This window comes from Kribbella ginsengisoli, from assembly GCF_039537185.1.
GTDB classification, from domain to species: Bacteria; Actinomycetota; Actinomycetes; order Propionibacteriales; family Kribbellaceae; genus Kribbella; species Kribbella koreensis.
Window position 1 is genome coordinate 1 of the sequence record NZ_BAABAA010000017.1, and the last position, 56,416, is coordinate 56,416.

Below are 56,416 nucleotides of genomic sequence, written 5' to 3' on the forward strand. Positions count from 1 at the left end.
GCAGTACCAGTGCGGAGTGGACTGGGGTCATGGGAGCCATCATCGCGCGTGGCGGAGGGCGGATAGGGCGGAGTAGAGGGTGGCGGTGGATGGGTGGGTGGGGGGTGTTGCGACTATTCGGCGGGATGACGCTGATTTTCATTTCACGGGCGCGTTGTGTGCTCGTCCGGGTGCGCTCCGCTGTGTCAGGATGCCGCCCATGACGACGCCTGAGGCCACCGAGGAACGGGATTCCGCCGTCCCCACGGCAGATCCCGCCGCGCCGCCCGGACCTCCGCCGGCGCCTTCGCCCGACCCGGCCGCACCAGATGACGGGCCGGGCGAAGGACCGGCGGGCGCCCGGGAAGACAAGGAGCCGGCCGGGTCGTCGATCGCGTTCACGTTGACGCTGGTCGTGCTGGTCGGGCTCGCGCTGTTCGGCCGGAAGATCTTCGCCGGGCTGTTCACCGACGACGGCGTACGGACCTGGGCGACCATGTTCGTCGGAGTCACCGTCCAGGCGATGCCCTTCCTCGTCCTCGGCGTACTCCTCTCCGCCGCCCTCACCGCGTTCGTCCCCGCGTCGTTCTTCGCCAAGGCGCTCCCCAAGCACCCAGCTCTCGCGGTACCGGTCGCCAGCATGTCCGGCGTCGTCCTCCCCGGCTGCGAATGCGCCTCCGTCCCGGTATCGGCCGCCCTCATGAACCGCGGCGTCACCCCAGCCGCGGCGATCGCCTTCCTCCTCTCCGCACCGGCGATCAACCCAGTAGTACTGGCGTCAACCGCCGTCGCCTTCCCCGGCCAGCCGAAGGTCGTCGTCGCAAGAGCGGTCACCTCACTCGCAGTCTCGATGATGCTCGGCTGGCTGTGGCTGCTCACCGGCAAAGGCAGCAGCTGGCTGAAGATGCCGAAGAACCGGCACGCCGAAGGCACCGGCAAGCTCGAGGTGTTCCGCTCCTCGATGCTGCACGACTTCCTGCACGCGGGCGGATTCCTGGTCGTCGGCGCAGCCGCCGCGGCGACGCTGAACGTCGTCGTACCGCGCCAATGGCTCGACCACGTCGCCAGCAACCTGCTTGTCTCCGTCGTGGTGCTCGGCCTGCTCGCCGTGCTGCTCGCGATCTGCTCCGAGGCCGACGCGTTCGTCGCCGCCAGCCTGACCCAGTTCTCGCTCACCGCGCGGCTGGCGTTCATGGTGGTCGGGCCGATCGTCGACGTGAAGCTGATCGCGTTGCAGACCGGGACGTTCGGGCCGAAGTTCGCCGCCCGATTCGCGCCGGCCACCTTCGTGGTCGCGATCCTGTCCAGTCTTCTCGTCGGGTGGTGGCTGCTGTGAGGCGCAATGTCGCGGGTCTGGTCGTCGTGTTCGTCGGTGCCGCGGTGGTGCAGCTCGCCACCTCGAACACCTATCTGCGGTACGTGAAGCCCGGCATGCGCTGGATGCTGCTCTCGGCCGGCGCCATCCTGATCGTGCTCGCCGTCGCGGACGTCCTCGCCGACACCCGCAAGAAGCCCGGGGATGCCCACGCCGATGACGGACACGGCCACGGGCACCTGCTGCCGCGAGCCGCCTGGCTGCTCGTAGTACCGATCTTCGCGCTGCTCGTCGTCGACCCGCCCGCGCTCGGCGCCGACGCGGCCCAGCGGCAGTCGCCGGTAGCGGCCAAACCGATCGCGCCGAAAGGCAACTCCTTCCTCGCGCAGAGCGCCGACAGCACGGCCCCGGTGCCGTTGGCGGTGCGGGACTACGCCGTCTGGGCCGTCTGGGAGAAGGAGAGCATGAAGGGCCGCAATTTCCAGCTCACCGGCTTCGTCACGCCCGGCAAGAACGGCACCTGGTACGTCTCCCGGATCGGCCTGACCTGCTGCGTCGCCGACGGAACCGCCTTCATGGTCGAGGCCCGCGGCCAGACCTCCCCGCCCAAGAACCAGTGGGTCACCGTGACCGGCCAATGGGCCGAGCCGACCAAGCGGGCGGACGGCGACGTCGCCGCGCTGACCATCACCGGAGTACAGAACGTCACGCCCCCGGCCAACCAGTACGAGTAGCTCCGCTCTGGACCGCCGACCTACTCGACGGCCTGGCGAAGAAACTACGAGAACGTCTTCTTCTGGGCGAGACCCCGAACCGCGACGGCTGCATCGATACCGGCTGCCTCAGCCGGAATCGGTTGCTGGGGTCAGCGGGCGGACGTCGGTGCATGCACAACCCCGCAGGGCAAGCGCTTCCCCCGGTGTGTCGGGTTGGTTCGCGGGAGTTGTGCATGCGTGGCGGCCCAAGGGGGTGAGGTGTCGCCCTAAGCAGCCGATTCGGCGAGTACTCGCTCGACAGCGTCCGCCTTGTCGCGCGTTCGCCGCCGTACGACCGTGCAGGCCATTCCGCCGATGATCAACAAGGCTGCGATCGCTTGCTGGAGGCCGACTCGTTCGCCACGGAGGAGCCAGGCTGCGGCCATGCCCACTACTGGGACGAGTAGGGAGAACGGCGCGACGGTGGTGGCGTCGTACTGGCGGAGGAGGTAGCCCCAGATGCCGAAGCCGAAGAGGGTGGAGGCGAAGGAGAGGTAGGCGAGGGCGCCAACTCCGGTGAGGTCGATGGTGCGCAGGGCTTCCAGGTCGTTGCCTGGGCCCTCGGTCAGCAGCGAGAGGGCGAGCAGGGGCAGGACGGCTACCGCGCTGACCCAGACCATGAAGCGCAAGGTGTCCTGGGGTTTTCCCAACCTGGTGGCGACGTTGGCGACACCCCAGCTCGCACCGGCAAGGATGACCAGGCCCAGGGCTCCGACCGGTGCCGCGAGTTGGTGGTCGACGAGGATGAGGGCGAGGCCGCAGCAGGCGATCGCGATGCCGGCCAGTTGGGCCGGGCGCGGGCGCTCGCGGAGTACGACGATTGCGAAGAGCAACGTGAAGACGACCTGGCACTGCAGGACCAGCGAGGCCAGCCCGGCCGGTACGCCGTGGTCCATCGCGATGAAGAGCAGACCGAACTTCGCCACCCCGAGCGCGAGGCCGACGGCGATCACGTACCGCCAGGCGACGCGGGGCGGGCCGAGCAGGAAGATCGCCGGTACCGCCGCGAAGAAGAACCGCAACGCGGAGAAGAACAATGGCGGGAAGCCTTCGAGGCCGACCTCGATGACGACGAAGTTGACGCCCCAGACCACCACGGCTGCGAGGGCGAGGAGGACGTGACGAGGATTCATGTCAGCAAGTCTGGGGTGGCGTACAGTTAAGGACCAGCGAAGTTTGCTACCGCTGACACTGTAGGAGTGCTACATGATCGATCTGGGTCGCCTGCGCGCGCTGCACGCCGTCGCGACGTACGGGTCGGTCGGCAGCGCCGCCGACGCCCTCGGCTACACCCCGTCGGCCGTCTCGCAGCAACTCGCCAAGCTGGAGCGCGAGACCCGTACGGTCCTGATCGAGAAGCGTGGTCGCGGCATCGTCCTCACCGACGCGGCCCTGCAACTCGCAGCCACCGCATCTAAGGTCCTCGAACTGGTGGAGAGCGCCGAGCTGACCCTGGAAGAGCAGCGCGGTCAGGCGATCGGCTCGCTGTCGATCGCCGCCTTCCCGACCGCCACGCGAGGCCTGCTGCCGGCCGTGCTGCCGAAGCTGATGGACGACAACCCCGCCCTCGACGTCACCGTGACCGAGACCGACCCGGTCGAGGCCGTCGCCGCCGTCGCCCGCGGCGAGCTCCACATCGCCATCGTGCACGACTGGCACAACACCCCACTGGCGATCCCCGACGAGCTCTCCAGGATCAAGCTCGGCACCGACCCCGCCGACGTCCTGGTCCCCGCCTCGCATCGGCTCGCGGGCAAGGAGTTCGTCCGCGCCGACGACCTCGTCGGCGAGCGCTGGATCTGCCAGCCGGCCGGCTCGATCTGCCACGAGTGGCTGGTCCGCACGATGCGCAAGGCCGGCGTCCAGCCCGAGGTCGCCTACTCCATCGCGGAGTACCAGACCCAGCTCGCAATGCTTGCCCGAGGCATCGGCATCGGCCTCCTCCCCCGCCTCGGCCGCGGCCCGTTGCCAGCGGGAGTGATCGCTCTTCCCCTCCAACCGGCACCGAGCCGCCGCCTGTACGCCGTCTGGCGCACCGCCACCGCCCGTCGACCCGCCATCGCCGTCACGCTCGCGGCTCTCAAGTCCGGCTGGGCCGCGCGCGACACGGCGTAACGCCAGTCCTCGAAACACCGCTTTTCGGTCCGTCCGGTGGGAGTCCAGTGGGTCACTGGTTCCATCTGGCGGGAATTAGTTCCGTCACTCTTCGCGACCGATTGACAGCGCCTCGCATCGGGGCTAACTTCCTCGGAAATCTATTAGGAAACTTTCCTAACAGCTAGCCGTACCCCTCTCGTCCCCGCCCCTGACGCAGTAGGAGGAACCATGAACCGCCCCCGATGGATCGCTGCGGTGGCGGGTCTCGCGCTCACCGCGACGGCCCTCATCACCACCAGCGCGACCGCCAGTACAACCGCCCCCATCCCGGCGCCAGTTGCAGCCACCCCGGTTTCGATCAACGGACAGTTGCATGTCTGCGGTACCAAGCTCTGCAACCAGTACAACAAGCCGATCCAGCTCCGTGGCATGAGCACGCACGGCATCCAGTGGTACGCCAACTGCATCAAGAAGGCGTCCCTCGACGCGCTCGCCACCGACTGGAACGCCGACATCCTGCGGATCTCGATGTACGTCGCGAAAGGCGAGGACGGCTACGAGACCGACCCGCGCAAGTTCACCGACCTGGTGCACGGCTACATCGAGGAGGCCACCAAGCGCGGGATGTACGCGCTGGTCGACTGGCACCAACTCACCCCCGGCGACCCGAACATCTACACCGCCAAGGCCAAGACGTTCTTCGCCGAGATCGCCGAGCGGCACAAGGACAAGAACAACATCATCTACGACATCGCCAACGAGCCGAACGGCGTCCCCTGGGCCAAGATCAAGTCGTACGCCGAGCAGGTGATCCCCACCATCCGCGCCAAGGACCCCGACGGCGTCGTCTTCGTCGGTACCGCCGGCTGGTCCTCGCTCGGCGTCTCCGACAGCCGGACCGAGGCCGACGTGATCAACAACCCGGTCAACGCCACGAACCTGATGTACACCTTCCACTTCTACGCCGCGTCGCACCATGACGAGTACTTCAACGCGCTCTCGCGGGCCGCGGACAAGATCCCGTTGTTCGTCACCGAGTTCGGCACCCAGAACTACGAGGGCGAGGGCGCCAACGACTTCGCCTACTCGCAGAAGTACCTGGACTTCCTGGCCAGCAAGAAGATCGGCTGGACCAACTGGAACTTCTCCGACGACGAGCGCTCCGGTGCTGTCTTCAAGGAAGGCACGTGCGCGGGCAACAACTTCACCGATACGTCGGTACTCAAGCAGGCCGGCGTCTGGATCCGCGACCGGATCCGCACCGCCGACGACTTCCCGACCGACGGAACCGATCCGACCGATCCCACCGAACCGACCGATCCCGCGACCACCATCAACGTCTCCACCGCGGCCCAACTGAAGACGGCCCTGACCGCCGCCAAGCCGGGCGACACCATCAAGCTTGCCGACGGCACCTATACCGGCAACTTCAAGACCACCCTCTCCGGTACCTCCTCGGCGCCGATCAAGCTCACCGGCTCGGCGAAGGCGATTCTGACCGCGAGCGGTGGCTACGGCCTGCACCTCAACGGCGCGAGCTACTGGCAGGTGTCGGGCATCACCGTCACCGGCGGCCAGAAGGGCATCATGATCGACAGCGCGACCCGCGTGCTGATCGACGGTGTCACCGTGCACGGCCTGGACATGGAGGGCGTGCACTTCCGCAACAGCAGCACCTACGGAACGATCAAGAACTCGTTGATCTACGACACCGGCAACGACGGCCGCGGGATGGGTGAGGGTGTGTACGTCGGCAGCGCCGGCGGCCTGGACGACAAGTCGGACAACGTCCAGATCCTCGACAACACGATCGGTCCGGACGTCGGCGGCGAGGCCGTCGACCTGAAGGAAGGCACCAAAGGCGGCCGGGTCGCGGGCAACAGCTTCGACGGCCGCGGGCTGACCGGCGCCAATTTCGACGACAGCTGGATCGATGTCAAGGGCAACGACTACGTGATCGAGAACAACACCGGCAAGAACACCACCAACAACGGCTTCGAGACCCACATGCAGCAGGACGGCTGGGGCTGCGGCACGGTCTTCCGCAACAACAAGTCCGACCTGACCGGCGCCACCGGAGCCGGTCGCTACGCCTTCAACATCACCAACTACGACGCCTCCACCTGCAAGGTCACCATCGACCGCTCCAACACCATCACCGGCGGCAAGGCCCTCACCAACCCGGGCATTCCCGTCAGCTGATCCGGACCGGTCGGTGGGCTTCACCAGGGCTCACCGGCCGGCCTCCGCAAGTCCACGCCCCGGTCGCTCCGCCCCGACGACCGGAGCGTGGATCAGCCGTCTACCAGAGTGTTGAGCTTGGCTTCGGACTCGTCGTCGACCGGGGTGTAGGTGGTCAGTCGCATTCCGGCCGCCTGGCTCACCCAGAGATTCACCGCCTCGACCCGCAGGAGGCCGACCTTCTCGTTGTCGATCACCTTGATCTTCGCGCTCGGCGCAGCCACGTCGTACCGCTGCCACAGCTCGGCGAACAGCGGCGAGTTCACCAGCAGCCGCTCGGTCAGATCCTGCCAGCTCGGTTCCCCCAGATGCGCCGCCGACGCGGCCCGGAACCCGGCGACCATGTGCTGCTCGATCGACTCGTGATCGATGAAGGCGCACCGCCACTCGTCCGACACGAAGGTCAGCCAGAGCAGGTTGCGCTCCTCGATCGGGATCTCGTTCATGTCGAGGATCACCTTGCAGTACGCCTCGTTGAACGCCAGGACGTCGTACCGCGAATTGAGCACCTGTGCCGGATACGGGGAGAGCTGGTCGAGCATCTTCTGCACGGACCCCGGGAGGGCTGAGCAGTCGCTCTTGCCCGGGCCGAGCGCGATACCCGCCAGGGTGTAGAGGTGGTTGCGCTCCAACCGGTCGAGCCGGAGGGTACGGGAGATCGCCTCGAGCACCTGGGCCGACACGTTGATGTCGCGACCCTGCTCCAGCCAGGTGTACCAAGTCACGCCGACGCCCGCCAACTGGGCGACCTCTTCGCGCCGCAGGCCCGGAGTACGGCGTCGTCCGCCGGGTACGAAGCCGACCTCGTCCGGCTGGATCCGCTCCCGCCGGCTGCGCAAGAACGCGGACAGCTCCCGCCGTCGCTCGTCCTTGTCGGTGACGACTGGCACACTGCTCAGCAGACTCACCTCCCCATGGTGCGGCCTCCGGCAGCCTGACGAAAGCCTGGTGCCGGGTGCTGCCAATACCAGGATAACCAGGCTCTCACCACCAGGCTCCTGGTGAGCACATGCTGGGTGTCATGACAGACCAGCTCCAAACCGCCCGGCTCACTTCACCTCAGCTCTCGAAGTCACCTCTCGGCCCGGTCGCCCTCACCACCTTGCTCTTCGGCGCCTTCCTGCCGATGCTCTCCTTCTTCATCATCAACGTCGCGCTGCCCGCGATCGGCTCGGACCTGCACGCGAACGCCGGTGAACTGCAGCTAGTCGTCGGTAGCTACGGCATCGCCAACGCCACCCTGCTCGTGGTCGGTGGCCGGCTCGGCGACGGCTTCGGCCGCAAGCGGCTGTTCCTGTTCGGCATCGTCGGTTTCACCGTGATGTCGCTGATCTGCGCGATCGCGCCGACCATCGGCGTACTGCTTGCCGCCCGCGTCCTGCAGGGTGCGGCCGCCGCGGCGATGACGCCGCAGGTGCTCGCCTCGATCAGCAGCCTGCTCACCGGCGAACACCGCGCTCGCGCGATGGCCATGTTCGGTGTGGCGGGTGGCTCGGCCGCCGCGCTCGGACAGATCCTCGGTGGTGCTCTGGTCGAGGCCAACGTGTTCGACCTCGGCTGGCGTGCGGTCTTCCTGGTCAACGTCCCGGTCGGCTTGATCGCGATCGTCGCCGCAGTGAAGCTCCTGCCCGAGACTCGCGCCGACAAGGCCCAGCGGGTCGACCTGGTCGGCGCCGGTCTCCTGGCTCTCGCACTGGTTCTACTGCTGCTCCCCCTGACCGAGGGCCGCCCACTGGGCTGGCCACTCTGGACCTGGCTCTCCCTCGCCGCCACGATCCCTGCGGTCGCTCTGCTCGGCGTACACCAGCACCGCTCCGAGAAGGCCGGTACTGCGCCCCTGATCCCGCCCTCGGTACTACGGCTGCGCCCGATGCAGATCGGATTGCTTCTGGCCGTAGGATTCTTCACCACCTTCGGCGGCTTCATGTTCGTCTTCGCGCTGGCCACCCAGGGCGAAGCTGGGATGTCCCCACTGGAAGGCGGTCTGAGCCTGCTGCCGATGTCGGTCGGCTTCCTGATCACCTCGATCTACGGACCGCGTCTGCAGCAGAAGTACGGAGCCGGCCTCATCCTGCGCGGCTGGATCGTGCAGTCAGTCGGGTACGCCGCTCTGGCTGTGGTTGCCCTCACCGTGTGGCCTGACGTGACGCCGTGGACGCTAGCGATCCCCATGCTGATCGCAGGGTTCGGCAGCGGTCTGGTGATGGTCCCGCTGATGGGTGTAGTCATCGGTCAGGTCCCGGCTGCCCAAGCTGGTCTCGGTAGCGGGATCCTGCTCACCAGTCAGCAGACCTGCCTCGCACTGGGTGCAGCAACGGTCGGTACGGCGTACCTGTCGCTGGCGGGCACGTCCTGGGGACAGGGTGGCGCATTGGCAGCAGTAGCCCTGGCCATCACCGCCATCTCGCTGCTGATGACACCGGTGACTCACCAGCTGCGGTCTAAGTAGTCCAGTGGGCTGGGCGAGTCACTGCCTTGGGAAGCTTGGTCTTGGAGTCACCCCGGGCGGCGTTGACCTGGGACTGGGTGAGGAACAGTGAGCCGGTGAGGTCGGCGCCTTCCAGCCTGGTGTCGCGGAGGTCGGCACCGATGAGGTCGGCTTGCCGCAGATCGGCCTCGCGGAGGTCAGCCGCGATCAGGTAGGCACCCCGGAGGTTGGCACTGTGCAGGTCCGCGCCGCGGAGTTTGGCCCCGAACAGGTCAGCTCCGCGGCGTTCCTTCTTCTTGCCGGGCTTGCCACGCACGAGGGCGCTGGTCTGCAACAGGAGTTCGTTGACCTTCGCGCGCTCGCCTTGGAGATCGACCTTGGTGACATCGGGTTGCAGCGTGAGCTTCTCGATCTGGTCGCTCGCGGCGCGCAGGTCGGGGTGGATTGCCTTGGTTTGCGGCAATTCGAGCGCCTCAGCCAGGTACCAGAGCAGTTCGTGCAGTTGGCGCATGATCGGCAGCGCCTCGAACAGCTTCTGGCCTGGTTGCTCACGCCAGCTGCTGCCGGCCTGCCGGGAGATCTTCTGGCCGGCGCCGAAGCAGTCGTACACCGTGCAGCCCTGGAAGCCTTTGGTCCTGAGCTTGCTGTGGATGCCGCAGCGGAAGTCCTGATCCAGGTTCGGGCAGGGCTCGCCAGCCGCCTTGTCGATCGCGAAGTCGGCCGACTTCGCGAAGGTCAGCGCGACGCAACAGAGGCCGTAGCAGCTACCGCAGTCCGCTCGGAGATCCGCCCTGAGCACTCGGTCAGTTCTGTTCGGCAGCCGTCTGGCCGGTCCGGCGCCAGCGGATGCCGGCCTCGATGAACTCGTCGATCTCACCGTCGAAGACGCCGCTGGTGTTGCCCGACTCGTACAGCGTCCGCAGGTCCTTGACCATCTGGTACGGGTGCAGCACGTAGGAGCGCATCTGGTCGCCCCACGAGCCCTGCACGTCACCGCGCAGCGAGTCGATCTCGGCCCGCTCCTCGGCCTTCTTCAGCGCGAGCAGCTTCGCCTTCAGGATCACCATCGCGGAGGCCTTGTTCTGCAGCTGGGACTTCTCGTTCTGGCAGGAGACCACGGTGCCGGTCGGGATGTGGGTGATCCGGACCGCCGAGTCGGTGGTGTTGACGCTTTGACCGCCGGGCCCGGACGACCGGTACACGTCGATCCGCAGCTCTTCGTCCGGTACGTCGATCTCGTCGGTCTGCTCCAGCACCGGGACCACCTCGACCGCGGCGAACGAGGTCTGCCGGCGGCCCTGGTTGTCGAACGGGGAGATCCGGACCAGCCGGTGGGTGCCCGTCTCGATGCTCAGCGTGCCGTAGGCGTAGGGGGCCTTGACGCCGAAGGTCGTGGACTTGAGGCCGGCCTCTTCGGCGTACGACGTGTCGTAGACCTCGGTCGGGTAGCCGTGCCGCTCGGCCCAGCGCAGGTACATCCGCTGCAGCATCTCGGCGAAGTCGGCCGCGTCGACGCCGCCGGCGCCCGAGCGGATGGTGACGAGCGCCTCGCGTTCGTCGTACTCGCCGGAGAGCAGGGTGCGGACCTCGAGCGACTGGATCGCCTTGGCCAGCGAGCCCATCTCCTTGTCGGCCTCGGCCAGCGTGTCCGCGTCGTTCTCGTCGCGGCCCATCTCGACCATGATCTCCAGGTCCTCGATCCGGCCGCGCAGCTTGACCACCCGGTCCAGGTCGGCCTCCAGCCGCGACAGCTTCGAGGTCACCTTCTGCGCGTTCGCCTGGTCGTTCCACAGATCGGGCGCGGCGACCTGCTCGCCGAGGTCGGCGATGTCGCGGCGCATGCCCTCCAGATCGAGAACTTTCTCGATCGAGGTCAGGGTCGCGTCGAGTTGCTTCAGGTCAGCATCGAAATCAGGTCCAGCCACAACCAAGCAGCGTACCCGGTCGGCGTCCCAGGCCGGGAATTCAGCCCCGCCACCCGTGCTTCAGCGCACCGAACACCACGTCGGCCGCCTCCTCCATGGCCTCCTCGTACCGCGCCACGTGACTGGCCTGGGGCTGCTCGGGCAAGACCCGGGCGAACTCCGCCTCCAGTACTTTCTGAGCCGCCTGGTACTGGGCCGCGATCACACGGGCGCCGAGCGGATCGAGCTGCGGATACCGGTCCTGGAGCGCCTGGACCATCAGGACCTCCATCTCCTCGGCGTTCTTCCGCCGTCGGGCCAGCAGCGCCGGGCTCTCCTCGATGGTTCGGGCGAAGGCCTTCCAGGTCACCAGGTGCTCCGACCGCAGCCGCATTCGCAACTCGTCCAGGTAGTACTGCTCGAGCACCTCGATCACGCCGGCACCAGGGTCGGCCTCCCGGATCGCCCGCACAGGCCCGAGCCACCAGGCGTCCTCGTCGAAGAGCAGATCCTCCTTCGTCGGGAAGTGGTTGAAGACGGTCTGGACGGCGACGTCGGCCGCCTTCGCCACCTCCGCGACGGTGACTTGATCGAATCCGCGCTCCATGAACAGCCCGGTCGCGACGTCCGAGATCAGCTGCCGCGTCTGCTGCTTCTTCCGCTCCCGCCGGCCGACCTCCTGGTTCTCCATGGACAGCAGCTTAGCGAGCATGCTTTACTTCCTCCATAGTTGTAGTCACTACAAGTTTGGAGCTACACCATGACAATCCTCGTCACCGGCGGCCGCGGCAAGATCGCCCGCGCAATCCACGCCGGCCTCGTCGCCGCCGGCCGCACCGTCCGCGTCGCCAGCCGCGAGCCCGCCGACCTGCCCGGCGCCATCGCCCTCAACACCGCCCACCCGGTCTCGCTCGCCAACGCCCTCGACGGCATCTCCCAGGTCTTCCTGTACTCCGACCCGTCGACCGCCGCGCTCTTCGTCGAGGCCGCCGAGAACGCCGGCGTCAAGCAGGTCGTCCTGCTCTCGTCGATGGCCTCGCAGGCCTCCAACGACGACGCAGCAGCCGATCCGCACGGTGAGGCCGAGCGCGTCATCACCGACGGCGCCTACGCGACGACTCGGTTGCAGCCCGGGACCTTCATGTCTAACGCGATCTACTGGTCGTACCAGGTCCGCGCCACCGGTCAGATCCGGCTGCCCTACTTGGACGCCGAGGAAGCGCCTATCCATGAACTGGACATCGCGGACGTCGCTTTGAAGGTGCTGCTCGACGGGCCTGGTGGCTCGCACGACGGTCGCGCGTATCCGCTGACCGGGCCCGAGTCGATGACGCGGCGGCACCAGATCGAGCTGATCACCGAGGTCACCGGCGTACCGATCGAAGCAGTCGATCTGACTCCCGAGCAGGCCTTCGTCGAGATGGCCAACACCATGCGCAATCCCGCGCAACTCGCGTCACTGATGGCGTACTGGGCATCGCGCGTCGGCAGCCCGCACCCGTTGGAGCCCAACGTCGAACTACTCACCGGCACACCTGCGCGCACCTTCGTCAGCTGGCTGCGAGACAACCCGGGCGTCTACAGCAACTGAGCGCGGCCGACGCCGACGCTCCTGCGGCAGCCGACGCGCTTGCGGCAGCCGACACCAACGGGCTTGCCGCAGCCGACAGGCTTGCCTTCAGGGCAGGATCGAGTCGATGTAGCCGCCGTCGACGCGGATTGCGCCACCTGTGGTCGCGGCGGCCTGGGTGGAGCTGAGGTAGACGATCATCTGGCCGATCTCGGCCGGCTCGATCAGACGCTGGGTGAGCGACTTGGGGTCGTCGAGCTCCTCGCTGGCTGGTCCACGCGTGGGGCCGGCCAGTACTGAATTCACTGTGACCCCGGTACCTGCGGCGGCCTTCGCGAAGCCGCGGGTCACTGCGAGCAGAGCGGTCTTGGTGACGCCGAGGTGCACCATGTGGAGCGGGGTGGCCACTGCTGCTTCGCTGGCGATGCTCATCACCCGGCCGAAGCCGCGCTCCATCATTCCCGGTAGGTAGTGGCGGATGAGTCGGACCGCTGAGAGGACGTTCACCTCGAAGTACCGGCGCCACTCGTCGTCATCGATCTCGAACACCGGCTTCGCACCATAGATCCCGAGGTTGTTGACGAGGATGTCTACCTCGGGAGTTGCTTTGAACAGCTCGCCTGCTCCACCTTCCGAGGCAAGATCGCCTGCAACCGCGGTCACCTCGGCATCCGGTACCTCCCGCCGAACCGCTTCCGCTGCATGCTCGGTCCTTTCCTCACTACGCCCGTTAACCACCACTGCTGCGCCGGAGCGGGCCAGCTCGGTGGCGATGGCGAGCCCGATCCCTTGAGTCGATCCGGAAACCAGTGCGCGGCGGCCGGTCAGGTCGAGGTTCATGAGGGCTGGCTGTGCGTAGTACCGGCGTACCGGCTAGGGGAGGATCGAGTCGATGTAGCCGCCGTCGACGCGGATGGCGCCGCCTGTGGTGGCCGAGGCCTGGGTGGAGCTGAGGTAGACGACCATGTTGCCGATCTCGGGCGGCTCGATCAGACGCTGGATCAGGGAGTACGGGCGGTGTTCCTTCATGAACTGGCGTTGCGCCTCGTCCCAGGGCAGGTCGTCGCCGACCAGTTCGCCGACGAACTCCTCGACACCGGGTGTGTGGGTGGGGCCGGCCATCACCGAGTTGACCGTGACGCCGGTGCCGGCGGCGGCCTTCGCGAAACCACGCGTCACGGCCAGCAGTGCGGTCTTCGTGACGCCGTAGTGGACCATCTCGAGCGGTGTCACCACGGCGGAGTCGCTGGCGATGTTCATCACCCGGCCGAAGCCGCGCTCCATCATGGTGGGCAGGTAGTGGCGGATCAGCCGGACGGCGCTCAGCACATTGACCTCGAAGTACCGGCGCCACTCGTCGTCGTCGATCTCCAGCACCGGCTTCGCGCCGAAGATGCCGAGGTTGTTGACGAGGATGTCGAGCTCGTCGACCTTCGCGAACAGCTCGTCGGCGCCAGCTCCTGACGCGAGATCGGCCGCGACCGCGGTCACCTCGGCGTCGGGTACTTCGCGCCGGATTTCCGCCGCGGCCTGCTCGGTCTTCTGCTGGCCACGCCCGTTGACCACCACCGAGGCGCCCGACCGCGCCAACTCGGTCGCGATCGCCAGCCCAATCCCTTGGCTGGACCCCGAAACCAGCGCCCGCCGCCCCGTCAGATCGATGTCCATAGCCCCACTGTGCCTTATCACCTGATCGGTACTACGGCCGCCGCGTCCGAAGCGATATCGGCCGACCCCTGCCATCCGGGCGGCTCGAACGGAAGATCAACCGTCGACGTCAAGGTCACCGTCACGGTGGTACCCGTGACGTCGGCCGACCAGTCCAACCCGTCGAAACGGTTGCCTGCGCCAACGGAATCCAGGTAGTCCGCGGTCAGCCGGCGCGCCTCGTCGGGGTCGAGTTCGGCGTTGCCTTCACCACTCGGCTGCGCGTAGATCGCCGCCAGACCGTTGGCGGCGGCCAGTACCGCGCCATCCGCGGTCGCGTCGAGATCCCGGCGTACCAGAAACACCTTCGAGATATCGGTGACGACCACGATCATCAGCAACACGATCGCGGTGAACCCGATGATGAGCACCGTCATCTGCCCGCGCTCGTCCCGCTGCCGCCGTGACTTCATCCGTCGCCCTTGGCTTCGCGATAATCCCCGAACGACTCGGTATGCGAAGCACTGATGTGAATCGCCGGCCGCTCCCCACCGAGCGCATCCGGAATCAACGGCAGCGGTACCTCCGTATCCAACTCGACGGTGACCGTCGACCCCGGCTGCAAACACGCCGGATCACAACTGATCTTGAGCTCCCCCGGGCTCAACTCCATCCCCTGATCCTTCATCGCAACCCTCGCGGCTTCGAACGCCCGCTCCCGGGCCTCATCCTCCGACAACCCAGCCGGCACGATCACAAACGCCCGACCCGCCGCCCGAGTAGCAGCAGTAGCCCCATACGAAGCCCGCTGCACATCGAAAACCCCCAACATCACATAAATCAACGGCACCAACAGCAACAAAGCCAACCAAGAAAACTCCACCACAGCATTCCCCCGCTCCCCCCACCCAGCCACCCCGCCCCGCCCACCCAGCCCAGCCGCCCCGCCGCGCTCCGCTCCCCGACCTCGCCGAGCCCACTCCCACCGCCCACCCCACCCAGCCCACTCACCCAACCCAGCCCACCCACCACGTCCAACTTGCCCAGCCACCCCGCCACGCTCCGCCCGCCGACCTCGCCGAGCCCACCCGCCTTGGCTAGCCCGCTCGCCTTGCCCAGCCCACCCGCCTTGGCCAGCCCGCTCACCGCGTCCGGCTTGCTCACCGCGCCCTTCTGGCAAGAGTTCGCCTGGCGGAGCGGACAGGTCCGCCGACGCACGCATAAGCGCCCCCGGCAAGCGCCTACCTCGGCGTGTCGGCCTGCTCGGTGAGAGTTGTGCGTGCGTGGCGGCCCACCGGCGTCGGGTTGGCGTGGCGGTCCACGGGGATTGGGTTTGCGTGGCGGTCCACCGGGGCTGGGTTGGCGTAACCGTCCGGGCGGGTTGGGTTTGCGTGACCGTATGGGTGGGCTGGCGGGTCATTCGCCGGTCTCCTTGACCGCGTGGCCTTCGACGGTGAACGAGATGCCAGGTCCCCACAACCCGAGCGGCGGCATGTGCGCCTTGACCACGACCAGTACGCCGGGTTGCCCATCGACATCGGTCGCCTGCCCCTCGACCGAGTCGATCAACTCGTTGCGAACAACCCCGTCGATCAACTCCCGAGTTCGAGCCTCCCCGTCCCCCGGCTCCCGATTGATCACCGACGCGTAGTGCGCCCCCTCGGACGCCGCCGCCGTGATCGTGTTCCGCACATACAAGAACAACCCCACCTGCAGCACCCCCAAAAACAACGGCACCACAAGCATCGAAACCATCACAAACTCCACCACCGCAGCCCCCCGCTCCCCCCGCTGCACCGGGCCGCGCACAGCTCCCCGCCCACTCCCCTCACCCCGTCCCGAGGCAGGGAGCACAGCATCCCGCTCCCCCAATCGCGAAGCACGCAGCACCCCGCCCCACTCACCCAGTCGCAGAGCGCGAAGTACAGCCCCCCGCAAAATCCGCCCCGAGGCACGGGGCACAGCACCCCAGCCGCTCCATTCGCCCCATCGCGACGCACCGAACACAGCGCCCCGATCACCCCACCCCAACGCACGGAGCACAGCACACCAGCCACTCCAGTCGCCCCATCGCGACGCACCGAACACAGCGCCCCGATCACCCCACCCCAACGCACGGAGCACAGCACACCAGCCACTCCAGTCGCCCCATCGCGACGCACGGAACACAGCGCCCTGGTCGCCCCGTCCCGAGGCACGGAGTACAGCACCCCGGGCACTCCAGTCGCCCCGCCGCGACGTACGGAGCGCGGCGTGCCGGTCATCCCGTTGCGGGGCGCGGGGTGCAGCACTCCGGCGCTCGTCGCGTGGGAAGCGGGCGGGCCGGGTCCGCACCTCCGCCGCAGCTGGGCGGGTCGGAGCAGCGCCCCGGTCATTCCGTCGCGGGGCACCCCGAAGTACCGCCGGGACCTTGGGTAGGTGGAGCGGATGGAAGTGGTGGGGTTGGGTCACTTGTTGGAGACGGAGTCCAGGGCTTTGCCTAGCATGTCGGCGAGTTTGGGGCCGGCGATCGCCCAGATCGCCACGACGAGGCCTGCCGTCATCACGGTGATCAGGACCCAGCCGGGGACGTCGCCGCGTTCCTTCGCGGCCGGTCTGGGCTTCATCACCAGCGTCAGGAACAGTCTGGTCATCAACAGGGACATGGCATCTCCTCAATTCATCCGGCGATCAGCCGGATCCCGACGGCGCCTGGGTAGAAGGCGAAGGCAATGGTCACCGGGAGCACGAGAAACACCACCGGAATCATCATGGCGACCTCCCGGCGGGCGCCCGACTCGATCAGCTCCCGGCGGCTGGCTTCGCGGATGTCACCCGCCTGAGCTCGCAGTACGTCGGCCAGCGGCGTCCCGCGCTCGAGCGCGACCGCCAGCCCATCAGCAAACCGCGACAGCGCCAGCAACCCGCTGCGATCCGCCAACGCATCGAGCGCCCGCACCAACGGATCACCCGCTCGCGTCTCGGCGAGAACTCGTTGCAGCTCATCGGCCAGCTCACCACGACACGACCGCGCAACCCGGTCCAGCGCGGCCGCAGGACCTTCGCCTGCAGCAACGGACAAGGCCAGCAACTCGGCGACGGTCGGCAACTCGGCCAGCAACCGGCGCTCGCGACGGCGCACCTGGCTGGTCAGGTACGTATCGCGGGACAGCACCCCGATGATCGCCAGGAAGCAACACAGGACCAGCAGCCCGATCGGATTCCCGATGCCCAACGACAACGAAACAAGGGCGATCAGCAACCCCACCCCGAACCCAGCGGCGCCCCACAACACCTGCTCGATCCGGAATTCCTCAACAGTACGGTCGATCCCGGCCCGCCCCAGCCGCCGCCGAATCGACGCGGCCCCACCCAGAATCCGCTCCAGCCGCCCTGCCCCGGCCCGCAACGACGGCCCGAACAGCCGCACGATCGCATAGAACGGCGACCCAGAATCCACCACTCCCCGGAACACGTCGGACCCACCGAGATCCCGCAGATACGGCCCGATCCGGTCATCGACAGACGGCTTCCGCAAGAACGGCAACCGCCGCACCACCAACAACAGCCCACCACCGAGCAAGCCACCCAGAAAAGCCCCCAGCACCATCGGACTCATCGCAGCAGCTCCCCACCGAACGTCGGCCGAAGAAAGGCGAGGTGGGGCGCCAGAGTCCACGCAGAACCCGTCGACCGGGTCGGGACGAAGGTGGCCTGGGCCGTCGCAGCCGACGCACCAGCCAGCGAGCGGGCCCGAAAGAACATGGCCTGGGCCGTCGCAGCCGACGCACCAGCCAGCGGGCGGGCGCGAGGGAAGGTGGCGTGGGGTGTTGGAGTCATCGCAGCACCCGTTCTGGTTCTGGTAGGCGGCCGATGCGGAGCATCAGGCGGTAGGCGAAGACGCAGACGACGGCGCCGATGCCGATGATCAGGGCGCCTACCGGGGAGTTGTAGCGCTGGATTACGTCGCCTTGGAAGGAGAGCATGGCCAGGACCAACCAGGGGGCGGCGACTGCTACCCGGGCGCCGTTGACTGACCAGGATTGTCTGGCCTCCAGTTCGGATCTGGTGCGGGCGTCGTCGCGGAGGAAGCTCGAGAGGGAACGGAGCAGGCGGCCGAGGTCGCCACCGCCGACCTCGCGGGCGATCCGCAGTGCTTCGATCACGCGGTCGCCGACTGGGTCGGCCAAGCGAGCCTTCAACCGGTCAAGGGAATCCGCGAAGCGGCCAGTCGACGCATAGTCCGAACCGAACCGCCGGAACGGCTCCCGCAGCGGCAACGGCCCCCGCTCGCCCACCTGGGCCAGCGCCTCGGACAACGACAGACCAGCCCGTACTGCGGACGCGATGTTGTCGACCACATCAGGCCACAGCTCGCGGAACTCCGCCAACCGCCTGCGCGCCCGTCCCTTCAGCAATGCGACCGGCGCCCCACCCGCCATCACGCCGAACACCAGCCCGATCGGCAACGCAGCCGAGACGAGGAACATCAACAGAAACGCGACAAACCCCGTGATCACACAGGCCCCGATGAACGCGGCCGGCGTCACGCCCTCGACCCCGGCGGCAGCCAGCAGATCCCGGCTGCGAGTCACCAGACGGCCATCCGTACTGACCTTGGCCTCACGCGGCGCGACGAACGTCCAGATGATCAGCAGTACGCCGATACCGAAGAAGAGACCGAGCAGGAGCCCCATCAGCTCAACCCTCCCGGCAACTCGGTGAGGAGCCCGGCCGGCGAGTACCCACGCTGCAGGAAGCGCTCGGGATGCGGCAACTGCCCTTCAGCCCGCCGCAACTGCCCGTCGACCGTGGCGAACAGGTTCTCCGTCTCGATCGCCTGCCCCTCGATCCGCCCGCTGACCGCAAGGATCTCGCGCACCCGGCGCTGACCGTCATGACTGATCCCGAGGTGAACCACCAGGTCGACGCACCCCGCGACGGTCGGCAGTACGAACCGGGAGCCGATGTTCTCCCCCGCCAGCAGCGGCAGCGTGCACATCTTGGTCAGCGCCTCGCGAGCCGAGTTGGCGTGAATCGTGCACATGCCAGGAAGCCCACTGTTCAAAGCGAGCAGCAGGTCGAGGCACTCCTCGCCGCGGACCTCACCGACGATCACCCGCGAGGGCCGCATCCGCAGCGACTCCTTGACCAGGTCGCGCAACCGGACCTCGCCGGTCCCCTCGAGACCTGCCTGCCGGGTCTGCATCGAGACCCAGTCCGGGATCGGCAGCTTGATCTCGAAGACCTCTTCGCAGCTGATCACCCGCTCGCTGCCGGGGATCGAACCGGACAAGGCGTTCAGCATCGTCGTCTTGCCCGCCTGCGTCCCACCCGAGACGAGGATGTTGAGACCGCACGCGACGGCCGCGTCGAGCACCGCGGCGGCGTGCTGGGTCAGCGAGCCGAGCGCGACCAGATCGGCCAACCGGGTCGCCCGGACGGTGAACTTGCGGATGTTGATCGCCGCGTAGCGCTGGGTGATACCGCCGAGCACGATGTGAACCCGGCTGCCGTCGGGCAGCCGCGCGTCGGTGAACGGCTGGGAGACGTCGATCCGCCGGCCGGTCGTCTTCAGCATCCGCTCGACCAGGTCGCTGACCTCCTCCTCGGTCAGCACCGTGGTGGTCAGCTCGTGCCGGCCCTCACGCGCGATGAACACCCGGCTCGGCTCGTTGATCCAGATCTCCTCGACCGCCGGGTCGTCGAGATAGCGCTGCAGCGGGCCGAAGCCGGCCACCCGGTCGTGCACCTCGCGGCTGACCGCTTCGAGGTCGCCGATCGGCGGCACGATCCCGGTCAGGCTGCGCTCGTCGTACTCCTTGACGACCGTCGCGACGATCGCGTTCACCGCGCCGGGGTTGCGCAGCGGGTCGATGCCCTCGCGCCGGACCAGGTCGCGGACCTGGGCGTCGATCAGCTCGACCGCGTCGCCGCCGACGTACCGGCGCGGGGCAAGTCTGTCGGCTGTCATCGTCTCCCCGTGAGCGTCTCGGACGGCGACCCGAGCGGTCACCCTGAGCGACATCCTTTCAACCCTGGGCCGACCGGCGCCACCCGGTCCCGACCGCCTGTGGATAACCGTGCCACGACACAGGCTCACAGAACGTATCGGTCGCCTCACCCCAAGTCCACCGAGTTGCACGTTGTTGCACCCAGGCGCGGGGCGGCGGACCTCTTGGCGGGGAGACTCGGGTGGGTGTAACGCCGGTGGCAGGACGGGGCGTCGTACAGGTGAGACCACGACGGAGAGGCCGGGATGAGATCTACGACGGACGACTTCGAGGAGTTCGCCAGAGCGCGAACGCCACAGTTGTATCGGACGGCTTGGTTGCTGACCGGGGACCGGCACCACGCCGAGGATCTGGTCCAGGAGACGCTGGCGAAGATGTTCCGGGCCTGGCGGGGCCTGCAGCGGATCGACAACCCGCCGGCCTACGCCCAGACAGTGCTGGCCAGGACCTTCATCTCGCAACGGCGCCGGCGCAGCTGGAGCGAGCAGCCGGTGTCCTCGATGCCCGAGCGGGCCGACCGGCCGGGTGATCCGGCGTTGCGGATCTCGCTGCAGAACGCGCTGGCCGAACTGGCCCCTCTCGACCGTGCGGTGCTGGTGCTGCGGTTCTTCGAAGATCGCAGCGTCGAACAGGTCGCGCTGGATCTCGGCAAGAACGCCGGTGCGATCAGGACCAGAACGTCCAGAGCCCTGGACCGGCTGCGCGCCGTCCTGGGCGCGGACGCCGACCACCTGATCGCTCTCTGAGAAGAAGGACCCCGATGAAGAACCTGAACGACACCCTGCCCGAGCTGATGCGCCGGGCCACCGAGAACCTCGAACCCGAGTCCACCGACCTGGTCGAACGCGGCATGGCCCGCGGCCTCACCCTGCGCCGCCGCCGCACCGCCCTGTTCACCGCCACCGGTGCCACGGCGGTGCTGGCCACAGCCGCCGTCATCGTCGGCGGCAACCAGCTCTTCGCCAAGGACACTCCAGCACCCGCCGCCAGTACGCCGACCAAGCAGTCGACCAAGATCACCAAGGTGGCAGCGAAGCCGGCCACCATGAAGGAGACCCAGGCGACGCTGACCAAGCTGCTGCCCGCGCGTCTCAAGGTCGCCAAGGCCCAGGTCTGGGACGACGGCGGGGGCTACCAGGCCTCACTGATCGTCAACGACGGCAAGGGCTTGTCGCTGCTCGGCCTGGCGATCAGACCACCGTTCGGGCAGAGCCAGGGCTGCTCGGACCAGAAGCCCGGTACTTGCGCCCCCCGCGCGGACGGCTCCGTGCTCACGGTCGTGAAGGAAGAGGTCGACGAGCGGACTCCCGGTGTCCTCACCAACCGCATCTACCTCATCCGCCCCGGCGGCGAGACGATCGCCCTGTCGAGCCTCAACGGCCCCACCGTGACTCGCAACGGCGCCGTCACGGTCGAGAAGTCTCGCCCCAAGCCCCCGCTGACCACGGCCGAACTGGTCAAGATCGCGGACAGCGACACCTGGCGCTTCCCGCCGAAGCCGGTGGAGTCAAACACCCCGGAGAAGCCCCAGCCGCCGAGCCCCGGGGTGAGCAAGCCGCCGGTACCGGTGCAGCAGACCCTTCAGACGCTCAGAGCCGTACTGCCGAAGGGCCTTCAGGTCACCCAGCCGCAGACGCGGGGTGGCACTCCGGAGGATTACAACGCAGCGTCCGTAATCGTCGACGACGGCAAGGGCAAGTCCTATGTCGAGGCGTTCGTCACCTACGAGGTGCCGACGGTCAAGAAGTGCGGAGTAGAGGGAGCACCGAACCACTGCAAGGTCCTGCCAGGTGGCGGTGTGGCCGGCTGGGACAAGAACTCCCCTGAGTACAGCGACGCCCGGCAGAACAAGGAGGGCGTACTGGGGAACACGGCCGTGATCCGCTACCCGGACGGCCGCTACATCAGCATCACCAGCTACAACGCGATTGCGGAGAAGGGGTTCAAGCACACCCGGCCCAAGCCGGCCATCAGCGTCGAGAAGCTGCTGGACATGGCAGGCGATAAGGACTGGAAGTTCCCCGGCACCAAGAAGTAAAGGCTCTCTCGTCCGCCGCCGGCCCTCTGAGGGGTGGGTCAGCGGTGGACGAGGGTGTGCTCGAAGGCGTAGCGGGAGGCGCGGAACAGGTGTGAGCCGTACTCCACCGCGCGACCGTGGTCGTCGTAGGTGATCCGTGTGGTCGCCAGCAGCGGGCAGCCCGGCTCTTCCATCAGGAGCCGGGCTTGCTCTGCAGTAGCGGGTTGAGCCGAGATGGTCTGGTGCGCCACCTTCAGGCGAACCCCCTCGGCCCGCAGCAGCTCATAGAGTCCGCGCTCGGCCAATGTGTTCGGGTCGGTGTCGAGCATCTCCGGGGGCAGCCAGTTGCGCATCAGGGCCAGTGGCTCGCCGTCGGCGCGACGGAGCCGCTCCAGGCGCAGTACGCGATCGCCCTGCTCGCATTGGAGGGCAGCGGCGACGTCTGGGGTCGCCGGGGCGATACCGAAGCGCAGTACCTCCGTCTGGGGCTTGCGATGCGCAGCGGCCAGGTCGTCGTACAGGCTGGTCAGTTCGAGGCTGCGGCGGACCTGGCCCGAGTTGCCGACGACCTGGGTGCCGACACCGCGCTTGCGGACCAGCAGGCCCTGGTCGACCAGCCGGGCGATCGCCTGGCGGACGGTGGGGCGGCTGAGGCCGTACGCCTCCGCGAGGTCCACCTCGTTGCTGAGCCGGGAACCGACCGGAAGGTCACCGCCCTGGATCGCCGCTTCGAGCTGCTGCGCGAGTTGTACGTGAAGCGGGGTGCGGCTGGTGCGATCTACGCTGACCTGGACGGTGCTCATGGGCACATCTTGGAGGGTCGGGGGCGCACCGTCGAGTCGAAGCATCGATTTGATCAGATCTCTTCCAATCTCGTGCCGGCGAGGAGAGCGCGGGAAAGCCTCATCCGAGCTCGTCGAGCTGGACGGGACGCCGTTCCTCGTGCGACTTCATCGCAGCCAGCGCGACCCGCAACGCGTTGCGGGCGTCCTCGCCGGTGACGGGCGGGGCCGAGCCGGTCCGGATCGCGTCGGCGAACTGCGACATCTCCGCGACGTACGCGTCGGTGAACATCTCCTCGTCGCTGCGCAGCGTCTGCTGGCTGATCCCGTGCTCGCCGTAGTGCAGCATCGGAGTGTTCGCGTGCCGCCCGGCCGTCACCATCCCCTTCGACCCGAACACCTCCCCGCGCACGTCGTACCCGTACAGCGCCGAGAAGTTCGCCTCCGCCGTCGCGATCGCGCCGTTGTCGAAGCTGAGCATCACCGCGGCCGTGTCGATCAGCCCGGTCTCCTTGTACTGCGGGGCGACCAGCGCATCGGCCCGTGTGTACACCTCGACCGGCCGGCCGCCCGGGTTGAGCCAGAGCAACGTGTCGAAGTCGTGGATCAGCGTCTCGCGGAAGATCGTCCACGGCTTGATCCCGGCCGCATGCGTCATCCCGGCCGGCCAGCCGGGATCGCGGGTGACCGAGCGCATCAGCTGCGGCGTACCGATCTCGCCGTTGACGACCGCGGCGTGCGCGGCCGCGAAGTCGCTGGCGAAGCGCCGGTTGAAGCCGACCTGGAAGACCACACCCGCTTGCTTCGTCGCCGCGATCGCGCGGTCCATCTCGGCCAGCTCGAGCGAGGCCGGCTTCTCGCAGAAGATCGCCTTGCCTGCCTCGGCCGCGCGGACGACCAGCTCGCTGTGCACCTTCGCGATCGAGGTGATCGCGACCGCGTCGATCTCGGGATCCTTCAGCACGTCGTCGATGTCCGGGTACGCCCGGGCGTCGTACTTCGCCGCGAGGCTCTCGGCCACGTCGACCCGCGGGTCCACCACCGCGGCCAGCTCGGCGGCCGGCACCCGGCGCGCGACGTTGCCCGCATGCATGGTGCCGATCCGGCCGGCGCCGATCAACGCGATCCGGATGACTTGCAGCCCATGGTCGGTACGCATGTGGTCGATCTCCTCATGACGTGTGGTGTTCCCCGTTGTGACGAGCAACTACTAGTAGTAGCAACATCTACTAGAGCGCTCTAGTCACGAGCTAGCGAACACTGCTTTGATGGGCCCGTCAAGAGTTCTGCGGCGTAATCGTTTTCGTACCAGCTGGAGGTGATTCCTTGTCCCGCGCCACGATGGAGGACGTCGCCCGGCTGGCCGGGGTCTCGCGAGCACTCGTCTCGATCGTGTACCGCGACGCGCCCGGCGCCAGTGACGCGACCAGGGCACGCGTGCTGGCCGCAGGGAAGGAGCTCGGCTACCGGCCCGACCACCGCGCCCGGCTGCTCGGCCGCACCAGGACCCGGTTGCTCGGCGTGACGTTCGACGTACGGGCTCCCTTCCACGGCGACCTGGTCGAGGCCCTGTACTCCGCTGCGGAAGCCGCCGGCTACGACCTCACGCTCAGCGCCGTCGCCCCGTCGCGTGCCGAGCCCCGCGCCGTGCAGTCCTTGCTGGACTACCGTTGCGAGGCATTGATCCTCCTCGGCCCACAGCTCTCGCCATCCGCCCTGTCGGCCCTGGCCGAGTCACAGCCCGTCATCGCGATCGGCCGCAACGTCCGCGCGGCCGGCGTCGACGTAGTACGGACTGATGACGTCGCCGGTTCACGGCTGGCCGTGGAACACCTGCTGTCGTTGGGCCATACGAGCATCCTGCACATCGACGGCGGCAAGACGCCGGGCGCGACAGAGCGGCGTACCGGCTATCGCAAGGCCATTCGCCATGCCGGCTTCGAGCCGCATGTCCAGCCCGGCGGCCGCACCGAGGCCGACGGAGCCGACGCCGCCAAGACCTTCCTCAACGAGCCGCCACCCGTCACCGCCGTCACCCTCTTCAACGACCGCGCAGCGATGGGCTTCCTGGACACCATCCGCCAGTCCCCCTTGGAGATCCCCGCAGATCTCTCGGTGGTCGGCTACGACAACACCGCCATCGCCGCCTCCTCCCACCTCAATCTCACCACCGTTGCGCAAAACACCACAGCACTGGCTACCCAGACCATCACCACCGCGCACGCCCGGCTGACCGGCACTCCGCCGACCAGCCCAGTGGTGATCCCCCCGACCCTGGTCCCCCGCTGCACTACTGCGCCACCGCGCTAGGTAGGGAGGTTGTGCGGGGTGATCGGGTAGATGTTGGAGGGAAGGGAGTGCGGGGCGTCCGGGAGAAGGTGGTGGGCCTGGAGAAGGGCGTGGCAGCTGCGGCGGAGGTCTGCGGGGAGGTCGTGGTGCAGGACGAGCGATAGGGCGCCACTGCGGAGTAGTGCCCGGTTGTCGGGGTCCAGGTCGTGGCCTATGAAGCAGCGGTAGGGGCGGTTCAAGTCGCTGAAGGCGTTGACGATGGCCTGGTTGCCGCCGCCGATCGAGTAGACGGCGTTGATGGCGGGGTCTGCAGTGAGGGCCTTGAGAGTGAGCGAGTGGGTGGTGGCGTCCAGACCGTCGGTGTTGCTGAGCTCGACGATCGAGCGGCCGGGGGCCAGCCGGCGGAGGGTGGTACGGAAGCCCATCTCGCGTTCCTCCTCACCACGGAAGGTGTCCCGGCTCAGGGTGACCAGAACGTTGCCGGGGGCATCGCCGAGCCATTGGGAGACCAGGTACGCCGCAGTAGCCCCGGCCGCTCGATTGTCGATCCCGACGTAGGCCACCCGACGGCTCGTCGGAAGGTCGGTCACCAACGTCACCACCGGAATCCCGGCCGCGACCAGGCGATCGACCGCCTCGACGACCTCCGGCTCGTCCGGCGCCTTGAGGATGACGCCTTGCGAGCCGCGCCGGCGTACCAGGTCCAGCGTCTCGACCATCGCGGGCGCCGACGCCGTCTCATCTAAGGCGAACCGGGCGCGGATGACGGCCGGCCGCAGACCTGGCAGCTCACCCTCCAGGGCCGCCCTGACCGCACCAGTGAAGCGCGCGGGCGCCTGCATGACGAGGTCAACCACCAGCGTGCGACCGCCGAGACGCAGCTGGTCCTGTTGCCGCTCCAGCTCCCGCACCGCCCGGTGGACCTGACGCTGCGCGCGCGTGCTCACCCCGGCCCGGCCGTTCAGCACCCGGTCGACCGTGGTCTCGCTCAGCCCGGCCTGCACCGCGATGTCGCGGACGCGAAACGCACGGCTCATTCGGGCTCCCCGGATGACGGGTTTTTGACGGGTTTCAGGTGTACCGCCTCCATCATTCAGGTACCAGGCTGAAGCCATCACGAGAGGAGCCCCACCGATGACCTGGCTCAAGTCCGAAGACGCCCGCCTGGAAGACCTGCTCGCCGTACTGCGCACCGGCACCGACTCCGCCGACTACCCGTACGCCGACGCGATCGAGCAGCAGGTCCCGCTGTACGACGCCGCCCGCATCCGCAAGGAGGACCCGCCTTCGGTGCAGGCCGAACTGGCGAAGGCGCTCAGCGACGGCCCCGGCATCGTCGTCCTGAAAGGTGCTTTCGGCAACGATGTGGTCGACGCCACCACCGCCGAGTTCGGCAAGATGATCGACGATCAGCATCGGGCCGGCACGGCGGCCGGCGACCACTTCGCCAAGCCCGGCGCGAACGACCGGGTCTGGAACGCGCTGGAGAAGCTGGCGTTGCAAGCGCCCGAGGTGTTCGCCGCCTACTACTCCAACGATCTGCTCGCGTTGACGGCGAAGGCGTGGCTCGGCCCGGCGTACCAGGTCACGTCGCAGGTGAACGTGGTGAATCCGGGAGGTGAAGGTCAGACGGTGCACCGCGATTACCACCTCGGATTCCAGTCGAACGAGGTCGCGGCTCAATACCCTGCTCATGTGCACAAGCTGTCCAGCGTGCTGACACTGCAGGGGGCGGTCGCGCACTGTGACATGCCGGTGGAGAGCGGGCCGACGCTCTACCTGCCGCACTCGCACAAGTACGAGCTGGGCTACCTGGCCTGGCGGCAGCCCGAGTTCGGCGAGCACTTCGTCGCTCATCACGTGCAGTTACCGCTGGCCAAGGGCGACGCGGTGTTCTTCAACCCGGCGCTGTTCCACGCGGCCGGCAGCAACCACTCGAGCGACATCTTCCGGATGGCGAACCTGCTGCAGATCTCATCGGCGTTCGGCCGGGCGATGGAGAGCGTCGACCGGGTCCGGATGGCGGTCACCCTCTATCCCGTACTGCGTACTCTGCGGCACGATGACGCCTTCGATCTGGACAATGTCATCGCCGCGAGCGCCGAGGGATACGCTTTCCCGACCAACCTGGACCGGGACCAGCCGATCGGCGGACTCGCTCCACAGACCCAGGCCGATCTGGTCCGCCAAGCCCTCGCCGAGGACTGGCCCGACATCCGGCTGCAGCAGGCCCTCGACGAGCACGCGGTACGCCGCCGTACCGATGACATCTGAGTAAGGGAGTACGCATGGAACCGCTTCGCATCGGAATCCTCGGCGCCGCCCGGATCGCGGGCCGCGCGATCGCCGAACCGGCCCGGCTGACCGGCGCCCGGCTGGTCGCGGTCGCTGCCCGGGATACCGGCCGGGCGGAGGCGTTCGCCGCCGAGCACGGGGTGGAGCGGGTGCTGGCGAGCTACCAGGACGTGATCGACGATCCGGAGGTCGAGGCGATCTACAACCCGCTCGCCAACGGTCTGCACGGTCCGTGGAACCTCCGGGCGATTGCCGCCGGCAAGCATGTACTGACGGAGAAGCCCTCCGCGAGCAATGCGACCGAGGCGGCCCTGGTGCGTGATGCTGCGCGCGAGCGGGGCGTAGTGGTGATGGAGGGCTTCCACTACGTCTTCCACCCGGTGACGCGGCGGCTGCATGAGTTGCTGGCCAAGGGCGAGCTAGGCGAGCTGCAGCACGTCGAGGCCACCATGGTGATGCCGCCACCGGCCGACGACGACCCGCGCTGGTCGCTGTCCCTTGCTGGTGGTGCGGTGATGGATGTCGGCTGCTATGCGCTGCATGCGCAGCGGATGCTCGCGCCCTGGGGTGGTGGAACGCCGAAGCTGGCCAGTGCCCGGGCAGGAGAGCGCAAGCGGCTTCCTGGTGTGGATGAGTGGCTCAATGCCGACCTGGTGTTCCCCAACGGGGCTACTGGCGCAGTGCGGACGAGCATGGCCGGTGAGGAGCTCGACTTCAGCCTGCGGATCATCGGTACGCGGGGTGAGGCGTTCGCACCGAGCTTCGTCCTGCCGCACCTGGACGACCGGGTCACGGTGAAGACCAAGGAGGACACCTGGGTCGAGCGGCTCGGTACCAAGTCCTCCTACACGTACCAACTGGAGGCGTTCGCCGCGCACCTCCGCGACGGCGCACCGCTGATCACCGACGCCGACGACGCCTACGCGACGATGGAGCTCATCGACGCCTGCTACCGCGACGCCGGACTCCAGCCCCGCCCTTCCTCGACTATCTAGCCACCCACACCCTGGTGATGGCCCGGGTGGCGTTCAGGTCCTTCAGCGGATCTCCTGCGATCAGCAGGAGGTCCGCCCGTCGGCCTGCCTCGACAACACCTCGGTCTGCCAGCTTGAAGTGCTTCGCTGGTCCGGCTGTCGCCGCAGTGAGGGCTTCGGCGTTGGTCAGGCCGGCTTGGGTCAGCAACTCGAGCTCCCGGTGCAGGCTGGCGCCGTACTCGACCGGTGGCACACCAGGCTGATCATTGGCGTCGGTACCGGCGAGGATCGGCACACCCGCTTCATGCAGCGCACTGACCGTCTCGAGGGCATCCTCAAGGCGAGTGCCTCTGAGCTTGCTGATCGACTCCGCCATCGTCAGCGTCGGTACTACGACCTGCCCGGCCGCCGCGATCGCCTCGACCTGCTCAGGACGCAGCACCTCCCCAGGCGGCACGTGGGTGACGATGTCCACGCCGATGGCGATCGCGAGATCATAGGCGCCCAGCGAAGTGGCGTGAGCGATCGTCCTCAGCCCTGCATCGCGTGCGGCCACAACAAGCGCCGCAGCCGTTGCAGGGTCGGGGCCGCCCTCTCCCGGTGCTTCGAGGACCAGCTTGAGGTAGTCGGAGCCGTCCGCGATCCGGCTGCTCACCATGTCGCCGGCCTGCTCCGGCGTACCGGCGTACGCGCCCTCCGGCATCCCGAACTGCGCATGCCGCCCACCCCGGCCGATGACCGGCAGCCCCGCGCTCCTGATGTCGGTGACGCCCGGCTGGTTGCGCAACGACTGCACCAGCGAGGCCGGCCAGGTCGCCATGTCGAGCGCGGTGGTCACGCCGTACGACACCAGCTTCGCCAGCGTCTCCGGCCCCTTCAGATGCAGATGCGCGTCGATCAGCCCCGGCAGAAGCGTCAAACCGTCCGCCTCGACCACCTCGGCAGGCTCACCTGCTTCAGCCGCGATCACCTGGCCGTCGATCACCACATCCCGCGGCCCGGTCAGCTCCCGCCCGTCGAACACCCGAGCCCCACGAATCAGCGTCGTCGCCATCGGTCCTCCTCCGTACGGAACAACTAGCACTTTATAGTACAAGCTGTACCATAAGTACATGACGAGCCCCACCGACCCCCGGATCGAGCGGACCCGGCAGCACGTGCTCGCCTGTGCTCGCGAGCTGTTGCTGGCCGAAGGCGCCGAGGCGGTGACCTTCAGCGCGCTGGCCAGGCAGGCCCGCGTCTCGCGCAACACCCTCTACCGGCACTGGGCGACCCCCGAGCAACTACTCGTCGACCTGACCCTCGAGTACTACGTGATGCGCGTCGACGACAACGAGTCGATGACCGTGCCCGAGTTCCTCCACGGCCTGCGCGGCAACCTGAGCACCGCCGAGACCGCGTCGATTCTGACGGCCCTGATCGCCCGGGGGCAGCGCGACGAGAGCACGTCCGAGGCGCTCCAGTACCTCGCCGGCCGGCGCAAGGAGGCGCTCGCCGCGATCACCGGTCCGCTCAGCGACGCCCAGTTCGCGGCGCTCGTCGGCCCACTCTTCTACCAGGCATTCGTCGCCCGCGGCCGTCTCGACGACGCTTTCGTCGACGAACTCATCAGCCTGACCACTCCAGGTTAAACGTTCAAATTTGTTCCGTTGATGCCTTGACGCGCACTTATGAACAGTGGCTAACTAACTGGAGCCGCCCAGTCATGAGGAGACTCCCGTGCGTCGTCGCTCGCTGTCCTTACTGTCCGTCGTCGGTCTGATCGCGCTGGCCGCGCCCTTCGCCTCCTCTGCGGGCACGGCAGCCAGTACGCCGTACGCCGGCCCTGCTGCCGGGCCGGTCTCGCCGCAACCCCAGCAGGTGACCAACCGGAGTGACGGGTTCGCCCTGCCGCCCGTGGTCGGGCTGGTGCGGGGCAAGGACTCCGATGCGGACAGCGAACGAGTCGTGCGGCAGGTGCTCGACCTGGCCGGGGTGACCGAGGTCAAGGCCACCGACGGCGCCGACCCCGGTACGCCGACCACCATCTGGCTCGGTGAAGGACCCTTGGACGGGCTGCAGGTCAACGGTAGTGCCGGGTTGCCCGCCGAGGGCTACGTGCTGGCGGCTGGGCGCGATCGTCAGGGCCGCAATCAGGTAGTACTGGATGGCGTCGACACCGACGGCACCTACTACGCCGCCCAGACGCTCACTCAACTCGTGCAGACCCGGCACACCGGCACCGGCTGGATGCCTGGCGTCTCGATCCGGGACTGGCCGACCATGCGGTACCGCGGCTCGATCGAGGGCTTCTACGGCACGCCCTGGTCACAGGCCGACCGGCTGGACCATGTCGACTATCTCGGCGCGCATCGGATGAACACCTACGAGTACGCGCCGAAGGACGACCCGTACCACCGGGAGAAGTGGCGCGAGCCCTACCCCGCCGACAAGCTCGCGCAGCTGGGCGAACTCGTCACCCGCGCCCGCCAGAACAAGGTCGACTTCACCTTCGCCCTCTCCCCCGGACTCGACATCTGCTACACCTCCGAGTCGGACTTCCAGGCGCTGATCGCGAAGTTCGAGGCGCTCTACGCGCTCGGCGGCCGGTCGTTCAACGTGCCGCTCGACGACATCGACTACAACACCTGGCACTGCGACGCCGACCGGGCGAAGTACGGGACCGGCGGAGCCGCCGCCGGACGCGCGCAGAGCGAACTGCTGAACCGCGTCCAGCGCGAGTGGGTCGAGACCAAGCCCGATCTCGCACCGCTGCAGATGGTGCCCACGGAGTACTACAACGTCTCGGAAAGCCCGTACAAGAAGGCATTGCGGGAGCAGCTCGACTCCGACGTCGTCGTGCACTGGACCGGCGTCGGCGTCGTTCCGCAGACGATCACAGCCACACAGGCCGCTGCCGCGAAGGCCGTCTTCGGACACGACATCCTGATCTGGGACAACTACCCGGTCAACGACTACGCGGCCGGACGCCTGCTGCTCGCTCCGTACAGCGGTCGCGAACCCGCCCTCGCCGCCGACGTCGTCGGCATCATCTCCAACCCGATGAACCAAGCCGCGGTCAGCAAGATCGCGCTCTACTCCTTCGCCGAACTCGGCTGGAACCCTGCCTCCTACAACGAACAGGCCTCCTGGCTTCGTGCCTTGGCGGAACGCTCCGACGGCGAGCAGCGCACGATCAACGCCCTGAAGGTCTTCGCCGACCTCAACACGTACGACGGCACCCTCCACTCGGCGAGCGCGCCGGTGCTCCAGGCCGCGATCGACACCTTCTGGCAGACCTGGCGTACCGGCGACAGGGCTTCCGCGATTGCGGTACTCCGGCCAGTCGTGAAGGCCGTCGCCGAGGCGCCGGCCACGATCCGCGCCGGCGTGCCCGATCCGGCCTTCGCCGCCGAGGCAGAGTCGTGGCTCAAGGCAACCGAACTGTGGGGCCAGGCGATGCTGCGCGGACTCGATCTGCTCACCACCCTCGACAACGGGAACGGCGCCCGCGCCTGGACGGCCCGTCAGGAGATCGATGCGCTGGTCACCCAGGCCAAGGCGATCCGCGACAGCCGGCTGCCGCACAGTGGGACGTATCCGCGGATCGGCGAGCGCGTCGTCGACGAGCTGCTCGCCGAGATCGGCCGCGTCCAGGATCGCTGGCTCGGCGTCGTCCCGGCGCGTGCTGCCTCGACGACGCTCGGCATCTATCAGGACAACGTGCCGGCGCGGATGGTCGACGGCGACCTGAACACGTTCTTCTGGAGCAATGGGACTCCTGCGCCGGACTCCGAGGTGCGGGTCGACCTCGGCGAGAGCACGGCGATCGGTGACATCGCCTTGCTGATGGGCAAAGCGGGCAGTCCTAGCGACTTCATCCAGTCGGGTGCGCTCGAGTACTCGGTCGATGGGGCTCACTGGACCGAGCTGACGCGTGCCACCACGGCCGAGGTACGGGTCACGGCGCCAGTTGGAACCAAGGCGCGCTATGTCCGGTACCGGGCGTTGGCGGCGGACGACTTCTGGGTTGTCGTGCGTGAGTTCTCGGTGCAGACGCTTGGCGGCGGCAAGACCTCGATGACAGTCACCGGTACGCCGACGCCCGCCACGGGTTCGTCGTACCAGGCAGCCGTCGATGGCAACGTTGGGACGGCCTATCTGGCGGGCAATGCGCCGGTAGCCGGGGACGCGTTGGTGGCGACGCTGTCGGCGCCTCGGGCTCTTGCAGCGGTGACTGTGCTCCAGCGGACGGCCGCAGTGGGGTCTGCTGAGGTAGAGGTCCGCGTTGGCGGGCAGTGGCGTCAGGTTGGTCGCGTGACGAGGGCATACACCGAGTTGGCTTTTGGCAGCCTTCAAGCGGAGGCGATTCGCCTTGTATGGAACGGCGGGAGCGCTACCCCACAGGTAGCCGAGCTGATCCCGCGCTGGGCGGATACACCGCCCGTCACGCTCACAGTCGACGACACCGACGTGGTCCGGGGCCAGACCACCACCGTCGACGTCGCCCTGGCGGCGCCCGTCGATGTCACGGGCACGCTCTCCATCGCAGCTCCCGCTGGCTGGGGAGCGCCGGCTAGCCAGCAGGTCGAGGTAGCACGCGGCTTCACTCGCACAGTCTCCTTGAAGCTGACCCCACCAGCCGACGCGCCTCTGACGGCAGTCGCCATCCCGGTGACCTTCACAATCGGCAGTCAGACCTACACCAGCACGCTGACCGCGTCGGTTCGCCCGAAGACCTCCACCACCAACGCCCTGCTGAACCGACCAGCCACCGCATCAAGCGTCGAGCCCGGCACCTCCTTCACCCCGGACCTCGCCGTCGACGGCAACCCGACCACCCGCTGGGCCTCTGGCTACGACGACGCTTCCTGGCTACAGATCGACCTGGGCACCACCACTCGACTCGGCAAGGTGGTCCTCCAATGGGAAGCCGCCTTCGGATCGGCGTACCGGCTGGAGGTCTCCGACGACGGCACTACGTGGATCACCGCAGCCGACATCATCGGCGGCGACGGCGGTACCGACACCGTCTGGCTCGACGCGACCGGCCGCTACCTACGCCTCCAGGGAGTCGACCGCGCCACAACCTACGGCTACTCCCTGTATGACTTCGATGCCTACGCGATCGTCCCGTGACCGTGTTGCAAGTCCATCCAGACTAGATCTCAACTCACTCTGAGTAGTCGCCAAGCCTTTACATTCGACCCATGCGGCAGACGATCAGAAGACTTCTGCGGTCGACGACCGCAGGAGGAGCTGCTCTCCTGGTGATCGTGGCCGGCCTCGGTACGCCGACGCCGGCCTTCGCCAACACCAGCCGGCCGAACACGGACTCGTTCAGCATCAGCAAGTGGCTCGTGTTCCCCGAGCTGTTCCTGTGCCTGAACTACTCCGTGACCGGCACCCTGACCTACAAAGCGGTCCGGTACGGGCCGGTCGACGGCAACATCGACTATCGCGTGGCCAGTCCGCAGGTGGTGGCGCCGACACTGACCGTCAACGGGTACCAGTACGACTCGGTCAGCCATGGGTGCACGCGGAAGCCGCTGGCGTGGCTGAAGCTCGACGTGCAGCACGCGTACAAGGGCTACGGGTGCTCGTTCAATCCGAGTATCAGCGTGCAGGTGCCGTTCTCGATCGGCGTCGGCTTCTGGCCGAGCTGCGGCAACCGGAAGGTCGGCTTCTGGAACTCCAGCTATGGGCAGGCGAAGAGCTGGAAGCAGTACAACTCGTCGGCACGGGTGAAGTTCGATCAGCAGAGGTGGTACCAGCCGCAGCACAATCCGCTGCCCAAGCCGAGCTGCTACGGCGTGATGGTCCGGTACCACGTGTACATGCGTGGGATCGACGACACGAAGGACACCGGGCAGTTCGCGATCTGCCCGACTCCTGAGTGGTGACTTCGACTGGGGTAGTCACCACTCAGGAGTGAGCGGTCAGTCGTGCGTCGGGAAGCCCAGGTTGAGGCCGCCGTGGGATGGGTCCAGCCAGCGGGAGGTGATGACCTTGCCGCGGGTGAAGAAGTGGACGCCTTCGGTGCCGTGTGCGTGGGTGTCGCCGAAGAGTGAGTTCTTCCAGCCGCCGAACGAGTAGTACGCCATCGGGACCGGGATCGGCACGTTGACGCCGACCATGCCGACCTCGACCTCGGTCTGGTACCGCCGGGCGGCGCCGCCGTCGTTGGTGAAGATCGCCGTGCCGTTGCCGTACGGATTCGAGTTCACCAGCTCGAGCGCCGCGTCGTACGACGGGACGCGCAGCACCGACAGCACCGGGCCGAAGATCTCGTCGGTGTAGATCGACATGTCGGGGGTGACCTTGTCGAACAGCGTCGGGCCGAGCCAGAAGCCGTCGTCGCCACCGTCGAACGGACCCTCGCGGCCGTCGACGGCCAGCTCCGCGCCGGCCTCGACCCCGGCCTCGACGTACCCGACGACCTTGTCGCGGTGCGGTCCGGTGACGAGCGGGCCCATGTCGCTGCCGCGGGTGCCGTCGCCGGTCTTCAGCGTCCCCATCCGCTCGCGGATCTTGGCGATCAGGTCGTCGGCGACCGGCTCGACCGCGACCAGCGCGGAGATCGCCATGCAGCGCTCACCGGCTGAGCCGAAGCCGGCGTTGACGGCGGCGTCGGCGGCCAGGTCGAGATCGGCGTCGGGCAGGACGACCATGTGGTTCTTGGCGCCGCCCAGCGCCTGGACGCGCTTGCCGTTCCGGGTGCCGGTCTCGTAGACGTAGCGCGCGATCGGCGTCGAGCCGACGAACGAGACGGCCTTGACGTCGGGGTGCTCGAGCAGCCGGTCGACAGCCTCCTTGTCACCGTGCACGACGTTCATCACGCCGTCCGGCAGCCCCGCCTCCTTCCAGAGCGCGGCGACCGCGTTGACCGCGGACGGGTCCTTCTCCGACGGCTTGATCACCACGCTGTTGCCACAGGCGATCGCGATCGGGACGAACCACAGCGGCACCATCGCCGGGAAGTTGAACGGCGAGATGACCGCGACCACGCCGAGCGACTGCCGGATCGAGTAGACGTCGACGTTGGTCGAGACGTTCTCGCTGAAACCGCCCTTGAGCAGGTGCGGGATGCCGCACGCGAACTCGACCACCTCCAGCCCACGGGTGACCTCGCCGAGCGCGTCCGAGAGTACCTTGCCGTGCTCGGCGGTGATCAGCGCGGCGATCTCCTCCTTGCGCGCGTTCAGCAGCTCACGGAAGGCGAACAGCACCTGGGCGCGCTTGGTGAGCGAGATCGTGCCCCACGCCTTCGACGCGTCGTGGGCGACCTTCACCACCTCGTCGACGGTGGCCGCCGAGGCCAGGTCGAGCTCACCGGTCGCCTCGCCAGTGGCCGGGTTGTAGACCTTGCTGGTCCGCTCGGAGACTCCCGTCCACGGGCTTCCGCCGACCAGATGGGTGATTCGCTCAATGCTCACAGCTGCATCCCTCGCTCGTTCGGTAAGTCTGCGTTCCTCGTCCGATGACCTCGCCGGCCTTCATCCGTCAGTCCTCATCCGTCGGCCTTCACTCGCCGGTCCTCATCCGAGGACCTCGTCGCGGGCGACCATCTCGACCTCGACCGGGCGGCCCTCCTGCAGGGACAGGACGCCGGCCGTGCAGACCGCCGCGGCCGCGTACCCGTCCCAGGCGCTCGGGCCGTCGATCTCGCCCTTCGCCGCGGCGTCCACCCAGCGCTGGACCTCGATGTCGTACGCGAGCCCGAACCGGACCCGGAAGTCGTCCGGCACCGCGCCACCCCAGTGTCCGGCCTGCTTGGTCAGTACGTCGACCCCGAGACCGATCGTCGCGCTGCCCTTCTCGGCGACAGCCTCACAGCGCACCTCGTACCCGACCTGGAAGTTCACGAACACCTCCACGTCGGCGATCGCGCCACTGGCCATCTCGAAGATCGCCAGCTGCGGATCGAGCACCCCTTCGGCGACCAGGCTGGTCGGCTTCGGGGCGTGCACGGTGATCCGCTTGATCTCGTCGTCGAACAGCCAGCGCGCCACGTCGACCTCGTGCACCAGGGAATCGCGCACGATCATCTCGCTACGGAAAGTCTCCGGGACCGTCTTGTTCCGGTGCACGTTGTGCAGCAACAGCGTCCGGCCGAGCTCACCGGAGTCCAACAGCTGCTTCAACCGCGCGTACTCCGGGTCGAACCGCCGCATGAACCCGACCTGGATCAACGGCCGCCCCAGCTTGTGCTCCGCCTCGACCACCCGCAACGACGACTCGGCATCCATCGTCAACGGCTTCTCACAGAGCACCGGCTTCCCCTGCTCCAGACAAGCCATCAACTGCTCCCCATGCGCAAACCCCGGCGAGGCGATGATGACCGCATCAACCTCGTCATCACCGATCAACGCCAGTGGATCTCCAACCACCCGCACGTCGCCCAGCGCCGCAGCCAAGGTGGTTGCCCGCGCGGTGTCTGGGTCGGACACCGCGACGAGGCGGGCGCCTGAGATGCGGCGGGCGACCCGTTCGGCGTGGTCGGCGCCCATGGCTCCGACGCCGATGATGCCGATCCTGAGGTCCTGGGTCATGTGCTCTCCAGCGGGGATTGGATCCTGGCCGGCCCGTCGACCGGCCGTGCCACCGCGCTTGCGTCGATGTCGCGCAGCTCGTGGCTGAGCGCCTCCAGCTCGGAACCACCGGCCATCTCGTTGGTCAGCTGCTCCAGCGTGATGTCGGCACGATGCGTGTCCAGCGCCACCCGGCCCAGCTTGAGTACGACGAAGTGGTTCCCGACCAGATACGCGTGGTGCGGGTTGTGGGTGATGAAGACGACGCCCAGCCCGGCATCGCGCGCCTTGACGATGTACTTCAGCACGACCCCCGACTGCTTGACGCCGAGCGCCGCCGTCGGCTCGTCCAGGATCAGCACCTTGGCGCCGAAGTAGATCGCCCGGGCGATCGCGATGCACTGCCGCTGACCACCCGACAGCATCCCGACCGGCTGATCGAGGTTGGGGATCGAGATCCCCATCTTGGTCAGCTCCTCCTGCGCGATCCGCGTCATCTGGCGGATGTCGAGCCGGCCGAACCCCTTGGTGATCTCGTTGCCGAGGAAGAAGTTCCGCCAGACCGACATCAGCGGCGCGAGCGCCAGGTCTTGATAGACCGTCGCGATCCCGCTGTCCAGCGACTCCCGCGGCGACTTGAACCGGCGCTGCTCGCCGTTCACCGACAGCGTGCCGTCGGTGTGCTCGTGCAGGCCGGCGATGATCTTGATCAACGTCGACTTGCCCGCGCCGTTGTCGCCGAGGACACAGGTGATCTCACCCTGCCGGACCGCCAGCGAGACACCGCGCAACGCGTTCACGTTGCCGTAGCTCTTGCCGACCTGGTCGAGATGGACCACCGGGGTGGTCGGCCCGGCGGCCGCCTCGGCGTCGAAACCGCTCGTGGTGGTCATCGCGCTTCCGCCTTCTTCTTGACGACGAGGTTCACGATCGTGGCCAGCAGCAACATCACGCCCAGGAACACCTTGAACCAGTCCGGGTTCCAGCCGGCGTACACGACGCCCAGCTGCACCATGCCGAAGATGAGCGCTCCGACCGCGCCGCCGACCACGGATCCGTAGCCGCCGGTCAGCAGACAGCCGCCGACCACCGCCGCGATGATGTACAGGAACTCCTTGCCGACGCCCTCGCCGGACTGCACGACGCCGTTCTGGGTGAACAGCAGGTGCATCCCGAAGAACCAGGCGAAGAAGCCGACGGCCATGAACAGGCCGACCTTGACCCGCTTCACCGGTACGCCGACCGCCCGGGCCGCGGCGGCGTCGCCACCGACCGCGAAGATCCAGTTGCCGATCTTGGTCTTCAGCAGGAACCACGCGGCGATCGCCACGAAGACGATCCACCAGACGATGATGATCTTCACCGTGATCCCGCCCAGCTTGAACTGCGACGCGAACACGGCGTGGCCGGTGGAGAACCCGTCCATGTCGCTGATCGAGTTCGACGCCACGGCGCCCGACGTCAGCCGGGTCACCGCGATGTTCAGGCCTTGCAGGATGAAGAAGGTGCCGAGCGTCACCAGGAAGCTCGGCAGCCCGGTCTTCATCAGCAGCCAGCCGTTGAACGCGCCGATCAGCAGAGCCAGCGCCAGCGACACGACCATGGCGAGCCAGACGTTGACGCTGAACTGGTACGCGAAGATGCCCGCGGTCAGACCGGCGGTCGTCACCGCGACGCCGGCCGACAGGTCGAACTCGCCGCCGACCATCAGCAGCGAGACCGGGACGGCCATGACACCGATCAGGGCGGCCCCGTACAGGATCGTCCCCACGTTGTTGATGTCCCGGAAGGGAGCCGCGGCGATCGCGAAGAAGACCAGGATCGCTGCCGCGCCGACCAGGGAGCCGATCTCCGGCCGGCTCAGCAGGCGGGCGGACACCGACCGGGTGGAGACCCGGTCGTCGGCCGCCGCCGGCGTGGTGATCGTCGATGCCATGGCCGGGCCTCAGCGCGTCCCGGCCGCGGCGTACTTCGCGACGGCCTCGATGTTCGACTTGTCGATGAACGCCGGCCCGGTGAGGGTCGCCTCGCCACCGCCGATCGTGTCGCCGTTGGTCTTGTTCAGCCAGATCGCGTCGACGGCCAGGTAACCCTGCAGGTACGGCTGCTGGTCGACGGCGAAGTCGACGGTGCCGTCCTGGACGGCCTTGGCCATCTCCTTGCTCATGTCGAAGCTGCCGATCTTGGCCGACGAGCCGGCGTCCTTGGCCGCCTGGACGGCGGTCAGCGCGACGCCCGCGTTCAGCGCCATCACGTAGTCGGCGCCCTTGTCCTGCTGCAGCTTCGAGGTGATCGTAGCCTGCGTCCCGGGCTGGTCGGCGCCGTCGACGTTCAGGTTCTCGACCGCGCCGAACTTGTCCTTGATGCCCTGGCAGCGCGCCTCGAGGCTGACGTTGCCCTGCTCGTGGATGACGCAGATGACCTTCTTGGCGCCGAGCGCCTTCAGCTTCTCACCGGTCGCCTGACCCGCGATCCGCTCGTCCTGACCGAAGTACCCGATCGCGCCGGAGGTCTTCCAGGTGTCCAGGCCGCCGTTGAGGACGGTCACCGGGATGCCGGCCGCCACCGCCTTCTTCACGTTCGGGATCACCGCGTCGGGCTTGTTCAGGGTGACCGCGATGCCGTCGACCTTGGAGTCGATCGCCGTCTGGACCAGGTTGGCCTGGCCGGCCCCGTCGGGGTCGGAGGAGTACTGCAGCTCGATGTTGTCCTTCTGCGCGGCCGCCTCGGCGCCGCGGCGGACGATGTCCCAGAAGGTGTCACCCTGCTTGGAATGGGTGATCAGGGCAACCTTCATCCGTGGCGTGGTCGCCACGTTGCCGGACGAGCCGCTCGCCTTCTCCTCCTCCTTCTTGCCGCCGGAGGAACTACAGGCGCCGAGCGCCGCGACGAGCACGAGCGCCGCCCCCGTGGCCACCGCCTTCTTCTGCCACCGAACCATGACTACCAACCAGCCTTTCAGACGTTCCGCGGTAACGCCGCGGCGTTACGGATGTGACCAGAGAGCAATACTCTGCTGGTCGTCATACGGATACACCACCACCCCCGTGGGTCTGCAGATATTTCAGCGTTCGTGTCGCGATCGGTAGCGGCACGTCCGGCGGGCAGGGGTACATGTCCTGCTCGACGATCGCGAAAACATCCGCGTCGAGCCCCGCCAGCGCGTCCAGCACCGGCGGCAACTCGGGCACGCCCAGCGGCGGCTCGCACATCACGCCCCGCCGGACCGCCTCGTCGAACCCGATCCCGTCGGCCTCCGCCTGCGCGAGCACCACCGGATCGACCTGCTTCAGGTGCACATAACCGATCCGCTCCGGATACTTCCGGATCAGCTCGAGGTTGTCGCCGCCGCAATAGCTGATGTGGCCGGTGTCGAGGCAGAGGTTGACGTGCTCCCCGTCGGTCTCCTCGAGGAACCGCTCCACCGTCTCCTGGCTGTCCACGTGTCCGTCCGCATGCGGATGGAACTGCGTCCTCAGCCCGTACTCCGCGGCGATCCGCCGGCCGAGCTCGGTCACCTGCTTGCCGTGCCGGGCCTGCCCCTCGTGATCCAGCCGCGGCTCGATCACCTGACCGTCGTCGCCGCGCCACATCGATGGGATGACCACGAGGTGCTTGGCGCCCATCGCCGCGGCCAGCTCGGCAGCGGCCGAGACATCACGCCAGGTCGAGTCCCACGAGTCCGGCCGGTGCAGGTGCTCGAAGATCGTCCCGGCGGTCACTTCCAGGCCGCGCTTGTCCAGCTCTTCCTTCAGCTGGACGGGATCGGTCGGGAGATACCCGGGCGGGCCGAGCTCGATCCGCGTGTAGCCGGCCTCGGCGACCTCGTCGAGGAACCGCTGCCATGGGGTCTGCTTCTCGTCGTTCGCGAACCAGACGCCCCACGAGTCGGGCGCGCTGCCGATCTTGACGCTACCCATTGCGGCCTCCCGCCCTGGGCGCTTCGACCGGTGCGAGGTACGGCCTCTGCGCCTTCTTGGATTCCTCGTACTTCGCGGAGGCCACGCGGGTTGAGTCGAGGCCGGACACCTGGCTGACCGGTACGTCCCACCACGACTCGCTGTCGGGGGCGCCGATCAGCGGGTCGGTCTTGACGTGGATCGCGATCGGGCCGTCGGCGGCTTTCGCAGTACCGATCGCCTTCTCCAGGTCGGCGCGACTGTTCACGTCGAGCACCTCGACGCCGAGGCTGCGCACGTTGGCGGCCAGGTCGACTGGCAGGTAGTCCCCGTCCAGCCGGCCGTCGCCTGAGCGCCGCCGGTACGCCGTACCGAACCTCTGTGAGCCAAGGGACTCCGACAGCGCGCCGATCGAGGCGAAGCCGTGGTTCTGGACCAGGACGACGATGATCTTGACGTTCTCCTGGACCGCGGTGACGAGCTCGCTGGACATCATCAGGTACGACCCGTCGCCGACCAGGACGAAGACGTCGCGCTCGGGTGCGCCGAGGCGGACGCCCAGTCCGCCGGCGATCTCGTATCCCATGCAGGAGTAGCCATACTCGACGTGGTATCCCTTCGGATCGCGAGTCCGCCAGAGTTTGTGCAGGTCACCCGGCATCGAACCGGCTGCGCACACCACCACATCAGACGCCGCCGACAATTCGTTGACGGCGCCGAGGACCTCGCCCTGGGTGAGCAGTCCTTCGGCGAGTTTCGCCGTCACCTCCGCGGGCGGGTTGTAGGTGTTATCCACAATCGCGTCCCACCGGGTTGCGAGCTCGGTCGTCAATGATCTGTACTGGTCCTCCACCGACCAACCGTCGAGCTGGGAAGCCAAGGAAACAAGGGCTTCCCGGGCGTCGGCGACGACAGGGAGACCAGCATGTTTGCCACCGTCGAAGCGCGCCACGTTGATATTGACGAACCGGACATCCGGGTTCTGGAAGGCGGTCCGCGAGGCCGTTGTGAAGTCGGCGAAGCGGGTGCCGACGCCGATCACCAGGTCGGCCTCGCGGGCCAGCGCGTTCGCGGCCGTCGTGCCCGTGGACCCGACCGCGCCGACCGACTGCGGGTGGTCGTAGCGCAGAGATCCCTTGCCTGCTTGGCTTTCCGCGACCGGGATACCGGTCTGCTCGGCGAACTCGCGCAAGGCGTCCTGGGCGCGGGAGTAGGCGACGCCACCACCGGCCACGATCAGGGGTTTCTTCGAAGACCGGATGAGCCGTGCCGCTTTGTCGACAATCGATGCCTCGGGCAACGGCCGGGCGATGTACCAGGTGCGCTCGGCGAACAGCTCCTCGGGCCAGTCGAAGGCTTCTGCCTGCACGTCCTGCGGCAAGGCGATCGTGACCGCGCCGGTCTCGACCGGGTCGGTCAGCACGCGCATCGCGTTGAGCAGGGCGGAGGGTAGTTGCTCGGGGCGCCAGATCCGGTCGAAGTACTTCGAGACGGGGCGGAAGGCGTCGTTGACGGAGACGTCACCGGCGGTCGTGCTCTCGAGTTCCTGCAGCACCGGCGTAGCCACCCGCGTGCTGAACACATCCGACGGAAGGAGCAATACAGGCAGCCGATTGACGGTCGCCAGGGCCGCCCCGGTGATCATGTTGGTCGAGCCGGGTCCGACGCTGGCCGTGCACGCATAGGTCTGCAGCCGATCCCGGGTCCGCGCAAACGCCGAAGCGCTGTGCACCATCGCCTGCTCGTTGCGGGCAAGGATGTACGGCAACGCCTCCGGATCCTCCAGCTCGGACTGCAGCAAAGCCTGTCCGAGCCCAGCCACGTTACCGTGCCCAAAAATCCCGAAGCATCCGGCGAACAACTTCTGCCGCTCGCCATCCCGCTCCGAGTACTGAACGCTCAGAAATCGCACCAGCGCCTGCGCCACTGTGAGACGCACCGTCATCGCTCTCCTCCAAACCCCATAGCCACAGCCCAACCAGCAATCCCATCCGAACACACCGACCGCACCATCTCGGCCGCCGCAGGCCGTGGCCCGTTGGCCTGCGCCCTCACTCGGCGTTCCCGAACGGCAGCCTCGGGTCGATCTTCTCGGTCTTCCAGAGTTCGCGGACCCAGCCGTGGTGGGGGTCGTCGCTGATCAGCCACTCGCGTTCGGCACCGGGGCCGGCCATCACGTTCAGGTAGTACATGTCATAACCAGGAGGCGCCATCGCAGGACCATGCCAACCGTGTGGCACCAGGACCACATCCCCGCCGCGTACTTCTGCCAGTACGTCGATGGGGCGGTCGTCGGTGCCGTAGACCCGCTGGTAGCCGATCGGGTCGTTGCCCTTGACAACCTCAGGAGCATCGTCGGAGAGCTGCAGCTCGAAGTAGTAGATCTCCTCGAGCACACTCTCCTTACCAGGCTTGTGCTCGTCGTGCTTGTGCGGCGGGTACGACGACCAGTTCCCTGCCGGGGTGAGAACCTCGCAGGCGATGATCGAGTCGGCCTCGAGGACGGCCGGCGTACCGAAGTTCCGCACCTGCCGGGAGGCGACACCCGCACCTCGCAGTTCGGTCTCGACCTGCTCGACCCCGATCCGCCGGAACGGATAGTCCGATGATGCCTTTGCATGCGGGAACGCGATCCGGGCGCCACCGGCACTGACGACCGCCATCGTGGTGTTCCGCGGTACGTAGGCCAGATCGGTCGCGCCGGCGAACACGTCGGCACGGCCGCCCAGTGCGACGGTCTTGCCGTCGACGACTACCTCGGCGGATCCCGACAACGGCAACACCAGCCATTCGGAGTCCCCGGTCTCGATCTCGACGGATTGCCCCGGCCGGAGCGTACCGACGTACAGGCCGGTGTGTTCCCAGTCTTTCTCGCCCGGACTCACCACCACGTCGAACCCATCACGCCCCGTCGACCCCGCCGGCCGAAACCATTCGGTCATGCGGCACCTCCGTCGGTGCCGGCACCCGCGCCGGGTGCTCCGGGGATGCTCGGGCTGGCTGCACCGACGGCTGGTCGATGGGCGTGCGGGGTCATGCGGCGCCTCCGTGGACTAGGGATGAGGCTTGGTCTACGGCGGCGGGTACGTCGCCGTCGGGCGGGAAGAGGAGGGCTCGGCCTACGACGAGACCTCGGACGGAGGGGAGGCTCAAGGCTTTGCCCCAGGAGGCGTAGGTCTCTTCGGGGGCTACGGTCGGGTCGCCGCCGAGGAGGAGGGTCGGGAGCGTGGTGGCTTCCATGACGCGGGCCAGGTCGTCGACCACCGGGAGCTTGAGCCAGGTGTAGGCGCTGGTGGCGCCGAGGCCGGAGGCGATGTGGATCGACTTGATGACCGAGTCCGGGTCGAGCAGGTTGGTGACGCGGCCGTCGCGGCGTACCGACCAGAACGGTTCGACCATCGCCATCAGTTTGCGTTCGGCGAGTTCGGTGACCGCCTGCGCGCTGCTCTCCAGCGTCGCGACCGTACCGGGGTCGTCGAGGCAGATCCTGGTCAGCATCTTGCCGCCGTCCAGCCGGCGCCCGGCGATGTCATCCGCCGTACCGTAAGCCGTGAACCGGTCGTCCAGCTCGAACGACGCACCTTGCAGGCCGCCACGGTTCATCGACCCGATCACGACCTTGCCCTCGAGCGCGCCGAGCAGCAGCAGGTCTTCGAGGATGTCCGGCGTCGCGAGCACACCGTCGACGCCCGGCCGGCGCAGCGCAGTACACAGCCGATCGATCAACGCCGGCCGACTGGCCATCGCCATCCGATCGTCCCGCACGCCCAGCGCACCCCGAGCCGGATGATCGGCCGCCACAATCAGCAGCCGCCCATCCTCCCCCACCAACTCCCGCCGCCGCCGCTGCTGCCACCCCTCAGCAATCCGCTCGGGATACCGCACCCTGATCTCAGTCGGATTCACCCCAACCCCCAGTTCAGAACCCGCCCAACCACCACTTGCCCCGCCACCTCGCGGGCTCACCATCCTCGCTTCAACGCCGCCGTCACCCAGCACACCCTTGCCAGCACCACCGGCGGCGCTGGTCTGCTCAGCGCTGGTCTCGTGGGGTTCGCCTCCGCGGGGTTTGCTTGCGTACAGCCCGGTCTCGCCGAGGTCGTCGCCGTCGGCGGTCATGCTGAGTTCTCCAGGAGGGCCAGGACTTCGGATTCGGTGGGCATGGCGGTGGAGCATTCGAGGCGGGAGGCGACGATGGCGCCGGCGATGTTGGCGAAGCGGATGACCTTCTCCAGCGGCCAGCCGGCCAGCAGGCCGTGGCAGAGGGCGCCACCGAAGCCGTCGCCGGCGCCTAGGCCGTTGACTACCTCCACCGGGAAGGGCGGGACCTCCACGCGTTCGTCGCGGGTGCGGGCCAGGGTGCCTTTCGGGCCTTGCTTGACGACGGCCAGGTCGAGTCCGCGATCCAGCAGAGCTTGGGCCGCCTTGTCGGGATCCGTCTCGCCGACGGCGACCTCGCACTCCTCTCGGTTGCCCACAGCAACCGTGCAGTGCTGCAGCGCCCGCTCGACCTGCTCGTGCGCCTCACTCGGATCTGCCCAGAACATCGGCCGGTAGTCCAGGTCGAGGACCGTGAACTTCCGGCGTTCCCGAGCCTCCCACGCGGTGAAGTGCGCGGTCCGCGACGGCTCCGCCGACAACCCGGTGACCGTCGACCAGTAGATCGACGCTTCGCGAACAGCGTCCAGATCGAGCTCGGACGGGTTGATCACCAGGTCCGGCGCCTTCGGGAACCGGTAGAAGTACAAGGGGAAGTTGTCCGGCGGGAAGATCTCGCAGAACGTGATCGGCGTCGGCAACCCGTCGACCGGCGTCACGAACCGATCGTCGACACCCAGCTCCAGCAGCGACCGATGGATGAAGGTGCCGAACGGATCGTTCCCGGTCCGGCTGATCACCGCCGACTTCCGGCCGTGCCGGGCGGCGGCGACGGCGACGTTGGTCGCGCTCCCGCCGAGGAACTTGCCGAAGCTCTCGACATCCTCCAGATGCGTCCCCGTCTGCAGCGGATACAGGTCGACCCCGATCCGCCCGATGGTGAGTACGTCGTCCGCCATCAAACCGCCTCCGCGATCCGCCGCAGGTGCTCGATACTCGCCCGTACGTCGGCCAGCGGCCCGTCCCCAGCAGGTCGCCCAGCCAGAATCGTGTCCTGCTCCAGCACGTACCAGCCGTCATACCCGGACTTCTCCAGCGCCGACACGATCGTGGCCAGGTCGATGTCACCGCCACCCAACGGGCGGTACATCCCGGCCCGTACGGCGTCCGTGTAGCTGACCTCGCCCGACTGCACCTTCAAGGCCCACGACGCGTCCACATCCTTGAGATGCGTGTGCTTGATCCGCGCAGTGTGCTTCAACGCCAACGCCACCGGATCGACCCCGCCGATCAACAGGTGCCCGGTATCGAGCGTGAGCCCGATCGTCGAACCCGCAAGCACGCGGTCGACATCAGCCGCGTTCTCGACCATCGTGCCGACGTGCGGGTGCAGTGTCGCCGTGATCCCCTGCTTGGCGGCCAGCCCGGCCAGCGCGTCGAGGTTGGCGAGCAACGTCGCCCAGCCCGCGTCGTCAAGTACAGGCCTGTCGTCATACCCATCAAGACCTGTCGCGGCCGCAAGTACCAGCGTGCTGGCCCCGGCAGCGACAAACCCTTCCAGAGCACGCGCGACCTCAGGAGCCGGATCGTGCGAAGGGTCGTGCAGTACGACCGGTACGAACCCGCCGACCGCCCGCAATCCGAGATCCGCGAGCGCCTTCGCCTTCTCGGCCGGATCGTCAGGCAGGAACCCGTCCGGCCCGAACTCGGTCGCCGCGATGCCGACCTCGCGCATCTGCGCCAGCACCGTCTCCGGGTCGTACTGCCAACCCCAGTCCGGGACCTCGCAGACACCCCATGAGATGGGTGCTCCGGCGATCCTGGTGGCAAGGTCACTCATCGGCCGATCTCCTCCAAGGAAACGACGCGGTTCTCGCGTCGGGACAGTTCGCATGCGTCAGCAATTCGGAAGGCCTGCAAGGCGTCGCGGACCGTGCAGGGGACGGCGCGGGTGCCGGCGACCACCTCGGTGAAGGCGGTCAGCTCGGCGACGTACGCCGGCTGGAAGCGGTCCATGAAGGTGCTGTGCGACTGCCCGCCCGGGAACGTCACGCCGGGCTCGGCCGACCGCAAGGCGGTGTGCTCGTCGAGGCCGACGGCGATCGAGCCGAGCGAACCGAGCACCTCCATCCGTACGTCGTGGCCGGCCGCGTTATAGCGAGTGCCGCTCACCGCGACGAAGGTGCTGTCGTCGAGCGTCAGCAGCGCGGCGGCGGCGTCGATGTCGCCGTACTCGCCGAAGAACGACTCGCCACGGTTGGCACCGGTGGCGAAGACGCTGGCCACCTCGCGACCGGTGACGAACCGGATGATGTCGAAGTCGTGCACCGTGCAGTCGCGGAAGAAACCGCCGCTGGTCGGGATGTACTCGCGCGGCGGCGGGAACGCGTCGTTGGTGTTCGCGCGGATGTGGTGGATGAAGCCGAGCTCACCACTCGCGACCTGCTCCTGCGCCGAGCGATAGCCCGCGTCGAAGCGGCGCTGGAAGCCGATGTGCACCGGCACATCCGAGCCCTCGACCAGCTCGACGATCCGCTGGGTCTCGCCGAGGTCGATCGCGACCGGCTTCTCGCAGAAGGTCGGAATGCCGGCGGCGACGGCCTGCTCGATCAGCGCGGCGTGGGCCGAGGTGGCCGCGGCGATCACGAACCCGTCGATGCCACTGGCCAGCAGGTCGTCCACGGAGGCGGCGAACTCCAGGCCGAGGTCCTTGGCGACCAGCTCCGCCCGGCTCGCCTCGACGTCGGTGACGACCACCTGCTCGACCGCCGCCAGACTCTTCAGCGTCGCGGCGTGGAACGCCCCGATCCGCCCGGTTCCGACCAACCCGATTCGCATCCTGGCATCCCTCTCGTCAAGGCTCGCGGCTGTCCGCCGGACCAGCCTCCCGCGGTGCTGGTTCGCCCCGTCAGCTTTGCTGGCCGTACCAGGCGTGTCAATACTTTGTAAGCACATTTTCACGTCGGGACATACAAACCTCCTTCCTGTAACATCCGGACATGGCCGCCCTCCCGATCCAGATCGATCGGACGAGCCCGGTGCCGCTCTATCACCAGCTCGCCGAGCAGCTGACCGCCGCGATCAGCGACGGCACGCTGCGCCCGGGCGACCCGTTCGAGAACGAGCTGGCGATGTCCGGCCGGCTCAGCCTGTCCCGGCCGACGGTCCGCCGGGCGATCTCCGAGCTGGTCAACAAGGGGCTGCTGGTCCGCCGCCGCGGCATCGGCACCACGGTCGCCAACCAGATGGTCCATCGGCGCGCGGAGCTGACCAGCCTGTACGACGATCTGGTCCGCGAGGGTCGCACTCCGCGTACCGAAGTACTGTCCCTGGTCTGTGCAGCTCAGGACGACCGAGCCGCCGAGGCGCTCAGCCTCCCGTCCGGCACCCCGCTGGTCTCCATCGTCAGGCTCCGGTACGCCGGCGACCAACCGCTCGCGATCCTCCGCAACTGGTTGCCCCCGGCAATGAACGACCTGACCACCGACCTCCTCGAAACCGACGGCCTGTACGCCGTACTCCGCGCCCGCGGCATCCGCCCCACCGTCGCCCGCCAACGCATCGGCGCCCGCAACGCCACCGCCGAAGAACGCCGAACCCTCCACATGTCCAAAGCCGAGCCCTTGGTCACCATGACCCGCAGCGCCTACGACGCCGACGGCTCCCCCGTCGAATTCGGCGACCACTGCTACCGAGCCGACCAGTACTCAGTCGACGTCATCGTCTCCGAACGCTGACCAGTGCGATCATCTGCCAATGACAGCTGATGAGCCGATCGTCGTTCGACCGCTCGCGGTAGAGGACGGCAGCTTCCTCAACCCGCCGCCGGGAGCACCCGCCTACTACGGATTCCCGGTCTTGGACGAGACGGAGGTCGATGGCTTCCGCTTCGGGATGATCACGGACTTTCTGTCGGCGCCGGACACCTACGGCGACGGCTTCGTGGTGGCACCCGACAACTCGCGGGCCGGGCTGATCTGGCAGTCGGAGACCGCCGTGCACTTCAACGAGGCGAGCCCTCCGGACCACAACAGTTGGGGCTTGTTCGGGGTGGGGCTACCGCTGCCGATGCGGACCGTCGAAGATGCCAAGGCCTACCTGGCTGCTCTGCTCCCCGAGCTCAAGCCGCGTTGGGAGCGGTCTCGCTGAAAATCAGCGGGAGCGGAGGATTGTGGCTTCGAAGGTTTCGACGTGTAGTGGGATGACTGCGAGGGCGACTCGTAAGGCTGGGTTGAGGCGGTTCCAGAGGAGGTCGGGGAGGGATTCCCATTCTTCGTTGACTGCTACGACGATGGGGTAGCCGTCGGTGACTACCTCCGCGGCGGTGCCGGAGTAGGTGTTGACTACGCCTGCGGTTGCTTCTTCGGAGCGGCGGAGGAACAGGGATGGGTGCTGGACCTGGTCGGCGGAGTACGAGCGGGCGGAGCCGACGACGACGTCCATCAGCTCGGGGCCTTCGGTGACGGCGCCGGCGAAGATTCTTGGGGTGCGGATGGGTGGGTCGGGCTCGTAGTCGATGTTGCGGAGTACCACCTGCAGGTCGACGCAGTCGCCGTGCGCGGCGGCGAGTTCGTGGACGTGGCTGCCGTTGCCGACGATGACCCAGTCCTCGGTGCGGATGGCGGCCGTGTAGTGCCGCAGGTCGTCCGAGCCGCCCCCGGCCAGGTCCTGTACGACGATCTCGTACTCCGAAACGACCAGCTCCCGTTGCTGGGACGCCGGACTCCGCCCGGTCAGCCAGTAGGCGGCAAACGGCACACCGTCGACATCCCGCCCGATCGCCACCCCACGCCCCGGATACTCACTGCGCCCCACCAGATCCTCAAGCGTCGCCACCCCCCGAGCCTAGCGCCCACCACGGCGACCCCCGCCCCTTGCGGCGACCTCGGACACCAAGCGGTGACCGTGAACAAGAAATAACGTGTTCAACCCCACCGCTTGGTGTTCAACCCCACCACTTGGTGTTCAACCCCACCACTTGGTGTTCAACCCCACCACTTGGTGTTCAACTCCACCACTTCGTGTCCGAGCCCACTACTTGTGGGCTTGAACACGAAGTGGTGGGCTCGGACGCGGAGCGGCGACCTCGGACGCGAAGTGGTGGGTGTGGCGGTCAGGCCTGGTTGTTGAGGAGGGTGCGGACCAGGCGGAGGCCTACCGAGAGGTGGGCCAGTTCGGGGCCTTCCGTCTCGACGATCTCTTCCATCATCGTGGCGGCGCGGGACAGGGCCGTCGAGTTCAGGTCCTGCCAGGCCCGGACGCGGTCTTCCGGCTCGGCAGCAGCATCAGTCGACGCCAGCACCTGACGGGTGAGCCGTGCGTGGACCGCGTGCAGGTCGTCGCGCAGAGCAGCCCGCGCCATCGTCTGCCAGCGGTCCGTCCGCGGCAGCCCGATGATGCGCTCCAGGAACAGCCCGAGCTGCAGCCGCTCCCCCAGCGCGAAGTGGACCTTGGCGACCTCCAGTACGTCGAGATCGGCCCGGTCCGCCGTCTCCACGATCCCCAGCGCCGCGTACGCCGGTGGCAGCACCGCGATCCGAGTCGCGAAATCCTCCGGCACACCCTGGGCCAGCAACGCCTCACGCCGCTGCTCGTACAGGGCCAGCTCACGACCCCGCAGTACCTCCGGAAGCGCAGCGGTCAGCTTGGCGATCCCCGGCGCGAAGAACTCGATCAGCTCGGCGATGTCGACCGGAGACCGCCGGTTCGACACCAGCCACCGGGTCGCCCGCTCCACCAGCGTCCGCGTCTCCAACCGCATCGCGGTCTGGGTCGCGGCGTCCACGATGTTGTCGAGCTCGGCGTTGCGAGCCAACAGCTCCGGCTGGGCGAAGATCCGCGACGCGGCCAGGTTCGCCCGTACGACGTCCTCGACCGACCCGCCCGTCTCCAGCGACAACCGGTGGTACGCCGTGATGCCCGACGAGTTGATGAACTCGTTCACCACCTGCGTGGTGATGATCTCGCGACGCAGTTGGTGCGACTTCATCGGCTCCGCGAACCGGTCCTGGATCGCCTTCGGGAAGTACGACACCAGTTTGGCGGCCAGGTAGTCGTCATCGGGCAGCGACGTCTTGAGCAGCTCGGCCTCGAGCACGATCTTCGTGTAGGCGATCAGCACCGACAGCTCAGGCGACGTCAGCCCACGCCCCTCGGCCTTGCGCCGCTTGAACTCCGCGACGCTCGGCAGGAACTCCAGCTCCCGGTCGAGCAGGCCTTGCTTCTCCAGCCGCCGGACCCAGTCCTGGTGGACGTGCATCAGCGCCGCCGCCTGCGCGGTCGCATTGGCCAGCCCGATGTTCTGCCGGTAGTTCGACTTCAGCACCAGCGCGGCGACCTCGTCGGTCATCGACGCGATCACGTCGTTGCGCTGCTTCTCGGTCAGATCGCCGTCGGCGACCACCTTGTCGAGCAGGATCTTGATGTTCACCTCGTGGTCGGAGGTGTCCACGCCGGCCACGTTGTCGATGAAGTCGGTGTTGATCCGGCCGCCGGCGGTCGCGTACTCGATCCGGCCGAGCTGGGTGAACCCGAGGTTGCCGCCCTCACCGACCGCGCGCGCCCGCAGGTCCGCGCCGTTGATCCGGATCGCGTCGTTGGCCTTGTCGCCGACGTCGGCGTGCGTCTCCGAGGCGGCCTTCACGTACGTACCGATGCCGCCGTTCCAGAACAGGTCGACCGGCGCCTTGACGATCGCCTGCATCAACTCGTTCGGCGTCAGCGCGTCCGGGTGCCCCTCCAGGCCGAGCGCCGCCCGGACCTCGGCCGAGATCGGGATCGCCTTGTCCGTCCGCGGGTAAACGCCGCCACCGGCCGAGATCAGGTCGGCGTCGTAGTCCGCCCACGACGACCTCGGCAGGTCGAACAACCGCCGCCGCTCAGCGAACGAAACCGCAGCGTCGGGGTTGGGGTCGAGGAAGATGTGCCGGTGGTCGAACGCCGCGACCAGCCGGATGTGCTCCGACAGCAACATCCCGTTGCCGAAGACGTCACCCGACATGTCACCCACACCGACCACGGTGAAGTCAGCGTTCTGGCAGTCGTGGCCCATCTCGCGGAAGTGCCGCTTGACCGATTCCCAGGCACCGCGCGCGGTGATCCCCATCGCCTTGTGGTCATACCCGACCGAGCCACCCGAGGCAAAGGCGTCACCCAGCCAGAACCCGTACTCCTTGGCGACCCCGTTCGCGATGTCCGAGAACGTCGCCGTCCCCTTGTCCGCCGCGACCACCAGATAGGCGTCGTCACCGTCATAGCGCACAACGGAAGCAGGCGGAACGATGTTCCCGGCAACGATGTTGTCGGTGATGTCCAGAAGCCCCGAAATAAAGGTCTTGTACGACGCGATGCCCTCGGCGAGCCATGCGTCGCGATCAACAGCAGGGTCGGGCAGCTGCTTGGCGTAGAACCCGCCCTTCGCACCCACCGGCACGATCACCGAGTTCTTCACCATCTGCGCCTTCACCAGGCCCAGCACCTCGGTCCGGAAGTCCTCCCGCCGGTCCGACCAGCGCAACCCACCCCGCGCGACGGCGCCGAAGCGCAGGTGCACACCCTCGACCCGGGGCGAGTACACGAAGATCTCGTACGCCGGCCGCGGCTGCGGCAGGTCGGGGATCGCCTTGGGCTCCAGCTTGAACGAGATGTACGTCCGGGGAGAGCCGTCCGCTGCCGGGAGGAAGTAGTTCGTCCGCAGCGTCGCCTTGATGACGGTCAGGTACGACCGCAGGATCCGGTCCTCGTCGAGGCTCTTCACCGTGTCGAGCGCGGTGCCGATCTCCTTCTGCAACTGCTCGACCGCGATCATCCGGTTCGGGTCGTCAGCCGCGCCCCGGGCCGGGTCGAAGCTCGTCTCGAACAGCTGGACGAGCAGTTTGGCGATGTCCACGTGGTTGAGGAACGTGTTCTCGATGTAGCTCTGGCTGAACGGCGTCCCGCCCTGCCGGATGTACCGCTGGTACGCCCTCAGGATGGAGACCTGACGCCAGCTGAGGCTGCCCCGCAGTACCAGGGCGTTGAGCGCGTCGCTCTCCGCCTTGCCCTGCCACACGGCCTGGAAGGTGTCGGAGAAGAGCCCACGCAGCTCCTCCTTCTCCTCAGAGCCCTGCGGCGCCCGGAGCCCGAAGTCATAGATGTACGCCGTACCGCTGGGCCGGCGGATCTCGTACGGCCGCTCGTCGATCACCTCGACGCCCATGTGGGTCAGCAGCGGGAGTACCTGCGACAGCGAGAGCGCGGTGCCGGTCCGGTAGACCTTGAAGCGGCGTTCGCCCTCCCATGCCTCGTCGATCGGGCTGTAGAGCGACATGGCCAGCCCGTCCTGAGCGGGCAGGCCGTCCAGGATGGTCACGTCGCGCACGGCGACCCGGGCGTCGAAGTCTTCCTTGTACGCCTCGGGGAAGGCACCCGCGTACTGGCTGGCCAGCCGCGTGACGGCGCCATCGCCGCCCAGGGCGTGCAGGGCGACGTTGAAGTCGTCCTGCCAGGCACGGGTCGCCTCGACGACCTTCTGCTCGAGGATCTCGGCGTCGAAGTCGCCCACTGTCTCGCCCTGCTTCATCCGGACGACGAAGTGCACCCGGGCGAGCACGGACTCGGTCACGTAGGCGGCGTAGTCGACCGACTCGGCACCGATCGCGTCCTTGAGGATCTGCTGCATCTTGAGCCGGACGGCCGTGGTGTAGCGGTCGCGCGGCAGGTAGACGAGGCAGGAGAGGTACCGGTTGTAGACGTCGCGGCGGACGAACAGCTTGACCGCGCGGCGCTCCTGCAGGTGCAGTACGGACTGCACGATCGGCAGTAGGTCCTCTACGGGCGCCTGCAGCAGCTCGTCGCGGGGGTAGGTCTCCAGGACGTCCAGCAGGCCCTTGCCGCTGTGGCTGTTGGGGTCGAAGCCGGTCTGCGCGAACAGCTCGATCGCCTTGCGCCGCAGTACCGGGACCTGCATGACGCTCTCGGTGTATGCCGTGGAGGAGAGCAGGCCGATGAACCGGCGCTCGGAGACGGGCTCGCCGTTCTCGTCGAACTGCTTGATGCCGACGTAGTCGAGGTACGACGAGCGGTGCACCGTCGAGCGCGAGTTGGCCTTGGTGAGGATCAGCAGCTTGCGCTCGCGGGCCTTGGCGCTCACCTCGGGCGGCAGCTTGCCGGCGTTCTCGTCGAGCTTCGGGTCCGGCCGCAGGATGCCCAGGCCGGTGCCCGGTACGCCGCGCAGGACGCCCTGCTCGCCTTCCATCGTGAAGCTGTACTCGCGGTAGCCCAGGAAGGTGAAGTGCTCGTCAGCGAGCCACTCCAGCAGCTCCTTGGCCTCCTCGACCTCGTTCGCGCCGACCGGCAGCTTGGACGGGTCTAGCGACTCGGCGATCGAGACGGCCTTCTCGTGCATCTTCGGCCAGTCCTCGACGGCCTCGCGCACGTCACCGAGCACGCGCTGCAGGGCCTGCTCCAGCTCGCGGTGCTCCGCGGGGTCGGCGATCCGCTCGACCTCCAGGTGCATCCAGCTCTCCCGGACCAGGTCGTGCTCGTCCGCGGCGGCCGCGTCGTCGAGCACCTCCTGCAGGGTGCCGGCGATGTCGCGGCGGACCACGAACTGCGGGTGCACGAGCAGCTGCAGCTCGAGGTTGTGGTCGGTGATCACCATCGACGCGCTGTCGACCAGGAACGGCATGTCGTCGATCACGATCTCGACCACGGTCCGGCCGTTCGCCGACCAGCCGTGCTCCTCGACGGTCGGGGTGAAGACGTGCACCTTGGCGGTGCCCTGCGGCCGGGTGAGCGCGGACTTGTAGTGGTGCTTGGCGGCGCCCAGACAGTCGGTCGGCTGCCGCTCGGCGACGTCCTCGGCGGCGACGTAGCGGTAGTACCGCTCCAGGAAGGTCCGCAACTTACCCGAGTCGACCTCGTTGCCATGCGACCCTGCGGCCACCGCCTTGGCGAGCACATCCGCCTTCTGGACGTCCAGCTTGCTCTGCATTCCCCACCGTCTCCACGCGTGACAAAAGCGGCGCTCTGCGCCGAGAGACACGACTCTGTGCCCCTCCTCAGAGATTAGTCCACTTCTGTCACTGGTGTGATGTCGGGACGGTCCTTGCCGATGCCTTACGAATCACGTTTAACAGTCCTCGTCAGCCGCAGCGCCAAGGCGGGGCAGGCCAGCACTGCGCGGCGCGCGTTCGCCTGTTCACCACGGGTTATCTCGCGGTCGCGGATGACCGGGAAACCCCACTCGTCGAGCCAGACGTCGTCGGGCAGGAGGGTGCCGCAGAGTCCGTGACCGTCACAGCGGGTCCAGTCGATCTCGAGCTTTTTCACCAGGTACCTCCGGGGACCGGCAGCACACCCAGGACCGGGCGACCGCAGCCGCCGGCCAGGTGCTGCCGGATGTCGTCGTCGAAGGCCTCAAGGGCCGAAGCGAGGAAGCGGGCCGAGCCGTCAGGGTGAGCACAGGCTCCACGACCCGGTACCAGCCCCAGGTGCCGTTGGGCGTCGTGCCAGCCGGCCGGGTCTCCATTGCCGAGGCGGCCGAAGTCGTCGACCAGGGCGGCCAGTCCGAAGACGCAGGGGCCGCATTGGCCGGCTGACTGGCTCGCTAGCCATTGGGCGACCCGGTGGACCTCGCCGAGCGGGCAGGTGTCTGTACCGAGCGCCAGGACGATGCCTGCGCCGCCGGTCGTCTCGGGGCGACTCAGGTCGGTTGGTAACCATCTGCCGTGGTAGCCGCCGACTAGTACCGGGCCTGGGGAGGCGCCGGCGAAGCGTAGTACGGCCTCTAGTGGCGTCCCGGTGGGAGTCTCGACGACTCCTGGTCGCTCTACTGCGCCGTCGATGGTCAGGAGCTGAGTGCCGGGCTCACTGATCAGCCCGGTGCTGCTGAACTCATGGGCACCGAGCCGGGCCAGTACAGCGAGCTGGGCAAAGGTCTCGACATTGGAGAGGAAGGTCGGACGCCGGTGGTAGCCCTTCCTGGTCGGCAGTACCTTCCGCCCAGGCGGAACCGGTGCGCCTCCCTCCAGCACGCTCAACACCGCCCGGGCCTCGCCAGCGACGAAGCGACCGGGCGTATCGGCCACCTGGACCTCTACCCCGTCCTGCCGCTCTAGTAGCGCAGCCCTCACCGAGGCCGCCGCTGCGGGGTCGTGCACAGCTATTAGCACCAGCGGCGCCTTCAGTGCGCGCGCCAGACCGGTAGCGCCGTCTAGTACGAGATGCGGTGCCATGGTGAGGAGCAGACGGTCCTTGCGACTGACCGGCTCGCTCTCAGAGCCGTTGACGACCACTGCCTCGATCCCTCGGGCTGGGAGGTCAGCCAGCTTCAGAGCGACGGGGAAGGCCGCTCCGCCCCGGCCCCTGAGTCCCACAGCTGTCGCTAGCTCGGTGTAGGCCTCCCTGCTGAGCTCCGGGAGTGGGCCATGCACCTGCTGGTGCCGTTGAAGGTCTGCGCGACCGGTGGTCAGCCCGGCGAGCAGGCGGGGCTGCCCGATGGCTCGCAGGGACGTAGGGGTCTCTTGCAGGATCGTCATGAGGTCCTCACCAGCCGAACGGTCGTCCTGCTCCGGAGGCGTACGGCGACGGATGCGCCGACGGCTGCCAAGCAGGTGAGAGTGATAGCGAGCATCCACGGCGT

53 protein-coding genes (1 of these 53 cut by a window edge) are annotated in these 56,416 nt (G+C 67.8%); 16 read left to right on the plus strand and 37 right to left on the minus strand.

What is annotated here, in order from left to right; genetic code table 11:
• The first annotated feature begins 199 nt into the window (after nucleotides 1–199).
• Both ABD768_RS37520 and ABD768_RS37525 read left to right on the plus strand, forming a co-directional pair.
• Nucleotides 200–1,315, plus strand: coding sequence for a permease (locus tag ABD768_RS37520; RefSeq protein WP_344848918.1), 1,116 nt, complete (start codon nucleotides 200–202; stop codon nucleotides 1,313–1,315).
• Complete coding sequence (locus ABD768_RS37525; protein WP_344848919.1) at nucleotides 1,312–2,028, plus strand: TIGR03943 family putative permease subunit; 717 nt, start codon at nucleotides 1,312–1,314, stop codon at nucleotides 2,026–2,028. The genes ABD768_RS37520 and ABD768_RS37525 overlap by 4 nt, the downstream gene beginning before the upstream one ends.
• A gap of 248 nt (nucleotides 2,029–2,276) precedes the next feature.
• Here the strand turns inward: ABD768_RS37525 and ABD768_RS37530 are convergent, their stop codons facing one another.
• Nucleotides 2,277–3,182, minus strand: a complete 906-nt coding sequence (locus ABD768_RS37530; protein WP_343980111.1) for an EamA family transporter — start codon at nucleotides 3,180–3,182, stop codon at nucleotides 2,277–2,279.
• Between the two features lie 73 nt (nucleotides 3,183–3,255).
• Here ABD768_RS37530 and ABD768_RS37535 point away from each other — a divergent pair, with 73 nt between their 5' ends.
• Both ABD768_RS37535 and ABD768_RS37540 read left to right on the plus strand, forming a co-directional pair.
• Nucleotides 3,256–4,164, plus strand: coding sequence for a LysR family transcriptional regulator (locus ABD768_RS37535; RefSeq protein ID WP_344848921.1), 909 nt, complete (start codon nucleotides 3,256–3,258; stop codon nucleotides 4,162–4,164).
• Between the two features lie 210 nt (nucleotides 4,165–4,374).
• Nucleotides 4,375–6,348 carry a cellulase family glycosylhydrolase gene (locus ABD768_RS37540; protein WP_344848923.1) on the plus strand — a complete coding sequence of 658 codons (1,974 nt, stop codon included), beginning with the start codon at nucleotides 4,375–4,377 and terminating at the stop codon, nucleotides 6,346–6,348.
• Between the two features lie 92 nt (nucleotides 6,349–6,440).
• On the opposite strand, the gene ABD768_RS37545 is transcribed toward ABD768_RS37540, so the two are convergent.
• Entirely contained in the window at nucleotides 6,441–7,295 is an 855-nt protein-coding gene (locus ABD768_RS37545) for a helix-turn-helix transcriptional regulator (RefSeq protein WP_344848925.1), read from the minus strand.
• Nucleotides 7,296–7,408: 113 nt separating this feature from the next.
• On the opposite strand from ABD768_RS37545, the gene ABD768_RS37550 reads away from it, so the two are divergent.
• Nucleotides 7,409–8,836, plus strand: a complete 1,428-nt coding sequence (locus tag ABD768_RS37550) for an MFS transporter (protein WP_343980100.1) — start codon at nucleotides 7,409–7,411, stop codon at nucleotides 8,834–8,836.
• Here the strand turns inward: ABD768_RS37550 and ABD768_RS37555 are convergent.
• From ABD768_RS37555 to ABD768_RS37565, 3 genes are read right to left on the minus strand one after another with little or no spacing between them, the layout of a single operon-like run.
• Nucleotides 8,829–9,614 carry a pentapeptide repeat-containing protein gene (locus ABD768_RS37555; RefSeq protein ID WP_344848927.1) on the minus strand — a complete coding sequence of 262 codons (786 nt, stop codon included), beginning with the start codon at nucleotides 9,612–9,614 and terminating at the stop codon, nucleotides 8,829–8,831. The genes ABD768_RS37550 and ABD768_RS37555 overlap by 8 nt on opposite strands.
• A gap of 4 nt (nucleotides 9,615–9,618) precedes the next feature.
• Nucleotides 9,619–10,740 carry a peptide chain release factor 2 gene (gene prfB / locus ABD768_RS37560; RefSeq protein ID WP_343980093.1) on the minus strand — a complete coding sequence of 374 codons (1,122 nt, stop codon included), beginning with the start codon at nucleotides 10,738–10,740 and terminating at the stop codon, nucleotides 9,619–9,621.
• Between the two features lie 40 nt (nucleotides 10,741–10,780).
• Nucleotides 10,781–11,431: a TetR/AcrR family transcriptional regulator gene (locus ABD768_RS37565; RefSeq protein ID WP_343980090.1), complete on the minus strand. Its 651-nt coding sequence runs from the start codon at nucleotides 11,429–11,431 to the stop codon at nucleotides 10,781–10,783.
• A gap of 48 nt (nucleotides 11,432–11,479) precedes the next feature.
• Between ABD768_RS37565 and ABD768_RS37570 the strand changes: the two genes are divergently transcribed.
• Nucleotides 11,480–12,310 carry an NAD(P)H-binding protein gene (locus ABD768_RS37570; protein WP_344848929.1) on the plus strand — a complete coding sequence of 277 codons (831 nt, stop codon included), beginning with the start codon at nucleotides 11,480–11,482 and terminating at the stop codon, nucleotides 12,308–12,310.
• Nucleotides 12,311–12,397: 87 nt separating this feature from the next.
• On the opposite strand, the gene ABD768_RS37575 is transcribed toward ABD768_RS37570, so the two are convergent.
• The 11 genes from ABD768_RS37575 to ABD768_RS37625 form a co-directional block, all read right to left on the minus strand.
• The gene (locus tag ABD768_RS37575; protein WP_344848931.1) at nucleotides 12,398–13,129 is read right to left on the minus strand and encodes an SDR family NAD(P)-dependent oxidoreductase; all 732 of its coding nucleotides are present in this window, start codon (nucleotides 13,127–13,129) and stop codon (nucleotides 12,398–12,400) included.
• A 33-nt stretch (nucleotides 13,130–13,162) separates the two neighbouring features.
• Nucleotides 13,163–13,957, minus strand: a complete 795-nt coding sequence (locus ABD768_RS37580; RefSeq protein WP_344848933.1) for an SDR family NAD(P)-dependent oxidoreductase — start codon at nucleotides 13,955–13,957, stop codon at nucleotides 13,163–13,165.
• Between the two features lie 17 nt (nucleotides 13,958–13,974).
• Nucleotides 13,975–14,409: a Tad domain-containing protein gene (locus ABD768_RS37585; protein WP_343980078.1), complete on the minus strand. Its 435-nt coding sequence runs from the start codon at nucleotides 14,407–14,409 to the stop codon at nucleotides 13,975–13,977.
• Entirely contained in the window at nucleotides 14,406–14,819 is a 414-nt protein-coding gene (locus tag ABD768_RS37590) for a hypothetical protein (protein WP_343980717.1), read from the minus strand. Before ABD768_RS37590 ends, ABD768_RS37585 begins: the two co-directional genes overlap by 4 nt.
• Nucleotides 14,777–15,100 (minus strand): hypothetical protein, encoded by a 324-nt coding sequence (locus ABD768_RS37595; RefSeq protein WP_344848936.1) that lies wholly within the window; start codon nucleotides 15,098–15,100, stop codon nucleotides 14,777–14,779. The genes ABD768_RS37590 and ABD768_RS37595 overlap by 43 nt, the downstream gene beginning before the upstream one ends.
• Nucleotides 15,101–15,352: 252 nt before the next feature.
• Nucleotides 15,353–15,745 carry a TadE/TadG family type IV pilus assembly protein gene (locus ABD768_RS37600; RefSeq protein ID WP_425558471.1) on the minus strand — a complete coding sequence of 131 codons (393 nt, stop codon included), beginning with the start codon at nucleotides 15,743–15,745 and terminating at the stop codon, nucleotides 15,353–15,355.
• A 638-nt stretch (nucleotides 15,746–16,383) separates the two neighbouring features.
• On the minus strand, nucleotides 16,384–16,581 hold the full coding sequence (locus tag ABD768_RS37605; protein WP_344848940.1) for a hypothetical protein: 198 nt from the start codon (nucleotides 16,579–16,581) through the stop codon (nucleotides 16,384–16,386).
• A gap of 14 nt (nucleotides 16,582–16,595) precedes the next feature.
• Entirely contained in the window at nucleotides 16,596–17,534 is a 939-nt protein-coding gene (locus tag ABD768_RS37610) for a type II secretion system F family protein (protein WP_343984201.1), read from the minus strand.
• Nucleotides 17,531–17,755: a hypothetical protein gene (locus ABD768_RS37615; RefSeq protein ID WP_344848943.1), complete on the minus strand. Its 225-nt coding sequence runs from the start codon at nucleotides 17,753–17,755 to the stop codon at nucleotides 17,531–17,533. Before ABD768_RS37615 ends, ABD768_RS37610 begins: the two co-directional genes overlap by 4 nt.
• Nucleotides 17,752–18,612 (minus strand): type II secretion system F family protein, encoded by an 861-nt coding sequence (locus ABD768_RS37620; protein WP_343984205.1) that lies wholly within the window; start codon nucleotides 18,610–18,612, stop codon nucleotides 17,752–17,754. The genes ABD768_RS37615 and ABD768_RS37620 overlap by 4 nt, the downstream gene beginning before the upstream one ends.
• The gene (locus ABD768_RS37625; protein WP_343984207.1) at nucleotides 18,612–19,889 is read right to left on the minus strand and encodes a TadA family conjugal transfer-associated ATPase; all 1,278 of its coding nucleotides are present in this window, start codon (nucleotides 19,887–19,889) and stop codon (nucleotides 18,612–18,614) included. Before ABD768_RS37625 ends, ABD768_RS37620 begins: the two co-directional genes overlap by 1 nt.
• 285 nt (nucleotides 19,890–20,174) lie before the next feature.
• Here ABD768_RS37625 and ABD768_RS37630 point away from each other — a divergent pair, with 285 nt between their 5' ends.
• Both ABD768_RS37630 and ABD768_RS37635 read left to right on the plus strand, forming a co-directional pair.
• Complete coding sequence (locus ABD768_RS37630; protein ID WP_343984209.1) at nucleotides 20,175–20,675, plus strand: SigE family RNA polymerase sigma factor; 501 nt, start codon at nucleotides 20,175–20,177, stop codon at nucleotides 20,673–20,675.
• Nucleotides 20,676–20,689: 14 nt separating this feature from the next.
• The gene (locus tag ABD768_RS37635; protein ID WP_344848946.1) at nucleotides 20,690–21,967 is read left to right on the plus strand and encodes a hypothetical protein; all 1,278 of its coding nucleotides are present in this window, start codon (nucleotides 20,690–20,692) and stop codon (nucleotides 21,965–21,967) included.
• A 38-nt stretch (nucleotides 21,968–22,005) separates the two neighbouring features.
• Here the strand turns inward: ABD768_RS37635 and ABD768_RS37640 are convergent, their stop codons facing one another.
• Both ABD768_RS37640 and ABD768_RS37645 read right to left on the minus strand, forming a co-directional pair.
• Nucleotides 22,006–22,749, minus strand: a complete 744-nt coding sequence (locus ABD768_RS37640; RefSeq protein ID WP_343984213.1) for a GntR family transcriptional regulator — start codon at nucleotides 22,747–22,749, stop codon at nucleotides 22,006–22,008.
• Between the two features lie 100 nt (nucleotides 22,750–22,849).
• On the minus strand, nucleotides 22,850–23,887 hold the full coding sequence (locus tag ABD768_RS37645; protein ID WP_343984215.1) for a Gfo/Idh/MocA family oxidoreductase: 1,038 nt from the start codon (nucleotides 23,885–23,887) through the stop codon (nucleotides 22,850–22,852).
• 167 nt (nucleotides 23,888–24,054) lie between these two features.
• On the opposite strand from ABD768_RS37645, the gene ABD768_RS37650 reads away from it, so the two are divergent.
• Nucleotides 24,055–25,038 carry a LacI family DNA-binding transcriptional regulator gene (locus ABD768_RS37650; protein ID WP_344848949.1) on the plus strand — a complete coding sequence of 328 codons (984 nt, stop codon included), beginning with the start codon at nucleotides 24,055–24,057 and terminating at the stop codon, nucleotides 25,036–25,038.
• Here the strand turns inward: ABD768_RS37650 and ABD768_RS37655 are convergent.
• Nucleotides 25,035–26,054, minus strand: coding sequence for a LacI family DNA-binding transcriptional regulator (locus ABD768_RS37655; RefSeq protein WP_344848951.1), 1,020 nt, complete (start codon nucleotides 26,052–26,054; stop codon nucleotides 25,035–25,037). The two genes, ABD768_RS37650 and ABD768_RS37655, sit on opposite strands and share 4 nt — an antisense overlap.
• Before the next feature lie 97 nt (nucleotides 26,055–26,151).
• Here ABD768_RS37655 and ABD768_RS37660 point away from each other — a divergent pair, with 97 nt between their 5' ends.
• Nucleotides 26,152–27,291 (plus strand): phytanoyl-CoA dioxygenase family protein, encoded by a 1,140-nt coding sequence (locus ABD768_RS37660; protein WP_344848953.1) that lies wholly within the window; start codon nucleotides 26,152–26,154, stop codon nucleotides 27,289–27,291.
• 14 nt (nucleotides 27,292–27,305) lie between these two features.
• Nucleotides 27,306–28,307: a Gfo/Idh/MocA family protein gene (locus ABD768_RS37665; RefSeq protein WP_344848955.1), complete on the plus strand. Its 1,002-nt coding sequence runs from the start codon at nucleotides 27,306–27,308 to the stop codon at nucleotides 28,305–28,307.
• Here the strand turns inward: ABD768_RS37665 and ABD768_RS37670 are convergent.
• On the minus strand, nucleotides 28,300–29,340 hold the full coding sequence (locus tag ABD768_RS37670; protein ID WP_344848957.1) for an amidohydrolase family protein: 1,041 nt from the start codon (nucleotides 29,338–29,340) through the stop codon (nucleotides 28,300–28,302). The two genes, ABD768_RS37665 and ABD768_RS37670, sit on opposite strands and share 8 nt — an antisense overlap.
• Nucleotides 29,341–29,398: 58 nt before the next feature.
• Here ABD768_RS37670 and ABD768_RS37675 point away from each other — a divergent pair, with 58 nt between their 5' ends.
• The 3 genes from ABD768_RS37675 to ABD768_RS37685 all read left to right on the plus strand — a co-directional run bounded on the left by ABD768_RS37675 (nucleotide 29,399) and on the right by ABD768_RS37685 (nucleotide 34,168).
• On the plus strand, nucleotides 29,399–29,917 hold the full coding sequence (locus ABD768_RS37675) for a TetR/AcrR family transcriptional regulator (protein ID WP_344848958.1): 519 nt from the start codon (nucleotides 29,399–29,401) through the stop codon (nucleotides 29,915–29,917).
• Between the two features lie 88 nt (nucleotides 29,918–30,005).
• The gene (locus ABD768_RS37680) at nucleotides 30,006–33,404 is read left to right on the plus strand and encodes a glycoside hydrolase family 84 protein (RefSeq protein ID WP_344848960.1); all 3,399 of its coding nucleotides are present in this window, start codon (nucleotides 30,006–30,008) and stop codon (nucleotides 33,402–33,404) included.
• A 71-nt stretch (nucleotides 33,405–33,475) separates the two neighbouring features.
• Nucleotides 33,476–34,168, plus strand: a complete 693-nt coding sequence (locus ABD768_RS37685) for a hypothetical protein (RefSeq protein ID WP_344848962.1) — start codon at nucleotides 33,476–33,478, stop codon at nucleotides 34,166–34,168.
• A gap of 36 nt (nucleotides 34,169–34,204) precedes the next feature.
• Here ABD768_RS37685 and ABD768_RS37690 read toward each other — a convergent pair whose 3' ends face one another.
• The 12 genes from ABD768_RS37690 to ABD768_RS37745 all read right to left on the minus strand — a co-directional run bounded on the left by ABD768_RS37690 (nucleotide 34,205) and on the right by ABD768_RS37745 (nucleotide 47,631).
• The gene (locus ABD768_RS37690; RefSeq protein ID WP_344848963.1) at nucleotides 34,205–35,701 is read right to left on the minus strand and encodes a CoA-acylating methylmalonate-semialdehyde dehydrogenase; all 1,497 of its coding nucleotides are present in this window, start codon (nucleotides 35,699–35,701) and stop codon (nucleotides 34,205–34,207) included.
• A gap of 102 nt (nucleotides 35,702–35,803) precedes the next feature.
• The gene (locus ABD768_RS37695) at nucleotides 35,804–36,817 is read right to left on the minus strand and encodes a Gfo/Idh/MocA family protein (protein WP_344848964.1); all 1,014 of its coding nucleotides are present in this window, start codon (nucleotides 36,815–36,817) and stop codon (nucleotides 35,804–35,806) included.
• The gene (locus ABD768_RS37700; protein ID WP_344848965.1) at nucleotides 36,814–37,689 is read right to left on the minus strand and encodes an ATP-binding cassette domain-containing protein; all 876 of its coding nucleotides are present in this window, start codon (nucleotides 37,687–37,689) and stop codon (nucleotides 36,814–36,816) included. Before ABD768_RS37700 ends, ABD768_RS37695 begins: the two co-directional genes overlap by 4 nt.
• Nucleotides 37,686–38,732 carry an ABC transporter permease gene (locus ABD768_RS37705; protein ID WP_344848967.1) on the minus strand — a complete coding sequence of 349 codons (1,047 nt, stop codon included), beginning with the start codon at nucleotides 38,730–38,732 and terminating at the stop codon, nucleotides 37,686–37,688. Before ABD768_RS37705 ends, ABD768_RS37700 begins: the two co-directional genes overlap by 4 nt.
• Nucleotides 38,733–38,741: 9 nt before the next feature.
• Nucleotides 38,742–39,737 carry a substrate-binding domain-containing protein gene (locus tag ABD768_RS37710; RefSeq protein WP_343984241.1) on the minus strand — a complete coding sequence of 332 codons (996 nt, stop codon included), beginning with the start codon at nucleotides 39,735–39,737 and terminating at the stop codon, nucleotides 38,742–38,744.
• Between the two features lie 82 nt (nucleotides 39,738–39,819).
• Nucleotides 39,820–40,716 (minus strand): TIM barrel protein, encoded by an 897-nt coding sequence (locus tag ABD768_RS37715; RefSeq protein ID WP_344848971.1) that lies wholly within the window; start codon nucleotides 40,714–40,716, stop codon nucleotides 39,820–39,822.
• On the minus strand, nucleotides 40,709–42,640 hold the full coding sequence (iolD, locus tag ABD768_RS37720; RefSeq protein ID WP_344848973.1) for a 3D-(3,5/4)-trihydroxycyclohexane-1,2-dione acylhydrolase (decyclizing): 1,932 nt from the start codon (nucleotides 42,638–42,640) through the stop codon (nucleotides 40,709–40,711). Before iolD ends, ABD768_RS37715 begins: the two co-directional genes overlap by 8 nt.
• 106 nt (nucleotides 42,641–42,746) lie before the next feature.
• On the minus strand, nucleotides 42,747–43,637 hold the full coding sequence (iolB, locus tag ABD768_RS37725) for a 5-deoxy-glucuronate isomerase (protein ID WP_344848975.1): 891 nt from the start codon (nucleotides 43,635–43,637) through the stop codon (nucleotides 42,747–42,749).
• 91 nt (nucleotides 43,638–43,728) lie between these two features.
• On the minus strand, nucleotides 43,729–44,601 hold the full coding sequence (locus ABD768_RS37730) for a Cgl0159 family (beta/alpha)8-fold protein (protein WP_344849088.1): 873 nt from the start codon (nucleotides 44,599–44,601) through the stop codon (nucleotides 43,729–43,731).
• 209 nt (nucleotides 44,602–44,810) lie between these two features.
• Nucleotides 44,811–45,752 (minus strand): 5-dehydro-2-deoxygluconokinase, encoded by a 942-nt coding sequence (gene iolC / locus ABD768_RS37735; protein ID WP_343984249.1) that lies wholly within the window; start codon nucleotides 45,750–45,752, stop codon nucleotides 44,811–44,813.
• A complete protein-coding gene (locus tag ABD768_RS37740; protein ID WP_344848977.1) occupies nucleotides 45,752–46,633 on the minus strand; it encodes a sugar phosphate isomerase/epimerase family protein in 882 nt (293 codons plus the stop codon). The genes iolC and ABD768_RS37740 overlap by 1 nt, the downstream gene beginning before the upstream one ends.
• Nucleotides 46,630–47,631: a Gfo/Idh/MocA family protein gene (locus tag ABD768_RS37745; protein ID WP_344848979.1), complete on the minus strand. Its 1,002-nt coding sequence runs from the start codon at nucleotides 47,629–47,631 to the stop codon at nucleotides 46,630–46,632. The genes ABD768_RS37740 and ABD768_RS37745 overlap by 4 nt, the downstream gene beginning before the upstream one ends.
• 161 nt (nucleotides 47,632–47,792) lie before the next feature.
• Between ABD768_RS37745 and ABD768_RS37750 the strand changes: the two genes are divergently transcribed.
• Entirely contained in the window at nucleotides 47,793–48,530 is a 738-nt protein-coding gene (locus ABD768_RS37750; protein ID WP_344848981.1) for a GntR family transcriptional regulator, read from the plus strand.
• Nucleotides 48,531–48,549: 19 nt separating this feature from the next.
• Nucleotides 48,550–48,942 (plus strand): hypothetical protein, encoded by a 393-nt coding sequence (locus ABD768_RS37755; RefSeq protein ID WP_344848983.1) that lies wholly within the window; start codon nucleotides 48,550–48,552, stop codon nucleotides 48,940–48,942.
• 3 nt (nucleotides 48,943–48,945) lie between these two features.
• Here the strand turns inward: ABD768_RS37755 and ABD768_RS37760 are convergent, their stop codons facing one another.
• The 5 genes from ABD768_RS37760 to ABD768_RS37780 form a co-directional block, all read right to left on the minus strand.
• Nucleotides 48,946–49,629, minus strand: coding sequence for an IMP cyclohydrolase (locus ABD768_RS37760; protein WP_344848985.1), 684 nt, complete (start codon nucleotides 49,627–49,629; stop codon nucleotides 48,946–48,948).
• Between the two features lie 277 nt (nucleotides 49,630–49,906).
• Nucleotides 49,907–54,766, minus strand: coding sequence for an NAD-glutamate dehydrogenase (locus tag ABD768_RS37765; protein WP_344848987.1), 4,860 nt, complete (start codon nucleotides 54,764–54,766; stop codon nucleotides 49,907–49,909).
• Between the two features lie 125 nt (nucleotides 54,767–54,891).
• Nucleotides 54,892–55,104, minus strand: coding sequence for a ferredoxin (locus tag ABD768_RS37770; RefSeq protein ID WP_343984263.1), 213 nt, complete (start codon nucleotides 55,102–55,104; stop codon nucleotides 54,892–54,894).
• The gene (locus tag ABD768_RS37775; protein ID WP_344848989.1) at nucleotides 55,101–56,312 is read right to left on the minus strand and encodes an NADH-ubiquinone oxidoreductase-F iron-sulfur binding region domain-containing protein; all 1,212 of its coding nucleotides are present in this window, start codon (nucleotides 56,310–56,312) and stop codon (nucleotides 55,101–55,103) included. Before ABD768_RS37775 ends, ABD768_RS37770 begins: the two co-directional genes overlap by 4 nt.
• A protein-coding gene (locus tag ABD768_RS37780) for a ferric reductase-like transmembrane domain-containing protein (RefSeq protein ID WP_343984267.1) crosses the window boundary here: on the minus strand, nucleotides 56,309–56,416 show its 3' end. Its footprint extends 441 nt past the window's final position; 108 of the gene's 549 nt are visible here — the last part of the coding sequence; its start codon lies off the right edge, out of view; its stop codon occupies nucleotides 56,309–56,311. Before ABD768_RS37780 ends, ABD768_RS37775 begins: the two co-directional genes overlap by 4 nt.

Coding starts and splice junctions, on each gene's coding strand:
- ABD768_RS37520 (WP_344848918.1), top strand. CDS start 200: ATGACGACGCCTGAGGCCACCGAGGAACGGGATTCCGCCGTCCCCACG.
- ABD768_RS37530 (WP_343980111.1), bottom strand. CDS start 3,182: ATGAATCCTCGTCACGTCCTCCTCGCCCTCGCAGCCGTGGTGGTCTGG.
- ABD768_RS37535 (WP_344848921.1), top strand. CDS start 3,256: ATGATCGATCTGGGTCGCCTGCGCGCGCTGCACGCCGTCGCGACGTAC.
- ABD768_RS37540 (WP_344848923.1), top strand. CDS start 4,375: ATGAACCGCCCCCGATGGATCGCTGCGGTGGCGGGTCTCGCGCTCACC.
- ABD768_RS37550 (WP_343980100.1), top strand. CDS start 7,409: ATGACAGACCAGCTCCAAACCGCCCGGCTCACTTCACCTCAGCTCTCG.
- ABD768_RS37565 (WP_343980090.1), bottom strand. CDS start 11,431: ATGCTCGCTAAGCTGCTGTCCATGGAGAACCAGGAGGTCGGCCGGCGG.
- ABD768_RS37570 (WP_344848929.1), top strand. CDS start 11,480: ATGACAATCCTCGTCACCGGCGGCCGCGGCAAGATCGCCCGCGCAATC.
- ABD768_RS37575 (WP_344848931.1), bottom strand. CDS start 13,129: ATGAACCTCGACCTGACCGGCCGCCGCGCACTGGTTTCCGGATCGACT.
- ABD768_RS37580 (WP_344848933.1), bottom strand. CDS start 13,957: ATGGACATCGATCTGACGGGGCGGCGGGCGCTGGTTTCGGGGTCCAGC.
- ABD768_RS37585 (WP_343980078.1), bottom strand. CDS start 14,409: ATGAAGTCACGGCGGCAGCGGGACGAGCGCGGGCAGATGACGGTGCTC.
- ABD768_RS37605 (WP_344848940.1), bottom strand. CDS start 16,581: ATGTCCCTGTTGATGACCAGACTGTTCCTGACGCTGGTGATGAAGCCC.
- ABD768_RS37610 (WP_343984201.1), bottom strand. CDS start 17,534: ATGAGTCCGATGGTGCTGGGGGCTTTTCTGGGTGGCTTGCTCGGTGGT.
- ABD768_RS37615 (WP_344848943.1), bottom strand. CDS start 17,755: ATGACTCCAACACCCCACGCCACCTTCCCTCGCGCCCGCCCGCTGGCT.
- ABD768_RS37620 (WP_343984205.1), bottom strand. CDS start 18,612: ATGGGGCTCCTGCTCGGTCTCTTCTTCGGTATCGGCGTACTGCTGATC.
- ABD768_RS37625 (WP_343984207.1), bottom strand. CDS start 19,889: ATGACAGCCGACAGACTTGCCCCGCGCCGGTACGTCGGCGGCGACGCG.
- ABD768_RS37630 (WP_343984209.1), top strand. CDS start 20,175: ATGAGATCTACGACGGACGACTTCGAGGAGTTCGCCAGAGCGCGAACG.
- ABD768_RS37635 (WP_344848946.1), top strand. CDS start 20,690: ATGAAGAACCTGAACGACACCCTGCCCGAGCTGATGCGCCGGGCCACC.
- ABD768_RS37640 (WP_343984213.1), bottom strand. CDS start 22,749: ATGAGCACCGTCCAGGTCAGCGTAGATCGCACCAGCCGCACCCCGCTT.
- ABD768_RS37645 (WP_343984215.1), bottom strand. CDS start 23,887: ATGCGTACCGACCATGGGCTGCAAGTCATCCGGATCGCGTTGATCGGC.
- ABD768_RS37655 (WP_344848951.1), bottom strand. CDS start 26,054: ATGAGCCGTGCGTTTCGCGTCCGCGACATCGCGGTGCAGGCCGGGCTG.
- ABD768_RS37660 (WP_344848953.1), top strand. CDS start 26,152: ATGACCTGGCTCAAGTCCGAAGACGCCCGCCTGGAAGACCTGCTCGCC.
- ABD768_RS37665 (WP_344848955.1), top strand. CDS start 27,306: ATGGAACCGCTTCGCATCGGAATCCTCGGCGCCGCCCGGATCGCGGGC.
- ABD768_RS37670 (WP_344848957.1), bottom strand. CDS start 29,340: ATGGCGACGACGCTGATTCGTGGGGCTCGGGTGTTCGACGGGCGGGAG.
- ABD768_RS37675 (WP_344848958.1), top strand. CDS start 29,399: ATGACGAGCCCCACCGACCCCCGGATCGAGCGGACCCGGCAGCACGTG.
- ABD768_RS37685 (WP_344848962.1), top strand. CDS start 33,476: ATGCGGCAGACGATCAGAAGACTTCTGCGGTCGACGACCGCAGGAGGA.
- ABD768_RS37695 (WP_344848964.1), bottom strand. CDS start 36,817: ATGACCCAGGACCTCAGGATCGGCATCATCGGCGTCGGAGCCATGGGC.
- ABD768_RS37700 (WP_344848965.1), bottom strand. CDS start 37,689: ATGACCACCACGAGCGGTTTCGACGCCGAGGCGGCCGCCGGGCCGACC.
- ABD768_RS37705 (WP_344848967.1), bottom strand. CDS start 38,732: ATGGCATCGACGATCACCACGCCGGCGGCGGCCGACGACCGGGTCTCC.
- ABD768_RS37710 (WP_343984241.1), bottom strand. CDS start 39,737: ATGGTTCGGTGGCAGAAGAAGGCGGTGGCCACGGGGGCGGCGCTCGTG.
- ABD768_RS37715 (WP_344848971.1), bottom strand. CDS start 40,716: ATGGGTAGCGTCAAGATCGGCAGCGCGCCCGACTCGTGGGGCGTCTGG.
- iolD (WP_344848973.1), bottom strand. CDS start 42,640: ATGACGGTGCGTCTCACAGTGGCGCAGGCGCTGGTGCGATTTCTGAGC.
- iolB (WP_344848975.1), bottom strand. CDS start 43,637: ATGACCGAATGGTTTCGGCCGGCGGGGTCGACGGGGCGTGATGGGTTC.
- iolC (WP_343984249.1), bottom strand. CDS start 45,752: ATGGCGGACGACGTACTCACCATCGGGCGGATCGGGGTCGACCTGTAT.
- ABD768_RS37740 (WP_344848977.1), bottom strand. CDS start 46,633: ATGAGTGACCTTGCCACCAGGATCGCCGGAGCACCCATCTCATGGGGT.
- ABD768_RS37745 (WP_344848979.1), bottom strand. CDS start 47,631: ATGCGAATCGGGTTGGTCGGAACCGGGCGGATCGGGGCGTTCCACGCC.
- ABD768_RS37750 (WP_344848981.1), top strand. CDS start 47,793: ATGGCCGCCCTCCCGATCCAGATCGATCGGACGAGCCCGGTGCCGCTC.
- ABD768_RS37755 (WP_344848983.1), top strand. CDS start 48,550: ATGACAGCTGATGAGCCGATCGTCGTTCGACCGCTCGCGGTAGAGGAC.
- ABD768_RS37765 (WP_344848987.1), bottom strand. CDS start 54,766: ATGCAGAGCAAGCTGGACGTCCAGAAGGCGGATGTGCTCGCCAAGGCG.
- ABD768_RS37775 (WP_344848989.1), bottom strand. CDS start 56,312: ATGACGATCCTGCAAGAGACCCCTACGTCCCTGCGAGCCATCGGGCAG.